Here is a 47,549-nt window from a genome sequence, read left to right as displayed (position 1 = left end):
CCCCCCCCCCCCCCCCCCCCCCCACACCGGCCTGTTTTTTGCCGGCGGCGTGGAACAAAAACTGGATTCGCGAAACGGATGCCGCTCTCATGATGCGGGGGGCCATCGCGAGACCTAGTTTCATGAAGTCGCGTCGCCTTGTCATTCTGGGCGCGCTGGTCGCTTTCCAGGCCACGCCCGCCTTGGCTCATACGTCACTGCCGCCGGTCTCGCCGGCCGAGCAGACGGAAGAGCTGGCGCAAATCTGCATGGGCGAGATCGAGACGCCGCGCGGCGAGCGCAAGGCGGCCTGTGACGAAGCCCTGCGGGTCGAGCTGAACCGCGGCGACCGTGCGGATCTGCTCGCCAGCCGTGGCTGGCTGGCGCAAGGCGCGGGCGCTCCCCATGCCGCGCTGCGCGATTTCGAGACCGCCCTCAGGATAAACCAAGGCCATCTCGCGGCTCTGCGCGGGCGTGCCGCGGTGCTCTCCGAACTCGGCCGTCATCGCGAGGCGGAAGCGGTGCTCGCCGCCGGGCTTGCTGCCGGCAACGCGCCTGCGAGCCTGCTGGTCGACCGGGCCAGCCTGCGCGAGCGGCGCGGCGATCTCGCGGGGGCACGGGCGGACCTCGATCAAGGCCTGCGGCTGGATCCGTCGAGCGCCTGGGCACGGGTGGCGCGGGCCAGGCTGCTGCAGGGCCTCGGCGAGCACGATCTCGCTTTGGCCGACTTCGACGTGGCGATCGAGCTGGAGCCCGCCATCGCCTCGCACCATTATCGGCGCGGCATGTCGCTGTCGGCGCTGAAGCGTCCCGCCGAGGCGGTCGGCGCTTTCGAGCGCGCCCTGCGTCTCGAGCCGGCAGTGCCGCAAAGCTGGGTGGAGCGCGGGCGGGCCTTCGAGGCTCTCGGGGAGCTGGAACCGGCGCTGGCGAACTACGAGCGTGCGCTGCGGCTCGATCCGCGCAACGAAGCCGCACTGTCGCGGCGCGCTCTGGTGCTGCAACGGAGCAGCCGACCGCTCCAGGCGATCAAGGCCTATGACGTCCTGATCGCGACCCATCCGGATACCATCTTCGCCTTCAACAACCGCGCCTTGCTGCTGATCGAGCAGGGCCGGCAGGCGGAGGGCTTGCGGGACCTCGACCAGCTGCTGGCGCTGGCGCCGCACGATGGCAACGGCCTGCGCAACCGTGCCCATCTCCTGCTCTCCCTTGGCCGGAACGACGAGGCGCTGCGTGATCTCGACCGCGCCGGGCCTGGCCGGGACGCGCCGGCCTGGCACGGCATGCGCGGCGATGCCCTGCTCGCGCTCGGCCGGCCGGCGCCGGCCCGGAAGGCTTATGAGCTGGCGCTCCAGGAGCGCCCGGACGATCTGGCGACGCGCTTCGGCCTGGCGATGGCCGAGGAGATGCTCGGCGAGAAGCTGGCTGCGCTGGCGGCCTATGGCGCCGTGCTCGAACGCGAACCGGCTCATGCCGGAGCTATCGAGCGGCGCGAGGCCCTGCTGCCGGCGCTCGGCCGCTCCATCGAGGCCTGGCCGATGCGGCTCGCCGCCTTCGTCCATACGGCCAGGAGTCAGCTGGGGCACGAGCGAGCGGCCTTCTGGCAGGCGTATCACGCGGCCCGCCCGCAGCCGGCTGCGCCGGCGCGCGACGAACTGGCCGAGCTCGACGCTGCGCTTGCTGTCGACGGTCTTGATGTGACGCGGCTGGTGCGGCGCGCGCATTTCGGCATCGGCTTGCCGCAGCGCGAGGCTCAGGCGCGGCATGATATCGCGACGGCGCTGGCGATCGAGCCGGATCACCCGGCGGCTCTGGTGCTCCGGGCGCGGCTGCATTTCCGAGATGGCATCTTCTCGGAGGCGCTGGCCGATAGCGAGGCTGCGCTGCGGCGCGCGCCGCGCTTCGTCGAGGCGCTGTTCCAGCGTGCCCGCGCGCTGGAGGCGCGCGGACAGGCTAGCGCGGCGCTTGGCGCCTATGACGAGGTGCTCGCGGTTGCGCCGAGCAATCACGCCGCCCTGCTCAACCGCGGCCAGCTCCTGCAACGCTCCCGGCAGTACCAGCGCGCGCTCTCGGATTTCGATGCAGCGCTCTCGATCGATCGCGACGATGCCGATGGCTGGCTGTCGCGTGCGGCCGTCCGCCTTGCCTTGGGCGAGCCGGAGGCGGCGATCCCCGATTACCGGGCGGCCTTGACGCTGGCCCCGCACCGCATCGACGCGGCGCTCGGCTTGACCCAGGCGCTGGTCAGCGCGCAGCAGCCGAGCCTCGCCATCGACGAGCTCGGCCGGCTGATCAAGCGCTACCCCGAGCAGGCCGGCTTCTGGAACATGCGCTGCCTGATCCGCGCGGTCAGCGGGCAGGTGTCAGGGGCGCTGCCGGATTGCGAGGAGGCCCTGCGGCTCGCGCCGGATCAGAGCGGGGTGCTGCATACACGCGCGCTGGTCCAGCTCAAGCGCGGCGATCTCGACGGCGCGATCGCCGACTACGACCGGGCGCTCTCGCTCGATGCCCGGCTCGGGCAGGCCTGGTACGGCCGGGCGATCGCGCACCAGCGCCGCGGCGATGCGGCCGAGGCGGCGTCAGATTTCGCCCGGGCGCGCGATCTCGACGGCAGTGCCGGCGAGCGCTACCGCGCCTATGGCGTGACGCCCTGAGCGGGCGGGCGGCCGTTCACACCGGCCAGCCCCGATCCGGCTTGATCGTCGCCAGCACGAAGGATGAGCGCATGTCGGCGATGCCCGGCAGCGTCAGCAGGCGCTGCATGGCGAATTCGCCGTAGGCCTCGATGTCGTCGGCGATGATATGGACGAGCAGGTCGCATTCGCCGGTCATCGCCTGGCAGGAGATCACCTCGTCGAAGGCCTTGAGCTTCTCGATCAGGCGGGTGCGCCAGTCCGGATCGGACTGGGCGAGCTTGACGAAGGCATAGGCCTCGACGCCATGGCCGAGCTGCCGTCGGTCGATCAGCGCGCGATAGCCGGAAATGACGCCGTCCTCCTCCAGTGCCTTGAGACGGCGCAGGCAGGGCGAGGGCGCCATGCCGATCTCCTCGGCGAGGGCGGCATTGGTCAGGCGGCCATTGCGCTGCAGAGCGCGCAGGATGCGCCGGTCGGTCTCGTCGAGGCGAGACGGTGCCTTGCTCGTTCCTGTCATGATCGGACCCGTTGCTGCGCTTCCCGGTCATATTGTTCTGCCGGCGTCGCCAGGGCGCAAGAGAAAGTCAGGACATGACCCGGCGCCGGCGGCAGCATGGTTCGAGCATTGGGAGGTGCGCCATGACAACCGACCCGCTCAGCCGTTCAGGCTTGAAGCCGGACGACGTTCCGGCCGATTTCGTCGTCGACCAGAGATTCCAGCACTACACCGCAGCCGACCATGACACCTGGTCGAGGCTGCACCGGCGCCAGTTCGAGCTTTTGCGCGGGCGCGTCTGCGACGAGTTCTTCGCCGGGCTCTCGGCGCTCGGCATCGCGGCCGACGGCATCCCCGACTTCCGGCAGATCAACCGCGTGCTGAAGGCCGCGACCGGCTGGGAGGTGGTCGCCGTGCCGGGGCTGGTGCCGGACCGGGTGTTCTTCAGCCATCTCGCGCAGCGCCGTTTCCCGGCCGGTTTCTGGATCAGGCGGCCGGAGGAGTTCGATTATATCGAGGAGCCCGATGTCTTCCATGACGTCTTCGGCCATGTGCCGCTGCTGATGAACCGGTCCTACGCCGATTTCGTTGCGGCCTACGGCGCGGCCGGGCTTCGCTATGCCGATCCGGAGGATCTTGCACGGCTGGCCCGGCTCTACTGGTACAGCGTCGAGTTCGGTCTGATCGAGACGGGGGCGGGCCTGCGCATCTTCGGTGCCGGCATCGCCTCCTCGCCCGGCGAGACGGTGTTTTCGCTGGAGAGCGCCGAGCCGAACCGCATTCGTCTCGACCCGGTCCGGGTGATGCGGACGCGCTACAAGATCGACGATTTCCAGCAGACCTATTTCGTGCTGCCGAGCTTCGAGGCGATGCCCGATCTCGCAGCCGGACCGCTGGAGGCGGCGATGGCGCAGGCGCGGGCGCTGCCCGAGCTCGAGGCTGATGCGCGGATTGCCGAGGACAGGTCCGTTGCGGTCGGAGCTGCCGCTCACAGGCCCGCCGCCTGAGCGATTTGGCCGTTCCTTAACCATTGTGCAGGCAGCGTGGGCCTCGGAAACGAGCCCGCGCAATGGCAGACGAGACGCAAAGAGATTCCCTGTTCGCCCCTGCTGCGCCGAATTCGCGCCTGGCGATCTTCGGCGTCGACGAAGCGACGCTGAAGCTGGCAAGGGAACTCGCCCCGACGCTCGCTGTGACGATCGATGCGGCGATGGTGCTGCACTTCGAGCGGCTTTCCGGACATCCGACCATGGGGGCGGCTTCGCGGACCTACGGGCCGAGCCTGTGCACCGAGATGGCGCAGCATGCCCGCTCCCTGTTCGAGGCGACGTTCGACGATGCCTATGCGGGATCGCTGCGGCGAGCCGTGCAGGCCGAGACAGCCTCTCCCTTCGGCGCGCGCACCCATGCCGTGCTGGCGATGACCGCGATGCGGTCGCTTTTTCCCGAGGTCGCCAGGCGGCATCGCTTCTCCTCCCGGCAGACGGCGCGCGATTGCGTCAAGCTCGCGGAGTTCCTGATCGTCGACCTCGTCAATGCGCTTGGTGACATCCATGCGATGCGGGCCGAACAGACGACCCGCTATGTCACCGACATTGCTGCCCTCGCCGACGATTTCCGCCAGCAGGTTGAACAGGTCTCGAGCGAGACGGAGGAGGCTGCGGCCACGCTGAGCCGGGTTGCCGCCAGTTCGGCGGCAGCTTCGCGCCGTGCGGGCGAGACCAGCGACGCCAGCCGGCAAAGCTGGTCCCAGGTGCGCGAGCGCGCCACGCAGACGGTCGCCTCGATCGGGCAATTGCGCCAGTCGATCGGCGAGATCGACAGGCGGACGCAGGAGAGTGCCGAGATCGCGGCCGGCACGGTCATGGCGGCGGGAGAAGCGCGCGGGACGATCGAGAGCCTGGCTGCTCTCGTATCAGAAGTCGGCTCGGTCGTCGGTCTGATCTCGGAGATTGCGGCGCAGACCAATCTGCTCGCGCTCAACGCCACCATCGAGGCGGCGCGCGCCGGCGAGGCCGGCCGCGGCTTCGCCGTGGTGGCGAGCGAGGTGAAATCGCTCTCTGCCCAGACCAGCGGAGCGACAGAGGCGATCGGTAGCCGGATCGAGGCGATCCGGCAGGCGACCGCGCGCTGTGTCGATGCCATGGCGCGGATCGACCAGTCGGTGTCCGGCATGTCGGCGAACATGTCCGCGGTCGCCGGAGCGGTGACGGAGCAATTTTCGGTCAGCGATGGCATCGCCCGGGATGCGCAGGCCACCACGGATGAAATCGAGGCGGCCTTGGCCCTCGCGGCCGAGGCGCTCAGTGCCATGGAGCGCGTCGGCGCTTCCGTCGGCGAGATGAACACGCGCTCGGCCGCCGTCGGCACCGTTGCGGGAGGCCTCGCCGAGAACCTCAACCGCTTCGTGAAATCGGTTTCCGACCGGCTTACCGCCTGAAGCCCCGTTTTGCGGTGGACGGTGAACGTCCTTCGCTTGGCGTCGGCCTGATTCTTGCCACTATTCCGTTCCGGTGCGCGCAGGCGCGATGGCTGGGAGCGGGCGAGATGGCTGGCTATTTTCCGAACTGGACTTTGAAGACCTCCGGCGACGTGATGCCGGACGAGCGTCTGCCGGCCGGGCAGACCGTGATCGCCGGGCTGCAGCATGTCGTCGCCATGTTCGGCTCCACCGTGCTGGCGCCGATCCTGATGGGGTTTGATCCCAACGTCGCGATCTTCTTCTCCGGCGTCGCGACCCTGCTGTTCTTCGTGATCACCGGCGGGCGCTTGCCGAGCTATCTCGGCTCGTCCTTCGCCTTCATCGGCGTCGTCATCGCCGCCACCGGCTATTCCGGCTCCGGCCCGAACCTCAACCTTCCCGTGGCGCTCGGCGGCATCATCGCCTGCGGCGCGGTCTATGCGCTGATCGGCTTGATCGTGCAGGGTGTCGGCACGCGCTGGATCGAGAAGCTGCTGCCGCCGGTCGTTACCGGCGCGGTGGTGGCTGCGATCGGTCTCAACCTGACCGCCGTCGCGATGAACATGATCTCGGCCAGCCCCTACACCAAATGGATCGCGCTGTTCACGGTCATCGCGGTGGCGCTGGTGGCGGTCTATGGCCGCGGGCTCGCGCAGCGCCTGCCGGTGCTGATCGGCGGCCTCGCGGCCTATGTCCTCTATGCGGCGACGGCCTCGAGCTTCGGCGCTCCGCCGGTCGATTTCGGCAAGGTTGCCGCAGCTGCCTGGTTCGGACTGCCGAATTTCGTCGCCCCGGTCTTCGAGGCGAAGGCGATTGCGCTGATCGTCCCGGTCGCGATCATCCTGGTCGCGGAGAATCTCGGGCACATCAAGGGCATCTCGGTGATGACCGGGCGCAATCTCGACAACCTGATCGGCCGCGGCTTCTTCGCCGACGGCGTCGGCACGATGATCGCGGGCTCGGGCGGCGGCACCGGCGTCACCACCTATGCCGAGAACATGGGCGTGATGGCGGTGACGCGGGTCTATTCGACGCTGGTCTTCGTCGCCGCCGGCGTGATCGCGCTGCTGCTCGGCTTCTCGCCGAAGTTCGGCGCGGTGATCGGCACGATCCCGGTCGCGGTGCTCGGCGGCCTTGCCGTCGTCGTGTTCGGTCTGATCGCCGCCACGGCTGGCCGGATCTGGGTCGAAAACAAGGTCAACTTCGCCGAGCCGAAGAATCTGCTCACCGTCGCGACCGCGCTGATTCTCGGCGCCGGCGATCTCAAGCTGCCGATCTTCGGCTATGAGCTCGGCGGCATCGGCACCGCGACCTTCGCCGCGATCGCACTTTATCATCTGCTCGATCGCCGGCCGGCGGCCTGAAAACCGGCCTAAAACAGGGCTCCGGCGCGTTTCGCGCCGGAGTTTTCCCCAGGCGCTCCGAGGCGCCGCAACAAGTTTGCATATTTCTGTCGCAGATGGGTGGACAGGGCAGGGGGTGTTTGCTACATCGCCGCCTGTCGGGACGCGGTCCACGCCTCGCCGACAACGTCTCCGTGGCGTATGGGTGATTAGCTCAGTTGGTAGAGCAGCTGACTCTTAATCAGCGGGTCGTAGGTTCGAGCCCTACATCACCCACCACGGTCCTTTCCTGAAAATCCGAAATTTCGCGCTGCGGCGCTCCACACCAGTGGAGCATCGCGGACGATACGAGCCTGCGCGGATTTCGCTCGCTCGCGTCAGCTCATGTCGGCTCGATCCGGGCCCCGCGGCCGGCGGTCGATAGTTAAAATTGCGCGGATATCGCAGGTAGTCTCTTTGCCCTGGCTGAAACCTCAGCCCCAGAGGCGGCAGCAAGCGTCATAGCTGTAAGCTTCCCGTAAGTCAGCTTCGGTACATCTCGCTCATCGAAACGACGCAATTGATGGAGCAGAGCGATGAACACCGAACGTCACAACGTTGCTTTGAACGACGAGGCCCTGGAAAACGTCAGCGGCGGCTTCAACCTCTACGACTCCATCTGCAATATCGGCGAGAACGTCGAGAACAGCTTCCAGAAGGGCGGTGAATTCGGCCTGACCTTCGGGTTCGTCGGAGCCTTCGCCGGCGGCGTTGCGGGGGCGATCGTCGGCACTGTCGGCGGCGTGAAGGACGAGGTCGGCAAGGGCGTCGGCGAGGCTGTCGATGCGGTCCGCGGGGCGATGCGCTGAGCCTCGTTGCCAGGCGCGTCCGCGCCTGGCCCGCTTGCACCGCGAGATCACCCGGCCCGTTCACGCGGTGCCGGGTTTTTTGTGTTCCACGGTCCCTCGAGACCAACACCGCGGCGCGAGGCCGCTTTGCCAATTCCCCCGGATGAGCGCTAGAACGTCTCTGAAGGGGCCATAGTCTTGTCGCAAGGAGACGGGGCATGGCAATCGCACTTTTCAGCGTCGCGATGGCGGCGTTTGGAAGTCTAGCGCTGGGCACGGCAGAAGCAGGGGTGGCCCTCGGGCTGTTCTCGTTTCTCGGCCTCTGGATCGGGAGGCGCGCATTCACCGACGCCTGATCCGGGTCTGAGCGCGGCACGGCCGGCAAGCTCGGGTACGCCCCGCTCGGTCTGCTTCGTTATTCCGGACGGAACGTCGCCGTTGCGGGCGCCCGCTCCACAAATGCAAACCGCCCATGGCACGGCCATGGGCGGTTCGTTCTTGAGAAGCTGGTCCGGCTACTGCTTCTTGCCGTTACTGCTTCTTGCCGTCCTTGCCGAACTGCTTGAGGAAAGCGGTGAGGTCGCCGATTTCCTTCTCGTTCTTGATGCCGGCGAAGACCATCTTGGTGCCCGGGATCTTGGCCTTCGGGTCCTTGATATATTCGGCGAAGACGGCGTCGTCCCAGGTGAGCGCCGCGTTCTTGTTGGCGGTGGAGTAGCTGTAGCCCTCGACGGTGCCGGAGACCCGGCCGAACAGGCCGTTGAGCTGTGGGCCGACGCCGTTCTTGGCGGTCTCGCCGAGCTGATGGCAGGCGCGGCACTTGTTCCAGGAGCGCTCGCCGGCGGCGATGTCCTGGGCGCTCGCGGCGCCTGCGCCGAGCACTGCGGCAAGAAGGCTGGCCGAGATCAGAAGTCGCATGCTTCGTCCTTGTTTCTGGTGGCTGGAAAAAAGGAGGCCGCGCGGGGCGCGGCCATCAGGTTCGCGCCGCGTGGGAGGCCGCGGCGCCGGTGCATTGCCTCAGCTGAACATGTCGGCGGTGATGCCGGCATACCAACCCATGTTCTCGGCCTGGTTCTCCTTGCGCAGCTCGGCGCTTTCGCCGGGCTTGGAGACGAAGGTCTCGGTCGCTGCGATCTTGCCGTCCTTGGGTTCGTAGCGGCCGCCGACCTTGATGGTGTCGTCGGGCGCGACCAGTGACCAGCAGGTGTTGACGTAGCGGGCCGGGAAGGTGCGGGCGCTGGTCAGCTCGCCGCGGATCGTCATCGCCGCGACCTTGGCCTGGCTGTTGGCCGAGAAGGCGGATTTCGGCATGTCGCCCGCGATGCAGGCGTCGCCCAGCACGAAGATGTTGGCATCCGCGGTCGACTTCATCGTGGCGGCATCGATGGCGCAATAGCCGCCGGCCGGTGCAAGGCCGGCACTGCGGGCGATTTCGCCGGCCATCTGCGCCGGGATGACGTTGACAAAGGCGCAGTCCTTGTAGGTCTCGAAGCCGGTGACGACCGTGTTGGTCTTCGGATCGACAGACTTGATCCCGTCATGGACCTTGGGGCCGAGCCATTCGATCATCGAGCCGTAGCGCTTCTCCCAGTCGGCCTGGAAGACGCCCTGCTTGGAGAAGCTCTCCTTCGGATCGAGGATGATGACCTTGGCGTCCTTCTTGCCGGCCTGCTGCAGCACATGGGCGAACATCGAGGCGCGCTCATAGGGGCCGGGCGGGCAGCGATAGGGGTTGGGCGGGGCGATCATCACGATGGTGCCGCCATTGGGCACGGCATCGAGCCTCTGCTTGATCAGCTGCGTCTGACGGCCGGGCTTCCAGCCATGCGGCATCTGCTCCTCGACCTCCTTCGACCAGCCGGGGACGGAGTCGTATTTCAGGTCGATGCCGGGCGAGACGACGAGCCGGTCATAGGGCAGGCGCTGGCCGGTCGAGAGCACGACCTCCTTCTTGTCGCGGTCGATCTGGGTCGCCCGTGCCCGCGCGAGGGTGATGCCGTGGTTCTTCGTCAGCGCATCGTAGCGATGGCTGATTTCTTCGTAGGTCTTGAAGCCGCCGACATAGAGATTGGAGTGGAAGCAGGTCTGGTAGGTCTCGTTCTCCTCGACCAGCGTCACCGCGATTGCGCCCTGGCTGTCCTTGGCGATGTAGCGGGCAGCAGTCGCTCCGCCGGCGCCACCGCCGATCACCACGACGCGAGGCTTGGCCTGGCCGAGGACGGCCGGGGCTCCCAGCCCGAGCGTGCCGGCTGCCGTCAGGCCGGTCATGACGAAAGATCGGCGATGAATCTTCATGTCCCTCTCCCCAGTTCTCGTTCGACATCGTCGCGGCTGCATACCCGGCGGCCTCTTGGTGGGCCTGTCCGATCTTCATTTGGCCGAGGCCGTCGCGCACCCTACGGGCGCTCACCGGCTCGGTTTCAGGCTTTCATAGTAGGCGGCGAGCGCCTCGATCTCTTCCTGCGATAGCCGGCCGGCGATGGTCTGCATGACCTGATTGTCGCGCTGCTTGTCACGATAGGTGATCATCAGCGCGACGAACTGGTCGGCCGGGTGGCCGATGATGGCGGGAATGCCGCCGACCTGCCGGCCGCTGCTCTGGTGGCAGGTCGAGCACTCCGACGACAGGTATTCGCCCAGCGCCTTGTCGCCGGCCGCGCTCGCCGGACCGCCCGAGAGCGCGAGCGCGGTCGCGACCGAGCCGAACCAGGTTGGAACCGGCGAGGCGTTAGGCATCAATCGACCTTCGGCGCCGATTTCGAATCGGGCGTGACGTCGAGCACGGCGGCCCGCCCGGTGATCTTCACTTCGGCCTTGCAGTCCTTCATGCAGGGTTCCTTGCCCCAGAACGCCTTTTCGGTCGCCTCGCGATCATCATCGTAGAATGCGGCGGCGTTGGGCAATTTCACCGAGGTGAAATTCTTGTCCGACAGCTCGAACTCCTCATCCTTCACGATGTCGTTCAGGTAGAGCAGATAGGCCGTCAGGGCGTAGATCTCGTCGGGGCTCAGCGACTGGGCGTTGCCATAGGGCATGGCGCGCCGGATGTAGTCGTAGACTGTCGAGAGATCGGGCCAGAACGAGCCGATCGTCTTCTCCGGCCGGTCGGCCGTGAGCGAGCCCATGCCGCCGGCGAGCACCGGCCAGCGGCCATTGCCCTGGCCGAACTCGCCATGGCAGCTCGCGCATTGCGCCTGGAAGAGCTCGTCGCCCTGCTTCACCGTGCCCTTGCCGGGCGGCAGGCCCTTGCCGTCGGGCCGCACGGCGATGTCCCAGGCCTTGATCTCCTCGGGCAGGGCGGGGCGGCCGAGGCCGAGCGCCGGCGCCTTGGCGGCGGGAGTGTGAGCAGGCGCGGCGGCTTTCGCCTGCGGCTTCGCGGTCTGGGCGATCAGCGGGCCGGTGCCGAGGATCGCGAGACCCGCCAAGCCCGCCAGCAGAACCGGCTTAAGCGATCTCGACATTCTCGGTCTCCCCGTTCGGCCGGACCTGCCAGGTCTGGATGCCGTTGTTGTGGTAGATGGAGTTGACCCCGCGGACCTTGCGCAGCTCCGCCTTGGTCGGCTGGACATAGCCGGTGGAATCGATGGCGCGCGACTGGATCAGCAGCTCCTGGCCGGCCCAGTCGAAATCGACATAGAAGCGGGTCAGCGACTTCTCGAGCACCGGCCCGTCGATCCTGGCCGACTGCCAGTTCTTGCCGCCGTCGAGCGTGACGTCGACGCGCTTGATCGTGCCGCGCCCCGACCAGGCGAGGCCGGAAAGGACGTTGCGGCCCTTGTGCTTGAGGGGGGCCTGAGGCGAGGGATTGGTCACCACCGACTTGGCGTCCATGATGAAGGTGTAGCGGCGCGAACGGCCATCGGCGAGCAGGTCGGTGTATTTCGAGGTCTCCTCGCGGGCCTGCCAGGGCATGTCGCCGACCTCGATCCGGCGCAGCCATTTCACCCAGATATTGCCTTCCCAGCCCGGCACGACGGCGCGCAACGGGTAGCCCTGCTCGGGCCGCAGCGCCTCGCCGTTCATGGCGAAGGCGATCAGCACGTCGTCGAGCGCCTTCATCACCGGCAGGGAGCGGTTCATGCCGGAGGAGTCGGCGCCTTCGAGCATCAGCCATTTGGCGTTGGGCTTGAGGCCGGCCTCGGCGAGCAGCAGTTTCAGCGGCACGCCGGTATACATGACGTTGTGGACCATGCCGTGGGTGAACTGGCAGCCATTGAGCTGCGCACCGCGCCATTCCATGCCGGAATTGGCGGCGCATTCGAGGAAGTGGACATGGTTCTGGCGCGGCATGCGCTTGATGTCTTCCATGGTGAAGACGAGCGGCTTCTCGACCAGCCCATGGATCATCAGCCGGTGATTGGCCGGGTCGATATCGGCGATGCCGCCATGGTGGCGCTCGAAGCACAGGCCGGACGGGGTGATGATCCCGTCGAGCTCGTGCAGCGGCGTGAAGTTCACCGAGGATTCGGGCGAGGCCGTTAGCCAGGAGACGTCGCGGCGCATGACATGCTTCTCGAAGCGCGAGGGCGTGCCATAGGGGCGCTTGTCGACGCCTTCGCCGAGATAGCGGTTCCAGTCCTGGACCTCGGTGATCAGCGGATCGGGCGCGGGGGCCTGGGCGCGCGCGGGCAGGGCGGAGGCGGCAAGGCCTGCGCTGGCCGCTCCGGCCGCGCCGAGGAAGCGGCGGCGGCTGAGAGGCCCGGCCTGTGGTTCGGAACTCATGGGCGTTCGTCCTGTTTGATCGCGGGCAGCCGGCCTGAAGGCCGTGTCAGGCCCCGGTGACTTTGACGGCGTCGTTCGGCTTGATGGTGATCGTCTTGGTCGCGGCGACGTGGTCGCGCACCACGTCCCAGATCGGCGGGCCCTGCGTGCCCTCGTTGACGCTGGCCCACCCGGAGACGACGTACTTCTTCGCGGCCTCGATCGGCTGGCCGGACTTCAGATGAGTCAGGCCGGAGATGCGGCTGCCCATCGGCTTGCCGACGTCGATCGCGTAGCCCATGCCGCCGACGCGGACCATGTCGCCGCCGCCCTGGAAATAGGGGTCCGGGTGGAAGATGTTGTCGGCGACGTCCTCGAGGATCTCCTTGAGCTGCGCGCCGGTCATCTCCATGCGGTAGCAGTTGGGATAGGTGATCGCGGTGGCGTTGGTGATCGCCTCCCAGGTGATGGCGTCGCCCGGCAGCAGGCTGCCGCCCCAGCGGAAGCCCGGCGAGAGCGCGATCTCGGCGTCGCGCTGGCTGAGCATCGCGTCGCAGATCAGGTCGTCGAACGAGCCGTTGAAATTGCCGCGCCGGTAGAGCAGCGACTCCGTCCGGCCGATCTCCTTGGCGAGATCGGCGGCGTAGGGCTCGCGGACCTTCTTGATCAGCGCCGCCATCTCGGCGTCCGGGGCAATGGCGTCGGAGAAGACCGGCATCAGCTTGAAGCGGATGTCGGAGACCTTGCCGTCCTTCACGGCGATGTCGAGCCGCGACAGGAACTTGCCATGCGAGCCGGAGGCGACGAGCACGGTGTCGCCGACCCGGATCATCCCCGGCATCGCGTCATGGGTATGGGCGGTCAGGATGATGTCGAGGCCCGTGACCCTGGAGGCCAGCTTCTTGTCGACGTCGAAGCCGTCATGGGAGAGCAGCACGACGATGGCGGCGCCCTCGGCGCGGGCTTCCTCGACCTGCTTCTGGATCTCCTCCTCGCGGATGCCGAACTCCCAGTCCGGGAACATCCAGCGCGGATTGGCGATCGCCGTCCGGGGCAGGGCCTGGCCGATCACGGCGATCTTGACGCCGCCCTTCTCGAAGACTTTTCGCGGCGGGAAGACCGGCTCGTTCCATTCCTTGTCGCGGATGTTCTGGGCGAGGAAGGCGAAGGAGGCGCTCTCGGCGATCTCCTTGACCCGCTCGGCCCCGAGCGTGAACTCCCAATGGCCGACCATGGCGTCGGTCTTCAGCGCCGACATCACGTCGACCATGTCCTGGCCCTTGCTCTGGAGCGAGCTCCAGCTGCCCTGCCAGGTGTCGCCGCCGTCGAGCAACAGAACCTTGTCGTCGCCGCGCTCGGCCCGGATCGCCTTGGCGAGGGTCGCGACGCGGTCGAGCCCGCCCATCCGGCCATAGCTCTTGGCCAGGCTGACGAAATCATCGGAGGTCAGCGCGAAAGCGTCGGCCGAGCCGGCGGCGATCTTGAAGTGCTCGCGAAACTCCGCGTCGACGAGATGCGGGGGCTGGCCCTTGGCCGCGCCGACACCGAGATTGACCGAGGGCTCGCGGAAATGCAGCGGCATCAGCTGCGCGTGGATGTCGGTGACATAGAGAAGCGTCACCGTGCCCAGCGGGTCGAAACGCAGAATATCGGCCTGGGTGAGTTTCTGCTGGGCCGCGGCCCGGCCGAGCGGGCCGAGGCCGGAGGCCGTGGCGATCGCCGCCGCAGCCGCCGTGGCCTGAAGGAATTCGCGTCGAGAGACCATGCTTCATCCTCTGGACGAACGCGTGCGCGCCGCCCCTGCGCGCTGCCCACCGGCGGCGCGCCTTTCGTGATCTGGTGGTGGCCGGCCGCGCCGGCCGCAGCGGCTCAGCCGACCGTCAGCTTGTTCTTGGCGGTGTATTCGGAGCCGTCGTCATCCTTCCAGGTGAAGGTGAACTCGCCCGATTCCGTCGCCTTGAAGAAGAAGGACTGGTAGGGGTTGGCGGAAATCGCCGGGTGCCAGTCGGCCGAGAAGACCGGCTTGCCGTTGAAGCTGGCGCTGAACTTGTTGAGGATCTTGCGCGGGATCGTCTGGCCCTGCGCGTCCTTGCGCTGGCCCGATTCCATCTCGTGCGAAATCAGCGTCTTGATCTCGATCAGCTCTCCGGCGGCGGCCTTGGCCGGCACACGCACGCGCGGGGTGGGCTTGGTGGTCATGGGAGCATCCTCACCTTGAAACGTCTTTTCTCGTTGAACCGGCGGGGCTGAGCCTAGCCGCCGCAGCCGCCGATCGTGACCTTGATGTTGGCCTTGGCCATGTGCAGCGCGCCGTTCGACATCTCGGCGACGCAGACGATGTTCTGGGTCTGGGCGAGCCGCATGCGGGTCGCGGCCGAGGCTTTGCCGCAGGCCGGTGTGAAGTGGTAGGTCACGATGCCCGGCTGCGGATTGCCGTCGGCATAGATGTGGACCGCCTTGACGTAGTCGGCGTCGGTCATCGGGCTGTCGATCTCGACATTGACCGGCACGACCAGGCCGTTCTCGGCGATCTCCGGCACGTCGAGCTTGATCTTGCCCTCGGCCATCGCCTTGTCGCCGTAGAGCTTCTTGATTTCGGCCGCGACGGCCTTCTCGTCGGCGAAGGCCAGCCGCGAGCCCAGAAGGCTGGCGAAAGCGGCGACGGCGCCGGCCGTGATCGTGCTGCGGCGCGTAAGCCCTGAAGACATCGGAATTCCTCCTTTGAAATGTTCTTGTTTCGCTCTTGACGGCGGGGCCGGCTCGCGATCATTCTCACGTATCGTGATATTGTTTTTTGTGAATGTAAAGCCCCTCCAACGAGAGAGGGGCGTACAGCACAGGCCGGGAAACCACGGCCGCGAGAGGGAACGAAAGGGCAAGGGATGAAGCTCCCCATGATCGGGGCGGCCGTGCTGGCTGCCGCCATGACAATGGCCGCAGGCCACCTGACCGCGCAGTCGCCACCGCTCGACGATAGCGAAAAGGAAATCGAGCGCTATCGCCAGATGCTCTCGGACCCGTTCTCGAATCCGGGCTTCCTGGCGGTCGACCGCGGCGAGGTGCTGTGGGCGGAAAAGCGCGGCACCAAGAACGTCTCGCTCGAGGGCTGCGATCTCGGCGAAGGGCCGGGCAAGCTCGAAGGCGCCTTCGCCAAGCTGCCGCGCTATTTCGCCGACGCCGACAAGGTGATGGATACCGAGCAGCGCCTGCTCTGGTGCATGGACAAGCTCCAGGGGCTCGACACCAAGGACGTGGTGCTGCGGCGCTTCTCGGGCCCGGCCCGGGCCTCCGACATGGAGGATCTCGTCGCCTTCATCGCCAACAAGTCGAGCGAGATGAAGATCCAGCCGCAGCTCTCCCATCCCAAGGAAAAGGAGATGGCGGCGGTCGGAGAGGCGCTGTTCTACACCCGCGGCGGGGTCAACGACTTCTCCTGCGCCACCTGCCATGCCGAGGAAGGCAAGCGCATCCGCCTGCAGGGGCTGCCGAACCTCTCGGTCAAGGGCAAGACCGCGCAGGAGACGATGGCTTCCTGGCCGACCTATCGCGTCTCGCAGAGCGCGCTGCGCACCATGCAGCACAGGCTCTGGGACTGCTATCGCCAGCAGCGCTGGCCGGTGCCTGGCTATGGCACCGACGCCCTGACCGCTCTCACCGTCTTCCTGCAGAAGCAGGCCGAAGGCGGCGAGATCAAGGTTCCGTCGATCAAGCGCTGAGGGGCAACGAGATGATGAAGCACGCATTCGCCGCCGCCGCGCTCCTGCTCTGCGCCGGCCCGGCCTTCGCCGATGAGCGGCCGAGCCAGGCCGTGATCGACGCCTACCTTTCCGCGACCTTCGGCAAGGCGCCGCCGGAATGGCAGGCCAGGATCAAGCCGGACGAGACGCTCGCCGTCTGCAACACGACGCGCAACAACCCGTCCTCGGCGGAATCCGAGGCGATCCTGAAGCGCGAATCGGCGCGGGTCTCCTATCCGGCCGACGGGAAGTTCCTCGGCGACTGGAAGAAGGGCTATCAGGTCGCCAACAATGGGCGCGGCGGCCAGTTCTCCGATCCGCCGAACACCGTCTCCGGCGGCAACTGCTTCGCCTGCCACCAGCTCGACCCGAAGGAGGTCAGCTACGGCACGCTCGGCCCGAGCCTAGCCGCCTATGGCAAGGACCGGAAATACGATCCGGAGACGATCAAGGACGCCTACACCAAGATCTACAATTCGATGGCGGTGGTGCCCTGCTCGAACATGCCGCGCTTCGGCGTCAACAAGGTGCTCGACGAGCAGCAGATCAAGGATGTGATGGCCTATCTGTTCGACCCGGAATCGCCGGTGAACAAGTAGCGGGCCGGCACGCCCTCACTCGGAGGGGGCGTCGAGAACGCACATTGGAACAGCGCCGCCGTCATGGCGGCGTTGTCATTTCTCGTTGGCCTTGACCAAGGCGCGCCGCTCGGCTGCGGCATCCGCCGGGAAGTGCTGCGTGCTTGTTCGAGATTTCACGCAGCCCTCATCCTGAGGAGCCATTCCGTCAGGGATGGCGTCTCGAAGGATGTTCGAGGAGGCTCCGGACCAGGCTGGAGCATCCTTCGAGACGCTGCTGCGCAGCTCCTCAGGATGAGGGTTCTCGGAGCCCTGCGGAGGTTTCCGGCGCGCCGCTGCGCTTCGGCGGTGGAAGAATCAGCCCGACTTGACCGGGTTGCGCTTCAGCCAGTCGGGGAAGGGCGCGCGCTCATAGCCCTTCTCGCGGACATAGCGGAACATCGCCAGGAATTGCGGGGGATCGAGCAGGCCGGGCATGCGGGCGACCTCGCGCTCCTGCGGCTTGCGCGCCTTCAGCCCGTCCGCGCTTTCGGGCAGGAACTGGATCGTCGGGGTGAACCTGACGCCGTAGCGCTCGCCGAGCTGCTTCTCGCCGAGCTTGCTGCCGTCGAAATCGGTGACTTCGCGGGCGCCGATATGGTTGAGGTGCAGCACCTCGAAGTTTGCCTTGATGTAGCCCTCGATGGCGGGGTCGGCGAGATGGACCTCGTGCATGCGCCGGCAGGCCGGGCAGCCCTTCAGCCCCCACATGATGGCGAGCCGCTTGCCATTGGTGGTCGCGGTCTGCAGGTCCTCGGGAAGGTCGAGGAAACTCTCGAGATACCAGTCGAGATGGTAGAGCCCGTCCTCGCCCAGGGTGGCGCCGGCGGCCGGTTTCGCCAGCGTCGCCGCGAAGGCGGTGCCCAGCAGGGTTCTGCGCGTCAGCATCAGCCTCTCCCTATCCGATCGTGCCGAGAGCCGGGAATGTCTGGAGCAGCCAGCCGGCCAGAACCGGCATGGTGCCGGTCATGAACAGCAGGCCGGTGACGATGAGGGCCGCGCCCATGGTCTTCTCGACCACCGGCATGTGCCGCCGGAAGCGCGCCATCAGATTGAGGAAGGGGCCGGCGAACACCGCGGCGAGCAGGAAGGGCACGCCGATCCCCAGCGAATAGGCGGCGAGCAGCGTGGCGCCGCGCGCGGCGGTGCCTTCCGCACCGGCGACCATCAGCACCGTCGCGAGCACCGGTCCGACGCAGGGCGTCCAGCCGAAGGCGAAGGCGAGGCCGACGAGATAGGCCCCGACCATGCTCGCCGGCTTGCGCTCGGTCTGGAAGCGCGCCTCGCGATAAAGCAGGGGAATCCGCAGCCAGCCGAGGAAATGCAGGCCCATGATCAGGATCAGCGCCCCGGCGATGATCGAGAGCGTCTCGAAATAGGCGGTGACGACGGCGCCGATCGTCGAGGCAGTAGCGCCGAGCGCGACGAAGACGGTGGTGAAGCCGAGCACGAAGGCGCCGGCCATCATGACGATCCGGCGTGATTGGCGGGCTTCCAGCTTGCCGCCCGAGCCCGACAGCTCGCCAATGCCGACGCCAGCCAGGAAGCAGAGATAGGGCGGCACCAAGGGCAGCACGCAGGGGCTGAGGAAGGAGAGCAGCCCGGCCATGAAAGCGCCGGCGATCGAGATGTCGAACACGCTCTGATCCTGCCTCTGGTTTATATATCTGAATACGACTATGTTAACGCGATGAATGCAACCGCCAATGTCATGCGCGCTTTGCTGGTCGCCTCTGCGCTGCTGTTGCCGGCGATGGCGGCGCGCGGTGCCGAGCTCCTGATGTTCGAGCGCGCGGGCTGCGTCTGGTGCGAGCGCTGGGACCGCGAGGTCGCGCCGGGCTACGACAAGACGGCGGAGGGGCGCGCGGCGCCGCTGCGGCGGATCGACCTCGGCAAGGGCGGCCCGCCCGAGCCCGCACTCGCCAGGCCGGTGCGCTACACGCCGACCTTCGTGCTGGTTTCTGAGGGACGCGAGGTCGGCCGGATCACCGGCTATCTCAGCAACGACACGTTCTGGGGTTTGCTTGGCAAGATGCTTGCTGACATAGAAAAGACGATAGAGCGAACGAGCGGCCTGTCCGCGACGATGGAAAGACAATGAGCGCGATCGTTTCCAAGGCTCTCGAGACCGAGCTGCGCGACGGCGAGGAATTCTCGCCGGAACTCGATGTCCTGATGCGCAAGGCGCGCAAGGCGAGCGATTTCCTCAAGGCGCTCTCGCATGAAAACCGCCTCCTGCTGCTCTGCCTGCTCGCCGAGCGCGAGCGCACGGTGACCGAGCTGGAGCACATCCTTTCCCTGCGTCAGCCCATGGTGTCGCAGCAATTGGCGCGCCTGCGGCTCGACCAGCTGGTGACGACGCGGCGGGACGGCAAGGCGATCTATTACAGCCTCGCCAATGACGATGTCCGGCGCATGATCTCGGTGATCTACGACATCTTCTGCGGGCCGCAGAAGCCGGCGAACGAGGATTGACCGGAAAAATGCTCCCGTTGCCCGGGCGCTGAACCGTGACACCGCTTTCTCCCTGGGCCGTGACGATCGTCGGCGTCCTGGTCGGCGCCGCCTGCGGCTTCACCGTCAGGCGGGCGCGGCTCTGCTCCTTCGGCGCGATCGAGGATTTCTGGATCGGCGGCGATACGCGCCGGCTGCGGATCTTCGGGCTGGCGCTCGCGGTCGCGCTGTTCGGCACGCAGCTGATGGTCTGGCGCGGCGATCTCTCGCCCGAATTCTCGACCTATGTGCCGAGCGCGCTCGCCTGGTTCTCGATCCTCCTCGGCAGCACTCTGTTCGGCATCGGCATGGCGCTCGTCGGCACCTGCAGCTTCGGCTCGCTGATCCGGCTCGGCGCCGGCGACCTGCGCAGCCTGATCGTGATGATGGTCTTCGGCGCCGTGGCCTATGCGACGCTGCGCGGCATCCTGGCGCCGCTGCGGATCGACGTTCTGGAGAAGGTCGCGGTCGCCGTGCCGGGCTCGGTGCAGGGCGACCTGCCTTCGGTGCTCGAATGGCTGGGGGTAGGCGACCTGCGGCTCGCGCTCGGCATCCTCGTTCCGGCCTTCCTGATCGGGGCGGTGCTGATCGATCGCCGGCTGCGGCGCTCGCCGCGCCTGCTGATTGCCGGGCTGACGCTCGGGCTCGGCGTGGTGCTGGGCTGGTGGGCGACCGGGGTCGCGATCGACGAGTTCGCCCTCAACCCGCGGACGCAGAGCCTGACCTTCGTCTCGCCGGTCGGCCGGGCGCTCTATGCGGTTTTGACGACGCCGGTCGGGCTGTTCGATTTCGGCGTCGGCACGATCGTCGGCGTGGTCTGTGGCTCCTTCGCCTCGGCGCTGTTCGATGCCGAGTTCCGCTGGGAAGCCTTCGACGACCATTACGAAATGCGCCGGCACCTGCTCGGGGCGGTGCTGATGGGGGGCGGGGGCGTGCTCGCCGGCGGTTGCACGATCGGGCAGGGCATCTCGGCCGGATCGATGATGGCGCTGTCCTGGCCGCTCGCCATCGGCGGCATGATGATCGGCGCCCGACTCGGCATCGCCTTCCTGATGGAAGGCTCGATCCGGAACCTCTTCATCTTCCGCCGCTGAGCGGAGCGGGTTCCAACGTCACCCTGCGGCGATATGCGCCGTCAGTGCATTGCAGACGGTCTGCGGCGCGCCCGTCTGCCGGACTGGCGCGCGCACGGGGCCGCCAGTCCGAAAAATCGCGGCGTTGTTTGATCGACATCATCGAACGGCGGCGCGGCGGCGTCCACAAACATGGCGATGGACCGGCAAGGCCGTGCAGGGGTGTCGTTGACATTTTATAATTCAGATATATGAATATTAATATGTCATAACATGGAGCGGGTCGATGAATGTCGGTGTCCTTGATCGCTGGGTTCGCTTCGTCGTCGGTATCGTGCTCGTCATGGCGGCGTTCGTGTCGCCGCTGGCCGAGCTCGTCGCCGGCTGGGGAGCGTGGAAATACGCGCTGACGGCCTGGGGCGTGGTCATGCTGGCGACGGCGCTGTTCCGCTTCTGCCCGGCCTACACGTTGCTCGGCATCCGCACCTGCCCGCACAAGCCGCTCTGAGCGGCGCGGCGCAGGCATAGCAGGGACCGGTGAGGGACATCCGCATGAAACGCCAGATCGCCATCCTGTCGGCCATCGTCATGGCCGTTGCAGCTTCTTCCGCCTCGGCGCAGGCTCCGGTCGTTCCCGGCACCGCGCCGCCTGCCAATGCTGCCGCCCAGGCGCAGGCCGCCATTCCGAAGGCCAAGCAGACCTCGCTCGGCCTCTACATGCGGCCGCGCGAGGCGGCGGAGACGATCAGCCGGGACGGCGCCCGCACCTTGTTCGTCGACGTACGGACCCGGGCGGAGATGATGTTCACCGGCTGGGCGCCTGTCATCGACGGCCATGTCCCGTTCGTCGAGGTGACCGAATTCTGGGATTGGGACGACAAGGAGGGGCGCTACAAGCTCGATGCGAACCCGGTCTTCAGCCGGGACGTCGAGCGCCTGCTGGCCGCCAAGGGGCTGAGCAAGAACGACCGCGTCATCCTGATGTGCCGTTCCGGCGACCGCTCGGCCCGCGCCGCCGACAAGCTGGCCGAGGCCGGGTTCACCCAGGTCTACAGCCAGTATGAGGGCTTCGAGGGTGATACGTCCCCTTACGGCCAGCGCACCGTCAATGGCTGGAAGAATGCCGGTCTGGCCTGGACCTACAAGCCCGACAAAGCGAAGTTCTACGCTACGGGACAGTGAGCGGAAGGGGCGCCGGCAGGGACGGCGCCGCCTTACATCGCCCGGCGCTCAGCTGCCGGTGACGAAGCGATAGGCGTTGCCGTCGCGCTCGACGCGGCCGATGGCGCCGTCGAGATGGTAGCCGATCACCTGGGCCTTCTCGTTCGCGGCACGATCGAGCACCCGGCGCCGGGTCGCGACCGCGAGATCGGCGTCATGATCGGAGGCCGGGCGCCATTCCGGATGGGCGAAGGAGGCGATCCTGTGCGTCAGCGCATCGCCGAGCACGAAGACCGGGCCGCTTGCATCCTTGAGCTCGAAGGAGACGTGGCCGGGCGTGTGGCCGGCCGTGTCGAAGGCGGCGACGCCGGGCACCCATTCCGAGCCGGCATCGTGCAATTCCAGCGTGTCGCCCAACGCCTTGACGATGCGCTGGGCGCCGGCGGCGAAGGCGTGCCGGTCCTCGGGCAGCTTCTCGTAGACCTTGGCGTCGGTCCAGAAGGCGACCTCGCGCTTGTCGGCATGCCAGCGGGCGTTCGGAAAGAGCGGCGTGTCGAAATCGTCGAGCGCACCCCAGAAATGGTCGGGGTGGAGATGCGTGAACAGGACATGGGTGACGCTGTCGGGCGCGATGCCGGCGGCTTCCAGGCTGGCGGCGAGCTTGCCGGTGCCGGGCAGGAAGTTGGAGCCCGAGCCGCTGTCGAAGACGATGACCTGATCGCCCTGCCGGAAGCAGGTGACGTTCAGCACGCTGACGGTCGGGCCGCTAACCTTGGTCGCCTGGGAGACCGCATCGAGCGGGACATCGCGCGCCAGCATCGATTGCGGCAGCTCGAAACTGCCGTCGCTGAGAATCGAGATCGCCCGCTCGCCCTGTTTGGCCGTGGCGACAACCTGGGAGAAGGCGCCCGAAGCGGAGCCGGCCAGCGCGGCGGCCGCGCCGCCCAGCAACATGTCGCGACGGTTCAGCATGGATCCTCCCCAGGATTATATTCGATGTATCTTTATCTTTGAATATATCTCGTTTCCGGACTGCGGCAAGCCGGCCTTGTGCCGGTTGTCGCGGGGCAGGGTGGTGCCCGGCGCGTGTCCGGCTTGCAGATCTCCGCATTGACCTCGCTCCGGCCGCGGAAGATGGTCCGCGCCTCATCGGAAGGTTGCGGCCATGGCGGCTGCGCCCTGGAGGCTGGAATGTCGAAGGCGACAAGGGCGACGAAGGCGCTGGAGCAGGCGGGCGTCGCCTTCACCGTCCACAGCTATGATTACGACCCCGGCGCCGACAAGGTCGGCCTGCAGGCGGCCGAGGCCCTGGGCGAGCCGCCGCAGCGGGTGCTCAAGACACTGATGGCGCTGGTCGACGGCAAGCCGGCCTGCGTGATCGTGCCGTCCGATCGCGAGGTCTCGATGAAGAAGCTCGCCGCGGCCTTCGGCGGCAAGTCGGCCCAGATGATGAAGCCGCCCGAGGCCGAGCGGCTGACCGGCTACAAGGTCGGCGGCATCAGCCCTTTCGGGCAGATGCGGCGGATCCCGACCGCGATCGAGGAGCAGGCGCTGGTGCATGAGCAGGTCTACCTCAATGGCGGCCAGCGCGGATTGCAGCTTCGGATGCGGCCGGCCGATCTGGTCTCGGCGCTGAACGCCATCGTTGCGCCGGTCGTCGCCTGAGGCAGCTTTTCCGGCGGCTCCGAAAGCCAATCGAATGCGCGGGAGAGGGCGGTGTTGCGCCGCTCGGCAAGGCACTGGCGGCAGGCCGGATGCCAAGCATAGCCAATATCTATTTGCCAGCCACGCTCATGCCCCAAACAATCACGGGCATAGCTACAAAGCCGCATAGAGGGGTAAAAACCATGAAATTCGTGGGAATGACCGCATTGGCGAAGGTCGCCACGGTCCTCGGCTGTTTCTCCGCCGTGCCGGCGATGGCGCAGAACAAAGTCCAGATCCGGCTCGGCCATGTGCTCGCCGAGAACCATAGCTGGAACCTCGCGGCGAAGGGCTTCGCCGAAGATGTCGCCAACGCGACCGAAGGCCGCGTCACGATCCAGATATTCCCGTCGGGCCAGCTCGGCACGGAGAAGGATGTCGTCGAAGGGCTGCAGATCGGCACCATGCAGGGCGGCGTGATCGGCAGCGGCTCGTTCCAGCCGATCGAGCCGCGCATGGGCATCGTCGAGCTTCCCTATGCCTGGCCGACCCGCGAGAAGGCCTTCGCCGCCTTCGATGGCGAGATGGGCACCGAGCTTGCCAAGCTGCTCGCGGCCAAGAACATCGTGGTGCTGGGCTGGTGGGAGAACGGCTATCGCCACATCACCACCAAGAAGGCGCCGGTCAACAAGCCGGAAGACCTGAAGGGCGTGAAGATCCGCGTGACGCCCGACAAGGTGCGCCTCGACACTTTCCGCGCGCTCGGCGCCGAGCCGGCTCCGCTCGCCTTCGGCGAACTCTACTCGGCGCTGCAGCAGGGCGTGTTCGACGCGCAGGAAAACCCGCTCTCGATCATCGATTCCTCGTCCTTCGCCGACGTCCAGAAGTACGTCGCCCTGACCGGCCATGTCTGGGGCGCGGCCTGCCTCGTCGTCAGCAAGCGGATCTGGGATCAGGTCGGCCCGGCCGACAAGGAAGCCGTGCTGGCCGCCGCCGCCAAGTGGCGCGACGAGCAGCGCAAGATGGTCACCGCCTCCGACCAGCAACTGGTCGAGAAGCTGACCGCCAAGGGCATGACCGTCAACAAGGTTGACCCGACGCCGTTCATCGCCGCGGTCCAGCCGGTCTGGAAGTCGCAGGAAGCCGTCTACGGCCCGGCGCTGATGGCGCTGCTCGACAAGTACCGCAAGTAACTCCGCAATCGCGGACTGGCAGGACGCCGCCAGGTCAAGGCCTGGCGGCGTCTCGCCTTCCGGTGATCCCAATCCCGCCGAGGAGAGGCTCTCGTGACCCCCGACTCATCGCCTGCCGCGCCCAGGAGCGCGCTCGCCCGCGGCGTCGACATCGTCGACCGGCTGACGTTGGCCGTCTCCTCCATCGGCGTCGCGCTGTTCAGCGCCGTCGTGGTCTATGTCGCCCTCGGGCGCTATCTTCTCGGCACGACGCCGTACTGGTCCGAGGAGCTGCCGCGCAGCCTGCTGGTCTGGAGCGTCTTCATCGGCCTCGTGCCGGCGACGGTGCGCGCCAGCCATCTGAATGCCGGCCTGCTGCCACTCCTGGTGCGCAATGAGCGCCTGCGGGGCAAGCTGGAGACCGTCGCCCGGCTGCTGACCGCGCTGTTCTTCGCCATCCTCGCCTATACCGGCTGGCAGCTGACCGAAGCCGGCCTCGACAGCCTGACGACCGCGCTGCAGATCCCCAATGCCGTCGTCTATGTGGCGCTGCCGATCGGAGCCGGCCTCTCGGCTATCGTCATCCTCCTGCCCCTCTTGAAGGAGCGCGCCTCGTGACGCTCGGACTTGCCCTGCTGCTCGCCAGCTTCACCGTGCTGGTGGCGCTGGACGCGCCGATCGCGGTCGCACTCGGCCTCGCCTCGGTCGTCTACCTCCTGGTGTCGGACCTCGCGCCGATGATCGTCGTGGCGCAGCGCGTTCTCGCCGGCATCGACTCCTTCACCCTGCTCGCGATTCCGCTCTTCCTGCTCGCCGGCCTGTTGCTGCTCCATGGCGACCTGACGCCGCGCATTATCCGGCTCTGCAGCGCCATCGTCGGGCGCGCCCGCGGCGGCCTCGCCATCGTCATGGTGATGGGCTGCATGATGTTCGGCGCGCTTTCGGGCTCCGGCGTCGCCGACGTCGTGGCGATCGGCACGATGATGCTGCCGGCAATGAAGGAGCGCGGCTACGACACCGGCTTCTCCTGCTCGCTGCTCGGCTGCGCGGGCTCGCTCGGCACGGTGATCCCGCCGAGCATCGTGCTGATCGTCTACGGCACAGCCACCAACACCTCGATCGGCGCGCTCTTCGTCGCCGCCATCGTCCCCGGCATCCTGACCGGCCTCGGCCTGATGATCGTCGCCTACATCATTGCCCGCCGGAATGATTGGCGTGGCGGCGAGGCCTTCAACTGGCGCGAGCTCTGGCTGGCACTGAAGGATTCCTCGCTCGCCCTGCTCGGCCCGGTGATCATCATCGGCGGCATCCGCGGCGGCATCTTCACGGCGACGGAAGCAGCCGGCATCGGCGTGCTCTATGCGCTGATCGTCGGCGGCCTGATCTACCGCAAGCTGACCTTTCCGCTGATCTGGAACCTGGTGAAGCAGACGGCCGAGAGCTCGGCCTCGATCTTGTTCGTCATCGCCTGCGCCAGCATCTTCGGCTGGATCCTGGCGGCCGAGCAGGTGCCGCAGCTGATCGTCAACGCGATTTCCTCGGCGACGAATAGCGCGACCGTCGCGCTCCTCTTGATGATGGGCGTGCTGCTGATCCTCGGCACCTTCATGGAGACCATCGCGATCATCCTGATCCTGGCGCCGGTCTTCGTGCCGATCCTGCGCGCCTACCAGATCGATCCGGTGTTCTTCGGCGTGCTGCTGACGGTCAACCTCGCGATCGGCGCGAACACGCCGCCGCTCGGCATCGACCTGATGGCGGCCTGCCGGGTCGGCGGCATCCCGATGTCGGCCTCGTTCCGCTACCTGCTGCCGTTCATCGGCTCGATGGTGGCGGTGCTGCTGCTGATGGTGCTGTTCCCCGGCATCGTGCTCGGCCCGGCGCGCCTGTTCGGCCACTGAGAATATCCAGATAGTCAGGAGAGTGTGATGGCACTGCCAGCATCTGCGCGCGTCGATATCGAGCGCTATTGGGCGACCCTCGAGCGTTCGGCTGAGATCGGCCGCGGCCGGCCGGGCGGCCTCTCGCGTCTCGCGCTCGGCGATGCCGACAAGCAGATGCGCGACGAGTTCGTCGGCTGGTGCCGCGAGGCCGGGCTTAAGGTCCGGATCGACGGCATGGGCAACATCTTCGCGCGTCGCCCGGGCCTCGACGACAGCCTGCCGCCGGTGGTGATGGGCAGCCATCTCGACACGCAGGTGAATGGCGGGCGCTTCGACGGCATCGCCGGCGTGCTCGGCGGGCTCGAAGTCTGCCGTGCGCTCGATGCGCTCGGCCATCGTACCCGCCGGCCGCTCGAGGTGGTCAACTGGACCAATGAGGAAGGCAGCCGCTTCTCGCCGCCCATGGTCGGCTCCGGCTGCTTCGTCGGCGCCTATGGCCTCGAATGGGCGCGCGAGCGTCGCGACGATGACGGCAAGTCGATCGGCGAGGAGTTGGCCCGGATCGGCTATCTCGGCGAGATGGAGGAGAAGCCGCACGCCTTCGACGCCTATTTCGAGTTCCATATCGAGCAGGGCTATTATCTCGATCGCGACGGCATGCAGGTCGGCGTCGTTACCGGCGGCTTCCCGAGCACCGGCATGTTGGTCGAGTTCCGTGGCGAGACCGCCCATACCGGCCCATGGCCGATGGAGCGGCGCAAGAACGCGCTGATCGCCGGCGCGCGCCTGCTGGTCGCCGTCGACGAGCTCGGCTGGGAATATGCCGGCAGCGGCGGCAAGGCGACGGCGGCACGGCTGATCGCTTGGCCGAACAAGCCGGGTATCCTCTCCGACTGGGCCCAGACGGTCTGCGATGTCCGCCACGCCGACCCGGAAACCGCACAGGTGATGGCCGAGCGCATGCGCCGCGCCGTCGGCGAGGCGGCAGCCCGTGCCGGCTGCAGTGCCGAGATCCTCGATGTCTGGAACTGGGGCGGCGCGATCTTCGCTCCGGAGCTGATCGACCAGGTCCGCAGCGCCTCTCTGGCCATGGGCTACCGGACGCAGGGCATCCTCAGCCAGGCCGGGCACGACGCCTATTTCGTCGCGCGCCATGCCCCGACCACGATGATCTTCGCGCCCTGCAAGGGCGGCATCACCCACAATAACGAGGAAAACTGCGACCGGGACGATCTCGAGCCCGGCCTCAACGTGCTGCTCCAGGCGGTCGTCGCGCGCGCCGACCGCTAAGGCAGCGGCAACTCAAACAAAAAAAGGGCTCGCCAGGCATTGCCTGGCGAGCCCTTTGCGTTCTGGTGCGAGGCGCTTCAGCCGATCGTGGCGACGCACTCGATCTCGATATCGAAGGGCAGGGGCCAGGGCTTGATGGCGAGGCTGGTGCGGGCCGGGAAACCGTCGGCGAAGCGGGTGCGGTAGACGGCGTTGACGCCGGCCATCAGGGCGGGGTCGGTGACGTAGACAGTCGCCTTCACCACGGCGTCAAGCGAGGACCCGCCATGGCGCAGCGCGACGTCGAGCGCATCGAGCGCGGCGCGGGTCTGGGTCTCGATGTCGCCGGTGACGATCTCGCCGGTCAGGAGGTCGACCGGCGGCATGCCGCAGGTGAACAGCAGGTCGCCGGCGCGGGCCAGCGCCGAGGTCGGGGCGCCCAGCCGGCGGATCGCCTCGGAGATGACGGGGACTTCGATGATTTCTCGTTTCATGCAGGCACGGCCTTCTCGATCTGGTTCCCGCGAAGGCTAGAGTGCTTTGAGCGGGGCGTCAGATAGATATTGGCTATCCGAAGCAGAGTCCGGGTTGTCGCCTGCCGGCTCGGCTGCCAGCAATTCGGCCTCGAAGACACGCTGGAACGCCGCTTCGGCGGCGCTCAGCTCCATCGCCGGGTTGGTGATGAAGTAGAGGTCGGCGCCGAGATTCTCGTCCGGCGAGGAGAGGTCCCAGAGCGAGCCGGCATCGAGCGCGTCCTGGACGGAGGCGACGGGCAGGATGCCGATGCCCATGCCGGCGGCGATCATCCGTGCGACCTCCTCGAGATTGGGGCTGGAGCCGACGATCCGGCTGCCGAGGCCGACGCCCTGGCGCAGCGAGACCATCGGCTCGAGCGCGCCGTCCTGGCCGCAGGCGAGCGCGATGAACGGCTCGTCCTTCATGTCGGCGAGCGGGATGTCCTTCAGCCCGTAGAGCGGGTGGTCGCGTCCGCACAGGATGCCGAATTCCTCGCGCAGCAGCAGGCGGCAGGTCAGGCCGGCCAGCGGATTCGGCAAGAGGCAGATGCCGAACGGGCTGAGCTTCTGCGAGACGGCGCGGACGATGTCCTGGCTGGTCGCGACGTCGATGCGGACATTGACCGAGGGGTGCTGGCGGTTCAGCAGGGTCAGCGAACGGTCGAGCACCGGCATCACGACATGGGTGACGACCAGGATACGGACGAGTCCGGTGAGCTCGTCATGCTCCTCCGACAGCTTGTCGCCGATGCGGGCGACGCTGCGATAGATGTCGACGCATTCCTTGTAGAGCAGCTCGCCGCGCTTGGTCAGCACGAAGCGGCGGCTGTCGCGCTGGATCAGCTGGCTGCCCAGCGTTTCCTCCAGCCGCTGCAGGGCGGCGCTGACCGAGGGCTGCCGGACCAGCAGGCGGTCGGCCGCCTTGGTGATGGAACGCTCTTCCACGATCACCAGGAAGGTGTGGAGCAGGTTCCAGTTCAGGTGGTGCAGCTTGGGGCGTGTCGCATTCAACGGGGCTCTCCCGAGCCTCGCGGGAGAGGCTCAACGGCAGGTTGGCCCCATATCGACTCCGATGCCGGGAGGTGGCAACGGCTTTCTCGCGGCCACGCGGCCGCTCAAGCGAAGGACGGCGCCAGGATCGCCCGGGTGCGCAGCCAGCTCTCGCGATCGGGCGCGCAGAGCAGGCCGAGCGTCGGCTGAGCCGGGCGGTAGGGCTCGCCGTCGAGCATGCGGACATGGCCGCCGGCTTCGGCATAGATCAGCGAGCCCGGAGCATGGTCCCAGGGGCTGAGGCGGCCATAGAGCAGGAAATGCCCGTTCCCGGCGGCGGCCAGCCGGTACTCGTGGCCGCAGCAGCGCAGCGAGGACACATTGGCGAAGGCCGGCATGCGACCGGGCAATTCGCTGCGCAGCGGTTCGGGGAAATACTGCCAGCTCATCATGCCGGTCATTTCGGCAGGGGCGGCGCCGGGCGCCACCTTCAGGTCGCGGCTCTTGCCGTCCTCGCGGGCGAGCCAGGCGCCTTCGCCGCGCAGCGCCATGGCGCTGTCTGCGACGACGGGATCATGGATCACCGCCGCGACGACCTCGCCCTTGACCAGCGCCGCGGCCATCACCGCGAAGAGCGGCAGGTCTGAGGCGTAGTTGAGGGTGCCGTCGATCGGGTCGATGACGAAGGCGAGATCGGCATCGGCGAGACGTTCCAGCAGGGCCGGGTCGGCGGCGACGGCCTCCTCGCCGATCAGCGCGGCGCCCGGAAAGGCACGCGCGAGCTCGGCGCTGATGAAGCGCTCTGCCGCCTCGTCGGCCTCGGTGACGAGGTCGGTCGCCGAGCGCTTCTCGCGGATCTCGCCCTCGGCGAGGTTGCGGAAACGCGGCATCACCTCGCGGCGGCCCGCCTCGGCGAGGATGCGCGCGAGCGTCTCATGGTCCTGGCGTGAGAAGGTCATCGTGGTCCGGTCTTAGTAGCTGGGAACGGTTCCGGCGAGGGCGTTCAGCCGAGGTCGAACTCGACGAGGATCGGCTGGTGGTCGGAGACCTTGGTCCCGACATCGCAGACGATGGCGCGGGCGCGGGCCGCGAGATCGGGCGTCGCCAGGACGTAGTCGAGGCAGCCGGGCTGGCCGTAGGTCTGGTCGAAGAGATTGGCGGTCGGCGGATGCGGCGCCTCGCCCATCACCGAAGGCCAGAGGTCGACGAGCGGCGGCTCGCCGCCCGGGAAGGGCGCCATCAGTCTTGCCAGAACCGGATCGTCCGGCCGCATGTTGAAGTCGCCGGTGAGCACGGCGCTCGGCGAGCTCGGCGTCATCCGGTAGGTGTGCGGCCCGGCGGAACGGGGCTTGGCATGACGCGCCAGCGCCATGCGATGGGCCTCGCGGATGCCCTCGACCTGCGCGGCGCGCAGCTCGGACGCGGAGTATTCGAGATGCGTCGTCATCAGCCTGACCGGGCCCAGCGGCGTCAGCGCCATGGCCTCGATCAGCGTGCGCGGCATGTTGCGGGTCTCGGCGGCTTCCCAGGGCAGGAGATGGCGCAGCGCCTGGGCGACGGGATAGCGCGTCAGCAGGAGGTTGCCGAAACGACTGCGGCCGCCCTTGCCGTCATCGACATCGACGCCAATGCCCTCGATCGCCGTGAAGCCGGGCAGCAATTCGGCGAAGCGCGCGAACTGGTTGGTCTCGTCGTTGAAGTCGAGCTCGGGGAAGTTGTCGGCGACTTCCTGCAGGCAGAGCACGTCGAAATCGGCCATCTGCCGGGCATGGGCGACGACGCGCGCCGGATCGACGCGGTTGTCCATGCCGCGGGCCCACTGAATGTTCCAGGTGATCAGTTTCATCCGAACCGCCGTGTCGTCACTTGATCCATGTCGTCACTTGATTCCTGCGCGCATGAAGCTCTGCACGAACTGACGCTGGAAGAGCAGGAAGGCAACCAGCAGAGGCGCCGAGGTCATCAGCGTCGCGGCGCAGATCACCGCCCAGTCGATGCCCTGGTCGCTGGAGGAGAAGACCTGCAGGCCGACGGTCAGCGGCCGCGACTCGACCGAGTTGGTGACCAGCAGCGGCCAGAGGAAGTTGTTCCAGTGGTAGCTGACCGAGACGAGGCCGTAGGCGATGTAGGTCGGCTTGGCGAGCGGCACATAGACCTTCATCAGCACCTGGAGCGGGCTCGCGCCCTCGACGCGAGCGGCGTCGTCGAGTTCCTTGGGCACGGTCTTGAAGGTCTGGCGCAGCAGGAAGATGCCGAAGGCCGAGGCGATATAGGGCAGGGCGATGGCGGTGATCGTGTCGATCAGGTTGACCTTGGCGAGCGTGCGGTAGTTCTCGACGATCAGCGCGTCCGGCATGATCATCAGCTGCGCCAGGATCAATGCGAAGGCGACGTCCCGCCCCCAGAAATCCTGCCGCGCCAGCGCATAGGCCGCGAGCGTGCCCAGCACGAGCTGGAAGCTCAGGATCATGGTGACGAGGATGAAGGTGTTGAGGAAATAGCGCGCAAAGGGCGCCGCCGCCCAGGCCCGGGTGAAATTGTCGAGGGTCAGCGGCGCGTTCAGCACGAAGCGCGTCGTGTACTCGGCCGGGTGGATCGCAGCCCAGACGGCATAGGCCAGCGGCAGGATCCAGATGACGGCGAGCAGGATCGCGCCGATCGATTCCAGCGAGAGGGCGAGCCCCTTGGGCGAATAGGGGTCGGTCCGAGCGGTGGTCGCGGGCTGCGGCGTGGAGGGCGCGCTCATCGATAATGCGTCCTGCGTTCGAGCCAGCCATATTGCGCGAAGGCGACCAGTGCGAGCAGCAGCAGGAGCACGCAGGTCAGGGCAGCGGCATAGGCGGTGTCCCAGAAGCCGAAGCCGACCTGGTAGATGTAGAAGAGCAGCAGCGTCGTCGCATTGTCCGGGCCGCCGCGCGTCATCACGAAGATATGGTCGACCATGCGGAAGGCGTTGATCACCGCGTTGATCAGAACGAACAGCGTCGTCGGCATCAGGAGCGGGAACTGGACGCGCCGGAAATAGGTCCAGCGCGAGGCCCCCTCGATCGCCGCTGCCTCGCCGAGGCTGGGCGGGATCGCCTGCAGCGCCGCGAGATAGAAGATCATGAAGAAGCCGGCCTCCTTCCAGATCGCCACGATGGTGATGGCGTAGAGGGCGGTGTCCTGCGAGCCCAGCCAGTTGGTGCTGCGCCCGCCGAAGAAGCCGACGATCTGCTCGAGCAGGCCGTATTGCGGGGTGAAGAAGAACAGCCAGATATTGGCGACCGCGATCATCGGCAGGATGGTCGGGGTGAAATAGGCCATCCGGACCCAGGTGCGGCCGACGATCTTGTCGTTGACCCAGACCGCCATCAGCAAGGCGAGCGCGATCGAGGTCGGGATCGTGCCCAGGGCGAACCAGAGATTATTGGTCATCGCCTTCCAGAAGATCGGGTCGGCGAGCATCTGCTGGTAATTGTCGAGTCCCACGAAACGCGCCGGACGGCGCGCCCGCGGGGTCGACATGAAGCTGTCGATGAAGCTCGCGATCGCGGGCCAGTGCGTGAACAGGGCCAGGCAGGCCATGGCGGGCAGCAGGAGCAGCCAGCCATGGACGGTTGCGGTCGCGCGGCTATTCATCGGCTCAGCCCTCCGTCATTGCGAGGAGCGTGAGCGACGAAGCAATCCAGGGGCGGAAGAGCTCTGCGTCTTCCTGGATTGCTTCGCTTCGCTCGCAATGACGGTTGGGCTTCATCGACGACGTCCTAGCGATACGACTTCAGGATGCGCTCGGCTTCCGCCTGGGCGTCGGCCATCGCCGGGCCCGGCTGCTTGGTGCCGGTGAGGGCAGCCTGCAGGCCGTCGTTCAGCGCCTTGGTGACGCGCTGGTTCTCATGGGTCGAGAGCTCGGCGACGGCGGTCGGCAGCTGGTCGCGCGCGACGAGGGCCTGCGGGAAGTCGGCGACGTACTTCTTCATCGCCTCGGTCTCGTAGGCCGCCGGGGTCACCGCGACATAACCGGTGTCGGCGCTCCACTGCGCGGCACGCTCGGGCGTGGTGATCCAGCGCACGAACTTGAACGCGGCTTCCTGCTCGGCCGGGCTCGCCTTCTTGGAAAGGTAGAAGTTGCCGCCGCCGGTCGGGCTGCCGGGCTTCTTGCCGGCGGGCAGGACCGCAACGCCGAAGGGGAACTTGGCGTTGGTCCTGACATTGGTCAGGTTGCCGGTGGTGGTCCACATCATCGCGACCTTCTTCTCGAAGAAGTCGCGCGGCGTGGTGCCCCATTCGACGATGCCGGGCGGGTGGACCTTGTGCTTCTGCGAGAGGTCGACCCAGTACTGCAGTGCCTCGACGACGCCGGGATTGGCATAGTCGGTCTTGTCGCCGGCCGGATTGGCGAGGATGGCGCCGGCCTGCGTCGTCAGACCCTGGAAGAGCCAGTAGGGGAAGCCGGAGGAGGGGATCTGGATGCCCCATTGCGTCACATTGCCGGCGGCGTCGCGCTTGGTCAGCTTCTGCGCGAATTCGAGCTGCTCGGCCCAGGTCTTCGGCGGCTTCTCGGGGTCGAGCCCGGCTTCCTTGAACAGCTCCTTGTTCCAGTAGAGGACCACCGTGGAACGCTGGAACGGGATGCCCCAGGTCTTGCCGCCGGTCTGGCTGTTCTCCATGAAGCCCGGGAAGAAGCTCGAGAGCCACTTCTTGTCCTCATCGGTCTTGATGTAGGGGTCGAAGGGGACGATCGCTTCCTCGTCGATCAGCGTGAACATGTCGGTCGAGAGCAGCACCGAGAGCACCGGCGGCGTGCCGCTCTTGTGCGCTGTCAGCGCCTTGACGATGGTCTCCTGATAGGTGCCGGCATAGATCGGCTTGACCTTGATGGTCGGATTTTCCTTCTCGAAGCCGGCGGCATAGGCATCGATCAGCTTGGTGATCGGCCCGCCCACGGCGACCGGATAGAAGAAGGAAAGCTCGGCGGTCTGGGCGAGGGCCGGCCTCGCCACGGCGAGCGAGCCGGCGAGGGCCGCTGTGCCGCTCAGGAATTCACGCCTGTCCATATCTCATTTCTCCCCTGCTACGGCGTTTGAACGCCTGGTTATTCAGGCGTCGTCAGTCGAGGACGAGCCTTTGCTCGGTCTTCAGGTCGAACCAGTGCACCGCCGATTGTGACAGTCTGATGTGGACACGGTCGCCGGCCATGGCGCGGACCTTGCCGGGCCGGCGCACGATGAACGGATGCCCGTCGATCCGGGTCTCGACCAGCGTGTCGGCGCCGAGATATTCGACCGCGACGACATCGGCGGCAATGCCGCTCTCGGCCAGCTCGGTCATCTCCGGACGGATGCCGACCGCGAGCGCGCCCGGCTCGACATGGGCCGGCGGCGAGAGGCCTTCGCCACCGCCTTGCGTCACGACCGAGCCGAGCGGGATGACGTTCATCGGCGGCGTGCCGACGAAGCGGGCGACGAAGATCGTCGCCGGGTTCTCGTAGAGCTGGTCGGGCGGCGCGTCCTGCTCGATCCGGCCATTGCGCATCAGCACGACCTGGTCGGCCATGGTCATCGCCTCGACCTGGTCATGGGTGACGTAGACCATGGTGATGCCGAGCTTCTGCTGCAACTCGCGGATCTCGCGTCGCATCTCGACGCGCAGCTGGGCGTCGAGATTGGAGAGCGGCTCGTCCATCAGGCAGACCGGGGCCCGCGCGACGATGGCGCGGCCGAGCGCGACGCGCTGCTGCTGCCCGCCGGAAAGCTGCGACGGCTTGCGGTCGAGCAAAGCGCCGAGGCCGAGGATTTCGGCGGCACGGGCCAGGCGCTCGTCGCGTTCGGCGCGCGGCAGCTTGCGGACCTTGAGGCCGAACAGGATGTTCTCCGCCACCGAGAGATGCGGGAAGAGCGCGTAGTTCTGGAAGACCATGGCGATGCCACGGCGCGAGGGCGGTGCGTTGGTGACGTCGTTGCCGCCGATCGCGATCACCCCCGAGCTGGCATCCTCCAGCCCGGCGATCAGACGCAGCGTCGTCGACTTGCCGCAGCCGGAAGGGCCGAGCAGGGCGACGAGCTTGCCTTGCCCGACGGTGAAGGTGACGCCGTCGACCGCCGGGGTTCCGCCCCAGTTCTTCGAAACGGCCTTGAGTTCGACTGAAACCATACGCTGACTGGCTCTCCCCCCGAGGCGCTGCCCTGCCCAGCCGAATCCGCGGCGTCCTCACGCCCCGCCCCCCGGCGTGCGCGAGCATGACGGGAAATTCCGCGCGCACAAGACCCCCTCCACAGCCGTTTCGAGCGCGGCGGAAGCGAGCTGAAACGGCAATCGCCGACCTTCACAAAGCTGTTGCACACCGGTGCAAGTGTCCGCTACGCTTATTCCAAGCGAGCTGCAAAATGGAATGTATGATCCATTTTGCCGGAATAAGATCGCGTGAGGGAGAAGGCGTTTGCAGGCCGAACGGCAACAGAGCTTGCGCTCGGGCGAGGCGATCAGCGTGTGCGGTCTGCACGTTGGCTATGGCAACACGCGCGTGCTGCACGGCGTCGATCTCGACTTTTCTCCTGGAAGCTTCACGGCGCTGCTCGGCTCCTCCGGCTGCGGCAAGACCACGCTCCTGCGCTCGCTGAGCGGCTTCGTGCCGGTGCAGTCCGGCTCGATCATCGTCGGAGGGCGCGATGTTGCCGGCCTGCCGCCGGAAAAGCGCGGCATGGCGATGGTGTTCCAGTCCTATGCGCTCTGGCCGCACATGACCGTGCTGCAGAACATCGGCTACGGGCTGAAGCTGCGCGGCGTGCCGAAGGCAGAGATCGCCGCCAAGGTGGCCTCGATGCTCGCCTTCCTCGGCCTCTCCGGCTATGAGGGCCGCAAGGTCACGGCGCTTTCTGGCGGCCAGCGCCAGCGCGTCGCGCTCGGCCGGGCGCTCGCTATCGATCCTGGAATCCTGCTGCTCGACGAGCCGCTCTCCAATCTCGACGCCAAGATCCGCATGACGATGCGACATGAGATCCGGGCGATCCAGCAGCGCCTCGGCGTGACCGCCGTCCATGTCACGCATGACCGCGAGGAGGCGATGACCATGGCCGACCGGCTGGTCATCATGGAAGCCGGTCGGATCGCCCAGGTCGGCACGCCGGAGGAGGTCTATGACCGCCCGGCCAGCGCCTTCGTCGCGAACTTCATGGGAGCCGAGAACATCCTGCCGCTGCGCGTCGAGCACTCGGCGGGTGGCGCGTCGCTCCTTGCCGGCGACGCCGCGGCCGAGCTGCCCCCGGCGCTGCGCGATCTCCTGCCGGCCGGCAAGGCCGTCGCCTATTTCCGCGACGACGTCGCGCGCCTCGACGCGGCCGATGCGCCGTCGGCGGGGGATCTGGTGATGGCGGGCCGCGTCGCGGCCCGTGCCTATCCGGGTGGGGTCTATCGCTATCGCGTCAAGACCGACGACTGCGAGGTCACGGTCGACGACGCCACCCGTCACGAACTCGGAGCGAAGGTCGGGCTGCGCATTCCCGTGCAGCGCCTTCACATCTTCCCGGCGTCCGAGGCCGGGCTTGCTGCCTGACAGGGGTTGATCACATGCGCACGCTCACGATTGCCTGTTCGATCGCAGCGCTGATGGCGGCGACGCCGCTTTCGGCGCAGACACTCAACGTCGCCACGGCCGGCGACCAGAACATGGTCGACTATGTGAAGGACTATCTCGGGCCGATGTTCGAGAAGGCCCATCCCGGGGTGAAGGTCGTCTCGGTCGGCACCGGGCCGGGCGATTCCGGCTCGCAGAAGATCTACGAGAAGCTCGACGCCCAGAAGGCCTCGGCCGCCACGGATTTCGACGTCGTCGTCATCCACCAGAAGGCGGCCGGCACGATGGTCAAGGAAGGGCTTCTGGCCAAGTACACCGACGGGGTCGACACCGCGAAGCTGGTCTCCAGCGAGGCGGCGAAGAACTCGCTCGGCGCCGACGTCTCCGGCTATGTGATGCCGATGTTCCAGTCGCAGACGGCGCTGGCCTACAATGCCGACCTGCTGAAGACGCCGCCGAACAGCTTTGCCGAGCTGAAGGACTGGGTCGGCAAGAACCCGAAGCAGTTCGGCTATAACGGCATCAAGGGCGGCATGTCCGGCGTCGCCTTCGTCACCGGCTGGGTCTACGCCTTCGGCGGCGATGCCGACAAGCTGGTCAAGGGACCCTATGATCCGGCGGTGAAGGCCGGCTGGGACAGCGCGCTCGCCGACCTCAAGACCTTCAACAAGAACGCCGTCATCACCCCCGGTAATGCCGGTACCCTCGACATGCTGAACCGCGGCGAGATCGCCATGGGACCGGTCTGGGTCGACATGTTCTATTCCTGGCAGGCCGACGGCAAGCTGCCGCCGAACATGAAGCTGAAGCTCGCCGCACCGGGCATGCCGGGCCAGCCCATGTACTACGCCGTCCCGGAGAAGACCGCCCATCGCAAGCTGGCCGAGGCGTTCATCGCGCTCGCCACCAGCCCGCAGGTCCAGGCCGACGGCATCGTCAAGCGCTTCAACTGGTATCCGGGCATCGACGCCAAGAACCTCGAGGGCAAGCTCGACCAGGCCGCCTGGAACAAGCTCTTCACCGACATCACCCCGGCCGATCTCAGCGCCAAGGCGAAGCCCTTCCCGATCGCGCCCTACTTCAACGACATTCTCGAAAGCTACGAGAAGAAGGTCGCGAACTGAGCCTTACCCCCAATCGCGGCCCGGTTCCTGCCGGGCCGCATCTTTCCCGATGGCGCCCAACATGCTGTCTCAACGCCAACTGGCGCTGATCCTGATCGCTCCCGGCCTGTTCCTCGTCGCGGCGCTGTTCCTCTACCCGCTCGGCTTCTCGCTGATCTCGGCCTTCACCCGGCCGGACGGCTCGCTGACGCTGGAATGGTTCGCCAAGGCCTTCGAGCTCTATTCGGGCGACATCCTCTTCACCATCATCATCGTGGTGACCTCCTGCGTGCTGACCGGGCTCGCCGCCATTGCGATCGCCGGCACGCTGACGCTCGGCGAGAACCGCTGGGTGGTCGGCACGCTGCGGGCGCTCTATCGCTGGCCGCTGTTCATCCCGTTCATCGTCGCTGCGCAGTGCATGCGCACCTTCCTCGCCAAGAACGGGCTGATGAACAACACCTTCGTCTCGCTCGGGCTGATGGAGCCGCTGAGCGCGACGAGCTTCCTCGACTGGCGCGGCATCATCGCCACCTTCGTCTGGAAGCAGACGCCCTTCGTCGCGCTGCTACTCGCCGGCGCCCTTGCCTCGATCGATCGTGCGACGCTGGAGGCCGGCCGCAATCTCGGGGCCTCGCGCCCGCGCGTGCTCTTCGAACTCGCCCTGCCGCAGGTGATGCCGACCCTGCTGGTCGCGCTCGTTTTGTCCTTCGTGACGATGCTCTCGGTGCTCTCGGTGCCGATGATGGTCGCCGGCTCGCAGCCGACCATGCTGACCGTCGACATGGCGTTCCGGATCAACGCCTATGGCGACTATTCGACTGCGAATGCGCTCGGCGTGATCACATATCTGATCAGCGCCGGCGCTGCGATCCTCTACCTGAAACGCGGGCTGGCGAAGGAGGGCGCGCCATGATGCGGCTCGCCTCCGCCGCCAGGGCGACCTTCGCGGCCGCCGTCCTCACCGCCTTCGCCTTCGTGCTGATCGGCCCGCTCGCCAATCTCGCGCTGTGGTCCGTGGCCGAGCGCTGGTACACGCCCTACAAGCTGCCGGTGACCTATGGCACGCGCTATTGGGAGCAGGTCTTCCGGCCGACCGGCGACGCCATGGCCTCACTCGGCACCAGCGTCTGGATCGCGGTGCTGACGGTGATCGTCGCGCTCGCTCTGTCGATCCCGGCCGGCTACGCGCTGGCGCGGCTGAAGCTGCCGATGCGGGCGGCCTTCATGGTGCTCTTCCTGCTGCCGCAGGCGTTTCCGTCGGTCGCGATCTACATCAACGTCGCCCGCGTCTTCTACCAGCTCGGCATCAACGGCACGGTGCTGGGCGTGGTGCTGGTCCATGCCGCGCATGGGCTGGTGTATTCGGTCTGGATCGCGGCCGCGGCCTTTGCCGCCGTCGACAAAGACCTCGAACTCGCCGCGCGCAATATCGGAGCCTCACCGCTGCGCACCTTCTTCACGGTGACATTGCCCTTGGCGATGCCGGGGATCATCGCGAGCGGCATCTTCGTTTTCCTGGAATCGCTCGACGAGTTCACCGGCACCTTCTTCGTCGGCGTGCCGCAGGTCACGACCCTGCCGCTCCTGCTCTACAATGCGGCGATGGGCGGCAACTATCAGGTCGCCTCGATCACGGCGCTGATTCTGCTCGTGCCCTCGGTGCTGTTCATGCTGTTCATCGAACGCTTCCTGCGGGCGGACGTTCTGGCCAAGGTCGGCGCCTGAGATCGGCGCCGCTACTCCGTCCAGGACAGCAGGATCTCGCCGACGACGGGTTTCACAGCCTTGATGTCGGCATCGCCCGAGGAAAACTCGCTGTCGCCGGAGACGCGATCGAGCGCCGCGCCGTCAGCGCCTTGCGTGTCATGAAAACGCAGGAGCAGCCGGCAACCGCCGCCTGCCTTTGCGAGCTTACCGCCGCGCCAGTCGGTCGCGGTGCCGGCATAATCCCAGCCGAAGCCAAGAATGGTGAAGGGTCCGCCATTGGCTCGCTCGACCGCCGCGAGCGGCGTGCCGATCGCGATGCGCGTTCCATCCGGGCCCTCCACCGATTGGCCAGAGCCTTCGCGGATATAGATCGTTGCTGGACGACGACGTTTCGCGCCGTCCTGCCAGATCAGCTCGATGCGCCGCTTGCTGTCGCCCGGGAAGATGATGGCGCCCGGCTGCTTCTCGCCTTCGCCTATCTCGATGCGCGCCCGCCGGACATTGTTCTTGCCGAAGGCCCGGATCAGGGCCGACTCGTCGGCGTTGCGCGCGAAGGGGCCGGTGCAGGCGACGGGGGCGAGGGGCTGCGCGGCAGCGGGGATGACGCCGAAGGTCAGCGCGGTGAAGGAGGCTCGGCACAACCATAGGTGACGGCTCGGGCGGATCGCGAAGCTCATCCCTCAGCCTAGCTTGCCTGCCGCTGCGGAAGCCAGGCCGGGAATGACCTGCGTGTCAGACCTTCGGCGGCGCCGAGCCGCGGTCGAAGACCAGGGTCGCCTCGGTGGGCCCGGCCGGGTCCTGACCGGTCGGAATGTCCTCGGCGGCGTGCCTGACGGCTTCTTCCTGCTCGGTCAGGCCGTCGATCGTGTCGTTGGCGTCGCTGCCGGCATCGTGGACATTGGTCTCGTCGCTGACCTTGCGCCGGTCGCGGCCCGCAAGATCGGGATCGGGACGGACCGAGGCGTCTTCCGGGCGGACGGCATCACTCTCGATGCGCTCGTCGAGCAGCGCCGGGTTCTCGCGCGGCTTGGGGCTCTCTGGCATGGCGGCTCTCCCTGGCTGGCCTGTTGCCGAACCAAGCCATGAGCCTCGGCATTGTTCCGCGGGGCCTCGCCTGCGCCGAACTTTCACGGGCGCGCCGCGTTGCGTCAGGCAAAGGGAGCACGAGATGACGATGTTTCATCAGGCCGCAGGCGAGCCCGGCGGCGATCCGATGCCGCCAATGCCGCCGCCAGAGTTGCCGCCGCTGACGCCGGGCGAGGTTCCGCCGGCGCCGCCGATCGAGACGCCGCCCGATGCGGAGCCCGTCGGCATTCCGACCGACCCACCGCCGGAGCTGCCGCCCAATGCGCCGCCAGAAACACCGCCGGCGACGCCTGTCGACCTGCCGCCGGCGCGCGATCCGCGCCAGCCGCAGGAGTGAAGGGCTCTTGGGTCAGAGCGCCGGCGTGTTGCCGTCGCCGAGGTCCCAGTAGAGCCCCGCCATCATGCCGAGCGCCTCGCGGGCGATCGCGACCGGGAGGTGCTCGTCCGGGGCGTGCTGCGAGCAGCCCGGATAGGAGTGCGGCACCCAGATCGTGCGCAGGCCGAGGATCTCCGAGAAGATGTCGTTCGGCAGCGAGCCGCCGAGATTGGGCAGGAGCGCCGGCTTCTTGTTGGTCGTCTTCGCGATCGAGGCCAGCGCCCAATGGACCCAGGCATCCTCGGGGTCGAGGCGCGTCGCGTTGAAGATCTCGTCGCGGGCGAGGGTGACCTCGACCATGTCGAGCCCGTGGCGCTTCAGGTGGCGGCGCAGCGCCGGCAGCACCTCGTTCGGGTCGATACCGACGACGAAGCGCAGCTGGCAGCGGGCCCAGGCGCTCGGCGGCACGGCGTTGACCGGGGTCTCCGGCACGCCCGACTTCATCGCCAACACGTCGAAGGAGCACCAGCCGAAGACCTGCTCGGCCGGCGACAGGCCGGGCTCGCCCCAGTTCGGATCGATGGTCGGGCCGTCAGGGCCGCCATCGACCTCGCAATCGGCGAGCGCCTTGCGCACCGGCTCGGGCAGCTCCTTCGGCACCCATTCATGGATGCGGATCTGGCCGGTCGGGCCGGCGATCGAGGCGATGGCATGGGCGAGCTGGATCGCCGGGTCGGAAAGGATGCCGCCCCAGTTGCCCGAATGGTGGCCGCCTTCGCGGGCGTTGATCGAAAGGTCGAAGGTGACGCCGCCGCGCGAGCCGAGGAAGACGGTCGGCCGCTCGGCATTGAGGCGCGGCCCGTCGGAGCCGATCAGCACGTCGGACTTGAACAGCTCCTTCTGTTCGGTGCAGAGCTCGCGCAGGCCCGGAGAGCCGCATTCCTCGCCCATCTCGATCAGGTACTTGGCGTTGAAGCCGAGCTTGCCGCGGGTCTCGAGCACCGCGCGCAAGGCGTTGATGTTGATGACGTGCTGGCCCTTGTTGTCGACCACGCCGCGGCCGTACCAGCGGTCGCCGCGCTCGGTCAGGGTCCAGGGCGAGAGGCCTTCGCTCCATTGAGCGTCGAGGCCACGGATGACGTCGCCATGGCCATAGCCGAAGATCGTCGGCAGGGACGGGTCCTCGATGCGCTCGGCGAAGAGGAAGGGCCCCTTGGCGCGCGGATGGGTCAGCGTCCTGCAGGTGAAGCCGAGGCCCTCGAGCAGCGGGCGCATCTCGTTTTCGAGATAGTCGCTGAGCACCGGGGCGCGCTCGGGATTCTGGCTCTCGGTCGGCATGGCGATGAGGCGCGAGAGGTCGCGCTTGAGGCTGCCGGAATCGAAGTAGTCCTGGGCGTGCGCGACGGCCTGGGCGCGGGTCATGGGAACGTCTCCTCGCTGGGAATTCTATTTGTCCCGGCCTCATCCTGAGGAGCCGCGCAGCGGCGTCTCGAAGGATGTTCCAGAGATCGCTGGAGGCATCCTTCGAGACGCGATCTGCGATCGCTCCTCAGGATGAGGACCGAGGGGGAAATGGACATGTCAGGCGGTGGTGCTCGCCTGTTCGTCATAGAGATGGCAGGCGACGAGGCCGGCCGTGTCGGCCCGCAGCTTCGGCGTCACCGTGGCGCATTGAGGCATCTTCGCCGGGCAGCGCGGGTGGAAGGGGCAGCCGGGCGGCGGGTTGAGCGGGTCCGGGAAGGCGAGGCCGAGCCCGGTCTCCGGGATGCCCTTGCCGGGTTCCGGCGTCAGCACGGAGGCGAGTAGCGCCTTGGTGTAGGGATGGCGCGGCGCCTTGAACAGCGTCGCGGTGTCGGCGAGCTCGACGACGCGGCCGAGATACATCACCGCGACCCGCGTCGCGATATGCTCGACGACGACGAGGTTGTGGCTGATGAAGACATAGGTCAGCCCGAGCTCGCTGCGCAGATCGTTGAGCAGGTTGAGGATCTGCGACTGTACGGAGACGTCGAGCGCCGAGGTCGGCTCGTCGCAGACCACCATCTCGGGATTGAGGATCAACGCCCGGGCGATGGCGACGCGCTGGCGCTGGCCGCCGGAAAGCTCGCGCGGATAGCGGTCGGCGAAGCGGCGGGGCAGGCCGACCTTGTCGAGGATCGCGATGGCGCGCTCGCGGCGCTCCTTGGCCGTGCCGATGCCCTGGACGGCGAGCGGCAGCGCGACGATCGAGGCGATGGTGCGGCGCGGGTTCAGCGAGGAATACGGGTCCTGGAAGACCGGCTGAACGCGCTTGGCCATGCCGAGCCGGCCGAGCTTGCCGACATTCTCGCCGGCGAGCGCGATCTCGCCGCTGGACGGCGGCAGCAGGCCGAGCAGCATGCGCGCCAGCGTGGACTTGCCGCAGCCGGATTCGCCGACGATGCCGAGCACCTCGCCCTTGGCGATGGCGAGCGAAACGCCGTTGACGGCGTGGAGCTTGCGCTTGCCCTTGAACAGGCCCTGGCTGACCGAGAAGGAACGGGTGAGGTCACGCGCCTCGAGCAGGATCGGATTGGTCGCGCTCATGCCGCGTCCTCCAGGATGCAGCGCCAGCTATGGCCGTCCGGCCGCTGCCGCAGCGGGGGCGCCTCGGCGCAGGCAGGCTTGGCGTGCTTGCAGCGGTCGCGGAAGCTGCAGCCCCTGATCTCGCCGACGAGCGAGGGCACGACGCCGGGGATGACGCCGAGCTTGCCGCCGGGCTCGGTGCGGCCAGGTACCGGGATGCAGTCGATCAGGCCCTGCGTGTAGGGGTGGCGCGGATTGCGGAAGATCGCCTCGGTCGGACCCTCCTCGACGATCTGGCCGGCATACATCACGCCGACCCAGTCGGCGATGCGGGCGACGATGCCGAGATCATGGGTGATCAGCACCATGGCGATGCCGAGCTCCTTCTGAAGATCGGCGAGCAGGCGCAGGATCTGGGCCTGGATGGTGACGTCGAGCGCGGTGGTCGGCTCGTCGGCGATCAGGAGGTCGGGCGAGCACATCAGCGCCATCGCGATCATGACGCGCTGGCGCAGGCCGCCCGAGAGCTGGTGCGGATACTGGCCGAGCCGCTGGGCGGCATTGGCGATGCCGACCTTGCCGAGCAGCAGGATCGCGCGATCGCGGGCTTCCGCCTCGCTCGCCTTGCGGTGCAGCTTGTAGGCCTCGGTCATCTGGTCGCCGATGGTGTAGGCCGGGTTCAGCGCCGTCATCGGTTCCTGGAAGATCATCGCCATGCGGTCGCCGCGCAGGGCGTTGATCCGCTTCGGCGTTGCCTTGGCGAGGTCCTCGCCAGCGAAGGAGAGGCGCCTGGCGGTCTTCTTCGCCCCCTTGGGCAGGAGGTCCATGATCGCGAGCGAGGTCATCGACTTGCCGCAGCCGGACTCGCCGACGAGGCAGAGCGTCTTGCCCTTCTCGACCTTGAAGGAGAGGTCGCGCACCGCATGGAGCGAGCCGCGCGGCGTCGCGATGTCGACGGTGAGGCCGTCGATCTGAAGGATGGCGTCGCTCATCAGGCGCGTCCCTCCGGCGAGATCACGTCGCGCAGGCCGTCGCCGGCGAGGTTGATGGCGAAGATCAGCAGGGCAAGCGCGCTGCCGGGCAGGGCGATGAGCCAGAATGAGAAGAACATGTAGGCCTTGGCTTCCGAGATCATCAGGCCCCAGGAGGGCAAGGGCGGCTGCACGCCGAGGCCGAGGAAGGAAAGCGCCGCCTCGAGCAGGATGGCGCTGCCCGCCTCGAGCGTCGCGACGACGATCAGATGCGGGGCGATGTTGGGCAGGACCTCGCCGAAGATGATGCGGCTGGTCGAGGCACCGGCAGCCTGGGCAGCGGCGACATAGTCGAGCGAGCGGACCTGCTGGGTCGCGCTGCGCATCACCACCGCGAACCGGTCCCATTTCAGCAGGCCGAGCACGAGGATGACGATCCAGAGCGAGGAGCCGACGATGGCGACGACGGCGAGCGCGACCAGGATCACCGGCATGGAGAGCCTGGTGGTGACGAGGAAGGTCATCACCATGTCGATCCGGCCGCCGAAATAGCCGGCGAGCAGGCCCATGGTCGTGCCGATCAGCCCGGAGATGATGACGACGCTGATGCCGATCAGCAGCGAGATCCGGGCGCCGTAGAGCAGGCGCGAGAGATAGTCGCGGCCGAGCGGGTCGGTGCCGAGCGGATGCACCCAGTTGCCCTTCTCATACCAGAAGGGCGGGATGTTCCGCGCCGTCAGGTTCTGCAGATAAGGGTCGTGCGGTGCCAGCAGCGGGGCTGCGAGCGCGATCAGGATGAACAGCACGAGCAGACCGAAGCCAAAGACGAAGGCCTTCTGGCCGAGGAAGCGGCGCAGCAACTTGCGGCCTTCGGAAAGCTCGGGCGCCTCGGCGACGGAGAGGGAGGTTTCGCTCATCTCAGGCCACCCGGATGCGCGGGTCGAGCCAGGCATTGGCGATGTCGGCGGCGAGCGTCAGCAGCACGTAGACGACGGAAAGCAGCAGGACGACGACCTGCATGACCGGGAAATCCTTGTAGGTGATGCTCTGGTAGGCGAGGTAGCCAAGGCCATCGAGCGCGAAGATCGTCTCGATCACCACCGAGCCGCCGAGCAGGAAGCCGAGCTGCACCGCCGCCAGCGCGACGACGGGCACGACGGCGTTGCGCAGCGCATGCTTGAAGATGATCTTGCCGGAAGGCAGGCCCTTGGCGCGGGCGGTGCGGATATAGTCGGCCGAAAGCACCTCGATCATGCCGGCGCGGATCAGCCGCATGAAGGCTGGCGCGGCATAGTAGCCGAGCGCCACGGTCGGCATGATGTAGTGCTGCCAGGTCGCGGAGCCGGAGACCGGCAGCCAGCGCAGGGTGATCGAGAACAGCATCACCAGGATCAGCGCGAAGAAGAAGTTCGGCATCGCCTGGCCGAAGACGGCGATGGCGAGCGCGACCCGGTCGATCCAGCTGTTGGCATAGATCGCGGCGAGCACGCCGAGCGGGATCGAGATCAGCAGCGCGAAGGCGAGCGAGGTCAGGCCAAGGATCAGCGTCACCGGCATCTTCGCCAGCACCAGCTCGGACACGTCGGTCTTGAAATAGATCGAGGTGCCGAAATCGCCGCGCAGGGTCTTCCAGAGCCAGTCGAGATACTGGACGAGCAGCGGACGATCGAGCCCGTAAGTCTTGCGGATCACGTCGATATCCGCCTGCTGTGCGCCTTCGCCGGCGATCGCGACCGCGACGTCGCCGGAGAGGCGCAGCAGGAAGAAGGCGATGGCCGAGACCGCGAGCGCGACCATCAGCGCCAGGCCGAGCCGTTTGAGGATAAAGCCGAGCATTAGGTGCTTTCGCAGGATGCTGAAATAGGCCCGGGCGGCTGCAGGGCAGCCGCTCGGTAGCAGGTAGGCAAAGGCAGGCCGTCACGCCGCGCCAGGGCGCGGCGAAGGAACCGAGGAGGATCGCTTCGCCGCGCGGGCGAGGACGGCAGGGAAGGCGGCTGGACTTACTTCCAGCCCATCTCCCAGAAGCGGACCAGCTCGTCCGGGTAGGCCTTGAAGTTCAGGTCCTTGTTGGCGACGTAGTAGACCGGCAGCGAGTAGAGCGGCGTCGCATAGGCCTTGTCGGCGATGATCTTGAGGGCGCCCTTGTAGGCTTCCTTGCGGACCGCCGGATCGACCGAGTTGTTGCCCTTGTTCAGGAGGTCGCGGACCTCCGGATCGCGGGTGACGTCCTCGCTGCGGAAGGCGAAGTAGTTCGGCGTGTTGGCCGAAACGTCGTTCACCGAGAACGAGCCCCAGGTCTGGTGCGTCAGCATCGCCTTGTTGGTGGCGATCTGCTCGCGCATCGCGGCGTATTGCAGGAAGCGCAGATTGGTCTTGATGCCGACGGCCTGGAGATAGCCGATCAGCGCCTCGGTCTGGTTGCGCTCGCGATAGGCGACGATGTCCAGGGTCAGGTCCTTGACGCCGGCCTCGGCCAGCAGGGCCTTGGCCTTGGCGGGGTCGTAATTGTAGCGCGTCGCGCCCTCGTCGGTGCAGCCGAACTGCGAGGGGAAGCAGATCGTGTTGATGACGCGCGAGCCGTCGCCGACGATGTTCTTGACCATCGCCTCGCGGTCGATGGCGTGGATGATCGCCTTGCGGACGCGCTCATCCTTGAGCGCCGGGGCCGGGGTGCCGTCCTGGATGTTCATCTGCATGAAGACGATGCGCATCGTCTCGCCGGAGACGACCTGCAGGGTCGGCACGGTCTTGAGCTGGTCGGCCTGGTCCTTGGGGACGTGCATGATCAGGTCGCCGCCGCCCGAGAGCATCTCGGCCATCTGGGTCTGGCGATCCGGAATGAAGCGGATGTCGATCTTGCCGATCTTCGGCTGCGGCTTCGGCGAATCCTTGAAGTAGTCCTTGTTGAGTTCGAGCGTGATCGACTTGCCCGGGACGTAGTTCGAGACCTTGTAGGGGCCCGAGCCGACCGGCTTCTCGTTCTGGCCCTTGGGGCCGACCTTCTCGTAGTACTCGTTCGGATGGATCACCACCGGGCCGGCGAGATATTCGATCGCGGCCGGGAAGACCTCCTTGGTGGTCAGGCGGACCTTGTACTTGTCGAGCTTCTCGGCCTTCTCGATCCAGTTGACGTTGCCCTGGGTGACGACCTTGTTCTCCGGCTTGGAGATGAAGTTCAGCGTGTAGACGACGTCGTCGGCGTCGAATTCCTCGCCATTGTGGAACTTCACGCCTTCGCGCAGCTCGAACTCGATGGTCTTGTCGTCGACC

The 47,549-nt window shown here is 67.1% G+C and carries 51 protein-coding genes and 1 tRNA gene (1 of these 52 only partly in view); 24 read left to right on the top strand and 28 right to left on the bottom strand.

Annotation, left to right across the window (positions count from 1 at the left end; translation table 11 throughout):
* Window positions 1-122: 122 nt before the first annotated feature.
* Complete coding sequence (locus AC1REK_RS06955) at window positions 123-2,633, top strand: tetratricopeptide repeat protein (protein ID WP_492268590.1); 2,511 nt, start codon at window positions 123-125, stop codon at window positions 2,631-2,633.
* A 16-nt stretch (window positions 2,634-2,649) separates the two neighbouring features.
* Here the strand turns inward: AC1REK_RS06955 and AC1REK_RS06950 are convergent, their stop codons facing one another.
* Window positions 2,650-3,132 carry an Lrp/AsnC family transcriptional regulator gene (locus AC1REK_RS06950; protein WP_327522269.1) on the bottom strand — a complete coding sequence of 161 codons (483 nt, stop codon included), beginning with the start codon at window positions 3,130-3,132 and terminating at the stop codon, window positions 2,650-2,652.
* 122 nt (window positions 3,133-3,254) lie between these two features.
* On the opposite strand from AC1REK_RS06950, the gene phhA reads away from it, so the two are divergent.
* From phhA to AC1REK_RS06920, 6 genes are all read left to right on the top strand, one after another.
* A complete protein-coding gene (gene phhA / locus AC1REK_RS06945; RefSeq protein WP_327522270.1) occupies window positions 3,255-4,118 on the top strand; it encodes a phenylalanine 4-monooxygenase in 864 nt (287 codons plus the stop codon).
* 62 nt (window positions 4,119-4,180) lie between these two features.
* Window positions 4,181-5,551: a methyl-accepting chemotaxis protein gene (locus tag AC1REK_RS06940; RefSeq protein ID WP_492268591.1), complete on the top strand. Its 1,371-nt coding sequence runs from the start codon at window positions 4,181-4,183 to the stop codon at window positions 5,549-5,551.
* A gap of 107 nt (window positions 5,552-5,658) precedes the next feature.
* Window positions 5,659-6,936, top strand: a complete 1,278-nt coding sequence (locus AC1REK_RS06935) for a solute carrier family 23 protein (protein WP_492268592.1) — start codon at window positions 5,659-5,661, stop codon at window positions 6,934-6,936.
* Window positions 6,937-7,118: 182 nt separating this feature from the next.
* A tRNA-Lys gene (locus AC1REK_RS06930) sits at window positions 7,119-7,194 on the top strand.
* 296 nt (window positions 7,195-7,490) lie between these two features.
* The gene (locus AC1REK_RS06925; RefSeq protein ID WP_327522273.1) at window positions 7,491-7,763 is read left to right on the top strand and encodes a hypothetical protein; all 273 of its coding nucleotides are present in this window, start codon (window positions 7,491-7,493) and stop codon (window positions 7,761-7,763) included.
* Between the two features lie 197 nt (window positions 7,764-7,960).
* Complete coding sequence (locus AC1REK_RS06920; RefSeq protein ID WP_157089620.1) at window positions 7,961-8,098, top strand: hypothetical protein; 138 nt, start codon at window positions 7,961-7,963, stop codon at window positions 8,096-8,098.
* Between the two features lie 175 nt (window positions 8,099-8,273).
* Here the strand turns inward: AC1REK_RS06920 and AC1REK_RS06915 are convergent, their stop codons facing one another.
* The 8 genes from AC1REK_RS06915 to soxY all read right to left on the bottom strand — a co-directional run bounded on the left by AC1REK_RS06915 (window position 8,274) and on the right by soxY (window position 15,151).
* Window positions 8,274-8,660: a c-type cytochrome gene (locus AC1REK_RS06915; RefSeq protein WP_327522274.1), complete on the bottom strand. Its 387-nt coding sequence runs from the start codon at window positions 8,658-8,660 to the stop codon at window positions 8,274-8,276.
* A 99-nt stretch (window positions 8,661-8,759) separates the two neighbouring features.
* On the bottom strand, window positions 8,760-10,037 hold the full coding sequence (locus tag AC1REK_RS06910; RefSeq protein ID WP_316017485.1) for an FCSD flavin-binding domain-containing protein: 1,278 nt from the start codon (window positions 10,035-10,037) through the stop codon (window positions 8,760-8,762).
* Window positions 10,038-10,148: 111 nt separating this feature from the next.
* On the bottom strand, window positions 10,149-10,478 hold the full coding sequence (locus AC1REK_RS06905) for a c-type cytochrome (RefSeq protein ID WP_327522275.1): 330 nt from the start codon (window positions 10,476-10,478) through the stop codon (window positions 10,149-10,151).
* Entirely contained in the window at window positions 10,478-11,203 is a 726-nt protein-coding gene (locus AC1REK_RS06900) for a c-type cytochrome (RefSeq protein ID WP_316017487.1), read from the bottom strand. Before AC1REK_RS06900 ends, AC1REK_RS06905 begins: the two co-directional genes overlap by 1 nt.
* Window positions 11,187-12,464, bottom strand: a complete 1,278-nt coding sequence (soxC, locus tag AC1REK_RS06895) for a sulfite dehydrogenase (RefSeq protein ID WP_327522276.1) — start codon at window positions 12,462-12,464, stop codon at window positions 11,187-11,189. Before soxC ends, AC1REK_RS06900 begins: the two co-directional genes overlap by 17 nt.
* 46 nt (window positions 12,465-12,510) lie before the next feature.
* Window positions 12,511-14,208: a thiosulfohydrolase SoxB gene (soxB, locus tag AC1REK_RS06890; protein WP_492268593.1), complete on the bottom strand. Its 1,698-nt coding sequence runs from the start codon at window positions 14,206-14,208 to the stop codon at window positions 12,511-12,513.
* A gap of 104 nt (window positions 14,209-14,312) precedes the next feature.
* A complete protein-coding gene (gene soxZ, locus AC1REK_RS06885; protein ID WP_316017490.1) occupies window positions 14,313-14,642 on the bottom strand; it encodes a thiosulfate oxidation carrier complex protein SoxZ in 330 nt (109 codons plus the stop codon).
* Between the two features lie 53 nt (window positions 14,643-14,695).
* Window positions 14,696-15,151: a thiosulfate oxidation carrier protein SoxY gene (gene soxY / locus AC1REK_RS06880; protein ID WP_316017491.1), complete on the bottom strand. Its 456-nt coding sequence runs from the start codon at window positions 15,149-15,151 to the stop codon at window positions 14,696-14,698.
* Window positions 15,152-15,367: 216 nt separating this feature from the next.
* Here soxY and soxA point away from each other — a divergent pair, with 216 nt between their 5' ends.
* Both soxA and soxX read left to right on the top strand, forming a co-directional pair.
* Window positions 15,368-16,159: a sulfur oxidation c-type cytochrome SoxA gene (gene soxA, locus AC1REK_RS06875; RefSeq protein WP_316017574.1), complete on the top strand. Its 792-nt coding sequence runs from the start codon at window positions 15,368-15,370 to the stop codon at window positions 16,157-16,159.
* A gap of 14 nt (window positions 16,160-16,173) precedes the next feature.
* Window positions 16,174-16,779, top strand: a complete 606-nt coding sequence (gene soxX / locus AC1REK_RS06870; RefSeq protein ID WP_492268688.1) for a sulfur oxidation c-type cytochrome SoxX — start codon at window positions 16,174-16,176, stop codon at window positions 16,777-16,779.
* Between the two features lie 336 nt (window positions 16,780-17,115).
* Here the strand turns inward: soxX and AC1REK_RS06865 are convergent, their stop codons facing one another.
* Together AC1REK_RS06865 and AC1REK_RS06860 are read right to left on the bottom strand one after the other, a co-directional pair.
* Entirely contained in the window at window positions 17,116-17,685 is a 570-nt protein-coding gene (locus tag AC1REK_RS06865; RefSeq protein WP_492268594.1) for a thioredoxin family protein, read from the bottom strand.
* 10 nt (window positions 17,686-17,695) lie between these two features.
* The gene (locus AC1REK_RS06860) at window positions 17,696-18,406 is read right to left on the bottom strand and encodes a cytochrome c biogenesis CcdA family protein (protein ID WP_492268689.1); all 711 of its coding nucleotides are present in this window, start codon (window positions 18,404-18,406) and stop codon (window positions 17,696-17,698) included.
* Window positions 18,407-18,487: 81 nt separating this feature from the next.
* On the opposite strand from AC1REK_RS06860, the gene AC1REK_RS06855 reads away from it, so the two are divergent.
* The 5 genes from AC1REK_RS06855 to AC1REK_RS06835 all read left to right on the top strand — a co-directional run bounded on the left by AC1REK_RS06855 (window position 18,488) and on the right by AC1REK_RS06835 (window position 21,545).
* Window positions 18,488-18,898: a thioredoxin fold domain-containing protein gene (locus AC1REK_RS06855; RefSeq protein WP_492268595.1), complete on the top strand. Its 411-nt coding sequence runs from the start codon at window positions 18,488-18,490 to the stop codon at window positions 18,896-18,898.
* Entirely contained in the window at window positions 18,895-19,272 is a 378-nt protein-coding gene (locus AC1REK_RS06850; RefSeq protein WP_316017494.1) for a metalloregulator ArsR/SmtB family transcription factor, read from the top strand. Before AC1REK_RS06855 ends, AC1REK_RS06850 begins: the two co-directional genes overlap by 4 nt.
* 35 nt (window positions 19,273-19,307) lie before the next feature.
* The gene (locus tag AC1REK_RS06845) at window positions 19,308-20,384 is read left to right on the top strand and encodes a YeeE/YedE family protein (RefSeq protein WP_492268596.1); all 1,077 of its coding nucleotides are present in this window, start codon (window positions 19,308-19,310) and stop codon (window positions 20,382-20,384) included.
* A gap of 265 nt (window positions 20,385-20,649) precedes the next feature.
* Window positions 20,650-20,871 (top strand): YgaP family membrane protein, encoded by a 222-nt coding sequence (locus AC1REK_RS06840; protein WP_316017496.1) that lies wholly within the window; start codon window positions 20,650-20,652, stop codon window positions 20,869-20,871.
* 44 nt (window positions 20,872-20,915) lie between these two features.
* Window positions 20,916-21,545, top strand: a complete 630-nt coding sequence (locus AC1REK_RS06835; protein WP_327522282.1) for a rhodanese-like domain-containing protein — start codon at window positions 20,916-20,918, stop codon at window positions 21,543-21,545.
* A 48-nt stretch (window positions 21,546-21,593) separates the two neighbouring features.
* Here AC1REK_RS06835 and AC1REK_RS06830 read toward each other — a convergent pair whose 3' ends face one another.
* A complete protein-coding gene (locus AC1REK_RS06830; protein WP_327522283.1) occupies window positions 21,594-22,496 on the bottom strand; it encodes an MBL fold metallo-hydrolase in 903 nt (300 codons plus the stop codon).
* A gap of 219 nt (window positions 22,497-22,715) precedes the next feature.
* Between AC1REK_RS06830 and ybaK the strand changes: the two genes are divergently transcribed.
* From ybaK to AC1REK_RS06805, 5 genes are all read left to right on the top strand, one after another.
* Window positions 22,716-23,189 (top strand): Cys-tRNA(Pro) deacylase, encoded by a 474-nt coding sequence (gene ybaK / locus AC1REK_RS06825; protein ID WP_492268597.1) that lies wholly within the window; start codon window positions 22,716-22,718, stop codon window positions 23,187-23,189.
* Window positions 23,190-23,371: 182 nt separating this feature from the next.
* Complete coding sequence (locus AC1REK_RS06820) at window positions 23,372-24,361, top strand: TRAP transporter substrate-binding protein (RefSeq protein ID WP_492268598.1); 990 nt, start codon at window positions 23,372-23,374, stop codon at window positions 24,359-24,361.
* Window positions 24,362-24,454: 93 nt separating this feature from the next.
* Window positions 24,455-24,958, top strand: a complete 504-nt coding sequence (locus tag AC1REK_RS06815; protein ID WP_492268599.1) for a TRAP transporter small permease — start codon at window positions 24,455-24,457, stop codon at window positions 24,956-24,958.
* Window positions 24,955-26,241, top strand: a complete 1,287-nt coding sequence (locus AC1REK_RS06810; RefSeq protein WP_316017502.1) for a TRAP transporter large permease — start codon at window positions 24,955-24,957, stop codon at window positions 26,239-26,241. Before AC1REK_RS06815 ends, AC1REK_RS06810 begins: the two co-directional genes overlap by 4 nt.
* A 27-nt stretch (window positions 26,242-26,268) precedes the next feature.
* Window positions 26,269-27,513: a Zn-dependent hydrolase gene (locus tag AC1REK_RS06805; protein WP_492268600.1), complete on the top strand. Its 1,245-nt coding sequence runs from the start codon at window positions 26,269-26,271 to the stop codon at window positions 27,511-27,513.
* Window positions 27,514-27,590: 77 nt separating this feature from the next.
* On the opposite strand, the gene AC1REK_RS06800 is transcribed toward AC1REK_RS06805, so the two are convergent.
* From AC1REK_RS06800 to AC1REK_RS06765, 8 genes are all read right to left on the bottom strand, one after another.
* Window positions 27,591-27,986, bottom strand: coding sequence for a RidA family protein (locus AC1REK_RS06800; RefSeq protein WP_492268601.1), 396 nt, complete (start codon window positions 27,984-27,986; stop codon window positions 27,591-27,593).
* A 36-nt stretch (window positions 27,987-28,022) separates the two neighbouring features.
* Entirely contained in the window at window positions 28,023-29,018 is a 996-nt protein-coding gene (locus tag AC1REK_RS06795; protein WP_492268602.1) for a LysR family transcriptional regulator, read from the bottom strand.
* Between the two features lie 104 nt (window positions 29,019-29,122).
* Window positions 29,123-29,956 (bottom strand): inositol monophosphatase family protein, encoded by an 834-nt coding sequence (locus AC1REK_RS06790; protein ID WP_492268603.1) that lies wholly within the window; start codon window positions 29,954-29,956, stop codon window positions 29,123-29,125.
* 44 nt (window positions 29,957-30,000) lie between these two features.
* A complete protein-coding gene (locus AC1REK_RS06785) occupies window positions 30,001-30,843 on the bottom strand; it encodes an endonuclease/exonuclease/phosphatase family protein (RefSeq protein WP_492268604.1) in 843 nt (280 codons plus the stop codon).
* Window positions 30,844-30,876: 33 nt separating this feature from the next.
* Window positions 30,877-31,743, bottom strand: a complete 867-nt coding sequence (locus AC1REK_RS06780; protein WP_492268605.1) for a carbohydrate ABC transporter permease — start codon at window positions 31,741-31,743, stop codon at window positions 30,877-30,879.
* Entirely contained in the window at window positions 31,740-32,618 is an 879-nt protein-coding gene (locus AC1REK_RS06775; protein ID WP_316017508.1) for a carbohydrate ABC transporter permease, read from the bottom strand. The genes AC1REK_RS06780 and AC1REK_RS06775 overlap by 4 nt, the downstream gene beginning before the upstream one ends.
* A 125-nt stretch (window positions 32,619-32,743) precedes the next feature.
* Window positions 32,744-34,033: an ABC transporter substrate-binding protein gene (locus AC1REK_RS06770; RefSeq protein WP_316017509.1), complete on the bottom strand. Its 1,290-nt coding sequence runs from the start codon at window positions 34,031-34,033 to the stop codon at window positions 32,744-32,746.
* 52 nt (window positions 34,034-34,085) lie between these two features.
* Window positions 34,086-35,129, bottom strand: coding sequence for an ABC transporter ATP-binding protein (locus AC1REK_RS06765; protein ID WP_316017510.1), 1,044 nt, complete (start codon window positions 35,127-35,129; stop codon window positions 34,086-34,088).
* Between the two features lie 334 nt (window positions 35,130-35,463).
* Here AC1REK_RS06765 and AC1REK_RS06760 point away from each other — a divergent pair, with 334 nt between their 5' ends.
* The 4 genes from AC1REK_RS06760 (at window position 35,464) to AC1REK_RS06745 (ending at window position 39,380) form a co-directional block, all read left to right on the top strand.
* Window positions 35,464-36,528: an ABC transporter ATP-binding protein gene (locus AC1REK_RS06760; protein ID WP_492268606.1), complete on the top strand. Its 1,065-nt coding sequence runs from the start codon at window positions 35,464-35,466 to the stop codon at window positions 36,526-36,528.
* A 14-nt stretch (window positions 36,529-36,542) separates the two neighbouring features.
* Window positions 36,543-37,673, top strand: coding sequence for an ABC transporter substrate-binding protein (locus AC1REK_RS06755; protein ID WP_492268607.1), 1,131 nt, complete (start codon window positions 36,543-36,545; stop codon window positions 37,671-37,673).
* Between the two features lie 64 nt (window positions 37,674-37,737).
* Window positions 37,738-38,568 carry an ABC transporter permease gene (locus AC1REK_RS06750; protein WP_414644950.1) on the top strand — a complete coding sequence of 277 codons (831 nt, stop codon included), beginning with the start codon at window positions 37,738-37,740 and terminating at the stop codon, window positions 38,566-38,568.
* Entirely contained in the window at window positions 38,568-39,380 is an 813-nt protein-coding gene (locus AC1REK_RS06745) for an ABC transporter permease (RefSeq protein ID WP_066472647.1), read from the top strand. Before AC1REK_RS06750 ends, AC1REK_RS06745 begins: the two co-directional genes overlap by 1 nt.
* 11 nt (window positions 39,381-39,391) lie before the next feature.
* On the opposite strand, the gene AC1REK_RS06740 is transcribed toward AC1REK_RS06745, so the two are convergent.
* Together AC1REK_RS06740 and AC1REK_RS06735 are read right to left on the bottom strand one after the other, a co-directional pair.
* Window positions 39,392-40,039, bottom strand: coding sequence for a hypothetical protein (locus tag AC1REK_RS06740; RefSeq protein ID WP_492268608.1), 648 nt, complete (start codon window positions 40,037-40,039; stop codon window positions 39,392-39,394).
* A 55-nt stretch (window positions 40,040-40,094) separates the two neighbouring features.
* Window positions 40,095-40,406: a hypothetical protein gene (locus AC1REK_RS06735; protein WP_492268609.1), complete on the bottom strand. Its 312-nt coding sequence runs from the start codon at window positions 40,404-40,406 to the stop codon at window positions 40,095-40,097.
* Window positions 40,407-40,530: 124 nt separating this feature from the next.
* Here AC1REK_RS06735 and AC1REK_RS06730 point away from each other — a divergent pair, with 124 nt between their 5' ends.
* Window positions 40,531-40,785 carry a hypothetical protein gene (locus AC1REK_RS06730; protein ID WP_327522293.1) on the top strand — a complete coding sequence of 85 codons (255 nt, stop codon included), beginning with the start codon at window positions 40,531-40,533 and terminating at the stop codon, window positions 40,783-40,785.
* A gap of 12 nt (window positions 40,786-40,797) precedes the next feature.
* Here the strand turns inward: AC1REK_RS06730 and AC1REK_RS06725 are convergent, their stop codons facing one another.
* From AC1REK_RS06725 to AC1REK_RS06700, 6 genes are all read right to left on the bottom strand, one after another.
* A complete protein-coding gene (locus AC1REK_RS06725) occupies window positions 40,798-42,186 on the bottom strand; it encodes a M20 family metallopeptidase (RefSeq protein ID WP_492268610.1) in 1,389 nt (462 codons plus the stop codon).
* A 159-nt stretch (window positions 42,187-42,345) separates the two neighbouring features.
* The gene (locus AC1REK_RS06720; protein WP_492268611.1) at window positions 42,346-43,329 is read right to left on the bottom strand and encodes an ABC transporter ATP-binding protein; all 984 of its coding nucleotides are present in this window, start codon (window positions 43,327-43,329) and stop codon (window positions 42,346-42,348) included.
* The gene (locus AC1REK_RS06715; protein WP_492268612.1) at window positions 43,326-44,300 is read right to left on the bottom strand and encodes an ABC transporter ATP-binding protein; all 975 of its coding nucleotides are present in this window, start codon (window positions 44,298-44,300) and stop codon (window positions 43,326-43,328) included. The genes AC1REK_RS06720 and AC1REK_RS06715 overlap by 4 nt, the downstream gene beginning before the upstream one ends.
* The gene (locus AC1REK_RS06710; RefSeq protein ID WP_327522297.1) at window positions 44,300-45,196 is read right to left on the bottom strand and encodes an ABC transporter permease; all 897 of its coding nucleotides are present in this window, start codon (window positions 45,194-45,196) and stop codon (window positions 44,300-44,302) included. The genes AC1REK_RS06715 and AC1REK_RS06710 overlap by 1 nt, the downstream gene beginning before the upstream one ends.
* 1 nt (window position 45,197) lies before the next feature.
* Window positions 45,198-46,115: an ABC transporter permease gene (locus tag AC1REK_RS06705; protein ID WP_327522298.1), complete on the bottom strand. Its 918-nt coding sequence runs from the start codon at window positions 46,113-46,115 to the stop codon at window positions 45,198-45,200.
* A 164-nt stretch (window positions 46,116-46,279) separates the two neighbouring features.
* Window positions 46,280-47,549, bottom strand: partial view of an ABC transporter substrate-binding protein gene (locus tag AC1REK_RS06700; RefSeq protein WP_492268613.1) — the 3' portion only. 257 nt of this gene lie beyond the right edge of the window; only the last 1,270 of its 1,527 coding nucleotides appear in the window; its start codon lies beyond the right edge, outside the window; its stop codon occupies window positions 46,280-46,282.

Source organism: Allobosea sp. GW823-FHT02B03, from assembly GCF_058797755.1.
This window is presented reverse-complemented; position numbering and strand designations above follow the sequence as displayed.

What these genes read in the sequence shown, in the direction of transcription:
- AC1REK_RS06955 (WP_492268590.1), top strand. Translation starts at nt 123, where the DNA reads ATGAAGTCGCGTCGCCTTGTCATTCTGGGCGCGCTGGTCGCTTTCCAG.
- AC1REK_RS06950 (WP_327522269.1), bottom strand. Translation starts at nt 3,132, where the DNA reads ATGACAGGAACGAGCAAGGCACCGTCTCGCCTCGACGAGACCGACCGG.
- phhA (WP_327522270.1), top strand. Translation starts at nt 3,255, where the DNA reads ATGACAACCGACCCGCTCAGCCGTTCAGGCTTGAAGCCGGACGACGTT.
- AC1REK_RS06940 (WP_492268591.1), top strand. Translation starts at nt 4,181, where the DNA reads ATGGCAGACGAGACGCAAAGAGATTCCCTGTTCGCCCCTGCTGCGCCG.
- AC1REK_RS06935 (WP_492268592.1), top strand. Translation starts at nt 5,659, where the DNA reads ATGGCTGGCTATTTTCCGAACTGGACTTTGAAGACCTCCGGCGACGTG.
- AC1REK_RS06925 (WP_327522273.1), top strand. Translation starts at nt 7,491, where the DNA reads ATGAACACCGAACGTCACAACGTTGCTTTGAACGACGAGGCCCTGGAA.
- AC1REK_RS06920 (WP_157089620.1), top strand. Translation starts at nt 7,961, where the DNA reads ATGGCAATCGCACTTTTCAGCGTCGCGATGGCGGCGTTTGGAAGTCTA.
- AC1REK_RS06915 (WP_327522274.1), bottom strand. Translation starts at nt 8,660, where the DNA reads ATGCGACTTCTGATCTCGGCCAGCCTTCTTGCCGCAGTGCTCGGCGCA.
- AC1REK_RS06910 (WP_316017485.1), bottom strand. Translation starts at nt 10,037, where the DNA reads ATGAAGATTCATCGCCGATCTTTCGTCATGACCGGCCTGACGGCAGCC.
- AC1REK_RS06905 (WP_327522275.1), bottom strand. Translation starts at nt 10,478, where the DNA reads ATGCCTAACGCCTCGCCGGTTCCAACCTGGTTCGGCTCGGTCGCGACC.
- AC1REK_RS06900 (WP_316017487.1), bottom strand. Translation starts at nt 11,203, where the DNA reads ATGTCGAGATCGCTTAAGCCGGTTCTGCTGGCGGGCTTGGCGGGTCTC.
- soxC (WP_327522276.1), bottom strand. Translation starts at nt 12,464, where the DNA reads ATGAGTTCCGAACCACAGGCCGGGCCTCTCAGCCGCCGCCGCTTCCTC.
- soxB (WP_492268593.1), bottom strand. Translation starts at nt 14,208, where the DNA reads ATGGTCTCTCGACGCGAATTCCTTCAGGCCACGGCGGCTGCGGCGGCG.
- soxZ (WP_316017490.1), bottom strand. Translation starts at nt 14,642, where the DNA reads ATGACCACCAAGCCCACCCCGCGCGTGCGTGTGCCGGCCAAGGCCGCC.
- soxY (WP_316017491.1), bottom strand. Translation starts at nt 15,151, where the DNA reads ATGTCTTCAGGGCTTACGCGCCGCAGCACGATCACGGCCGGCGCCGTC.
- soxA (WP_316017574.1), top strand. Translation starts at nt 15,368, where the DNA reads ATGACAATGGCCGCAGGCCACCTGACCGCGCAGTCGCCACCGCTCGAC.
- soxX (WP_492268688.1), top strand. Translation starts at nt 16,174, where the DNA reads ATGAAGCACGCATTCGCCGCCGCCGCGCTCCTGCTCTGCGCCGGCCCG.
- AC1REK_RS06865 (WP_492268594.1), bottom strand. Translation starts at nt 17,685, where the DNA reads ATGCTGACGCGCAGAACCCTGCTGGGCACCGCCTTCGCGGCGACGCTG.
- AC1REK_RS06860 (WP_492268689.1), bottom strand. Translation starts at nt 18,406, where the DNA reads ATGGCCGGGCTGCTCTCCTTCCTCAGCCCCTGCGTGCTGCCCTTGGTG.
- AC1REK_RS06855 (WP_492268595.1), top strand. Translation starts at nt 18,488, where the DNA reads ATGAATGCAACCGCCAATGTCATGCGCGCTTTGCTGGTCGCCTCTGCG.
- AC1REK_RS06850 (WP_316017494.1), top strand. Translation starts at nt 18,895, where the DNA reads ATGAGCGCGATCGTTTCCAAGGCTCTCGAGACCGAGCTGCGCGACGGC.
- AC1REK_RS06840 (WP_316017496.1), top strand. Translation starts at nt 20,650, where the DNA reads ATGAATGTCGGTGTCCTTGATCGCTGGGTTCGCTTCGTCGTCGGTATC.
- AC1REK_RS06835 (WP_327522282.1), top strand. Translation starts at nt 20,916, where the DNA reads ATGAAACGCCAGATCGCCATCCTGTCGGCCATCGTCATGGCCGTTGCA.
- AC1REK_RS06830 (WP_327522283.1), bottom strand. Translation starts at nt 22,496, where the DNA reads ATGCTGAACCGTCGCGACATGTTGCTGGGCGGCGCGGCCGCCGCGCTG.
- ybaK (WP_492268597.1), top strand. Translation starts at nt 22,716, where the DNA reads ATGTCGAAGGCGACAAGGGCGACGAAGGCGCTGGAGCAGGCGGGCGTC.
- AC1REK_RS06820 (WP_492268598.1), top strand. Translation starts at nt 23,372, where the DNA reads ATGAAATTCGTGGGAATGACCGCATTGGCGAAGGTCGCCACGGTCCTC.
- AC1REK_RS06805 (WP_492268600.1), top strand. Translation starts at nt 26,269, where the DNA reads ATGGCACTGCCAGCATCTGCGCGCGTCGATATCGAGCGCTATTGGGCG.
- AC1REK_RS06800 (WP_492268601.1), bottom strand. Translation starts at nt 27,986, where the DNA reads ATGAAACGAGAAATCATCGAAGTCCCCGTCATCTCCGAGGCGATCCGC.
- AC1REK_RS06790 (WP_492268603.1), bottom strand. Translation starts at nt 29,956, where the DNA reads ATGACCTTCTCACGCCAGGACCATGAGACGCTCGCGCGCATCCTCGCC.
- AC1REK_RS06785 (WP_492268604.1), bottom strand. Translation starts at nt 30,843, where the DNA reads ATGAAACTGATCACCTGGAACATTCAGTGGGCCCGCGGCATGGACAAC.
- AC1REK_RS06780 (WP_492268605.1), bottom strand. Translation starts at nt 31,743, where the DNA reads ATGAGCGCGCCCTCCACGCCGCAGCCCGCGACCACCGCTCGGACCGAC.
- AC1REK_RS06775 (WP_316017508.1), bottom strand. Translation starts at nt 32,618, where the DNA reads ATGAATAGCCGCGCGACCGCAACCGTCCATGGCTGGCTGCTCCTGCTG.
- AC1REK_RS06770 (WP_316017509.1), bottom strand. Translation starts at nt 34,033, where the DNA reads ATGGACAGGCGTGAATTCCTGAGCGGCACAGCGGCCCTCGCCGGCTCG.
- AC1REK_RS06765 (WP_316017510.1), bottom strand. Translation starts at nt 35,129, where the DNA reads ATGGTTTCAGTCGAACTCAAGGCCGTTTCGAAGAACTGGGGCGGAACC.
- AC1REK_RS06755 (WP_492268607.1), top strand. Translation starts at nt 36,543, where the DNA reads ATGCGCACGCTCACGATTGCCTGTTCGATCGCAGCGCTGATGGCGGCG.
- AC1REK_RS06745 (WP_066472647.1), top strand. Translation starts at nt 38,568, where the DNA reads ATGCGGCTCGCCTCCGCCGCCAGGGCGACCTTCGCGGCCGCCGTCCTC.
- AC1REK_RS06740 (WP_492268608.1), bottom strand. Translation starts at nt 40,039, where the DNA reads ATGAGCTTCGCGATCCGCCCGAGCCGTCACCTATGGTTGTGCCGAGCC.
- AC1REK_RS06735 (WP_492268609.1), bottom strand. Translation starts at nt 40,406, where the DNA reads ATGCCAGAGAGCCCCAAGCCGCGCGAGAACCCGGCGCTGCTCGACGAG.
- AC1REK_RS06730 (WP_327522293.1), top strand. Translation starts at nt 40,531, where the DNA reads ATGACGATGTTTCATCAGGCCGCAGGCGAGCCCGGCGGCGATCCGATG.
- AC1REK_RS06725 (WP_492268610.1), bottom strand. Translation starts at nt 42,186, where the DNA reads ATGACCCGCGCCCAGGCCGTCGCGCACGCCCAGGACTACTTCGATTCC.
- AC1REK_RS06720 (WP_492268611.1), bottom strand. Translation starts at nt 43,329, where the DNA reads ATGAGCGCGACCAATCCGATCCTGCTCGAGGCGCGTGACCTCACCCGT.
- AC1REK_RS06715 (WP_492268612.1), bottom strand. Translation starts at nt 44,300, where the DNA reads ATGAGCGACGCCATCCTTCAGATCGACGGCCTCACCGTCGACATCGCG.
- AC1REK_RS06710 (WP_327522297.1), bottom strand. Translation starts at nt 45,196, where the DNA reads ATGAGCGAAACCTCCCTCTCCGTCGCCGAGGCGCCCGAGCTTTCCGAA.
- AC1REK_RS06705 (WP_327522298.1), bottom strand. Translation starts at nt 46,115, where the DNA reads ATGCTCGGCTTTATCCTCAAACGGCTCGGCCTGGCGCTGATGGTCGCG.